The sequence below is a fragment of the Faecalibacterium gallinarum genome (assembly GCF_022180365.1).
GTDB classification, from domain to species: Bacteria; Bacillota; Clostridia; order Oscillospirales; family Ruminococcaceae; genus Faecalibacterium; species Faecalibacterium gallinarum.
In genome coordinates this window covers 1-55,512 of sequence record NZ_BQKV01000026.1, presented here as the reverse complement: position 1 = coordinate 55,512, position 55,512 = coordinate 1, and the positions used below count along the sequence as shown (strand labels likewise).

At 61.4% G+C, this 55,512-nt stretch carries 56 protein-coding genes and 1 tRNA gene (1 of these 57 only partly in view); 9 read left to right on the top strand and 48 right to left on the bottom strand.

The window, feature by feature from the left end:
* The 21 genes from JCM17207_RS03610 to JCM17207_RS03510 form a co-directional block, all read right to left on the bottom strand.
* Positions 1-614, bottom strand: the 5' portion of a protein-coding gene (locus JCM17207_RS03610; RefSeq protein ID WP_238316297.1) for a TIGR03936 family radical SAM-associated protein. Its footprint begins 31 nt before the window's first position; only the first 614 of its 645 coding nucleotides appear in the window; the start codon lies at positions 612-614; its stop codon lies off the left edge, out of view.
* Positions 589-2,448, bottom strand: coding sequence for a TIGR03960 family B12-binding radical SAM protein (locus tag JCM17207_RS03605; RefSeq protein WP_238316296.1), 1,860 nt, complete (start codon positions 2,446-2,448; stop codon positions 589-591). Before JCM17207_RS03605 ends, JCM17207_RS03610 begins: the two co-directional genes overlap by 26 nt.
* Before the next feature lie 96 nt (positions 2,449-2,544).
* Positions 2,545-3,030 carry a site-2 protease family protein gene (locus JCM17207_RS03600; RefSeq protein WP_238316295.1) on the bottom strand — a complete coding sequence of 162 codons (486 nt, stop codon included), beginning with the start codon at positions 3,028-3,030 and terminating at the stop codon, positions 2,545-2,547.
* Positions 3,027-3,611 carry a M23 family metallopeptidase gene (locus JCM17207_RS03595; protein WP_238316294.1) on the bottom strand — a complete coding sequence of 195 codons (585 nt, stop codon included), beginning with the start codon at positions 3,609-3,611 and terminating at the stop codon, positions 3,027-3,029. The genes JCM17207_RS03600 and JCM17207_RS03595 overlap by 4 nt, the downstream gene beginning before the upstream one ends.
* Before the next feature lie 59 nt (positions 3,612-3,670).
* A complete protein-coding gene (gene ppk1, locus JCM17207_RS03590) occupies positions 3,671-6,073 on the bottom strand; it encodes a polyphosphate kinase 1 (protein WP_238316293.1) in 2,403 nt (800 codons plus the stop codon).
* A gap of 24 nt (positions 6,074-6,097) precedes the next feature.
* A complete protein-coding gene (locus tag JCM17207_RS03585; RefSeq protein ID WP_238316292.1) occupies positions 6,098-6,454 on the bottom strand; it encodes a ComEA family DNA-binding protein in 357 nt (118 codons plus the stop codon).
* 66 nt (positions 6,455-6,520) lie between these two features.
* Complete coding sequence (locus JCM17207_RS03580; RefSeq protein ID WP_238316291.1) at positions 6,521-7,357, bottom strand: HAD family hydrolase; 837 nt, start codon at positions 7,355-7,357, stop codon at positions 6,521-6,523.
* Positions 7,354-8,286 carry an RluA family pseudouridine synthase gene (locus JCM17207_RS03575; protein WP_238316290.1) on the bottom strand — a complete coding sequence of 311 codons (933 nt, stop codon included), beginning with the start codon at positions 8,284-8,286 and terminating at the stop codon, positions 7,354-7,356. Before JCM17207_RS03575 ends, JCM17207_RS03580 begins: the two co-directional genes overlap by 4 nt.
* Before the next feature lie 3 nt (positions 8,287-8,289).
* Complete coding sequence (gene lspA, locus JCM17207_RS03570; protein ID WP_238316289.1) at positions 8,290-8,775, bottom strand: signal peptidase II; 486 nt, start codon at positions 8,773-8,775, stop codon at positions 8,290-8,292.
* A 129-nt stretch (positions 8,776-8,904) separates the two neighbouring features.
* Positions 8,905-11,700, bottom strand: coding sequence for an isoleucine--tRNA ligase (ileS, locus tag JCM17207_RS03565; protein ID WP_282449840.1), 2,796 nt, complete (start codon positions 11,698-11,700; stop codon positions 8,905-8,907).
* A 59-nt stretch (positions 11,701-11,759) separates the two neighbouring features.
* Positions 11,760-12,536, bottom strand: a complete 777-nt coding sequence (locus tag JCM17207_RS03560) for a DivIVA domain-containing protein (RefSeq protein ID WP_238316288.1) — start codon at positions 12,534-12,536, stop codon at positions 11,760-11,762.
* Positions 12,537-12,568: 32 nt separating this feature from the next.
* Positions 12,569-13,306 (bottom strand): YlmH family RNA-binding protein, encoded by a 738-nt coding sequence (locus JCM17207_RS03555; protein WP_238316287.1) that lies wholly within the window; start codon positions 13,304-13,306, stop codon positions 12,569-12,571.
* A gap of 61 nt (positions 13,307-13,367) precedes the next feature.
* Positions 13,368-13,829: a cell division protein SepF gene (locus tag JCM17207_RS03550; RefSeq protein WP_238316286.1), complete on the bottom strand. Its 462-nt coding sequence runs from the start codon at positions 13,827-13,829 to the stop codon at positions 13,368-13,370.
* 112 nt (positions 13,830-13,941) lie between these two features.
* The gene (locus tag JCM17207_RS03545; RefSeq protein ID WP_238316285.1) at positions 13,942-15,258 is read right to left on the bottom strand and encodes a biotin/lipoyl attachment domain-containing protein; all 1,317 of its coding nucleotides are present in this window, start codon (positions 15,256-15,258) and stop codon (positions 13,942-13,944) included.
* Positions 15,255-16,208, bottom strand: coding sequence for a tRNA (adenosine(37)-N6)-dimethylallyltransferase MiaA (miaA, locus tag JCM17207_RS03540; RefSeq protein WP_238316284.1), 954 nt, complete (start codon positions 16,206-16,208; stop codon positions 15,255-15,257). Before miaA ends, JCM17207_RS03545 begins: the two co-directional genes overlap by 4 nt.
* A complete protein-coding gene (gene mutL / locus JCM17207_RS03535) occupies positions 16,192-18,384 on the bottom strand; it encodes a DNA mismatch repair endonuclease MutL (RefSeq protein ID WP_238316283.1) in 2,193 nt (730 codons plus the stop codon). Before mutL ends, miaA begins: the two co-directional genes overlap by 17 nt.
* 28 nt (positions 18,385-18,412) lie before the next feature.
* Complete coding sequence (mutS, locus tag JCM17207_RS03530; RefSeq protein ID WP_238316282.1) at positions 18,413-21,031, bottom strand: DNA mismatch repair protein MutS; 2,619 nt, start codon at positions 21,029-21,031, stop codon at positions 18,413-18,415.
* Between the two features lie 111 nt (positions 21,032-21,142).
* The gene (locus JCM17207_RS03525) at positions 21,143-21,550 is read right to left on the bottom strand and encodes a YlbF/YmcA family competence regulator (protein WP_238316281.1); all 408 of its coding nucleotides are present in this window, start codon (positions 21,548-21,550) and stop codon (positions 21,143-21,145) included.
* Between the two features lie 100 nt (positions 21,551-21,650).
* Positions 21,651-23,042 (bottom strand): tRNA (N6-isopentenyl adenosine(37)-C2)-methylthiotransferase MiaB, encoded by a 1,392-nt coding sequence (gene miaB / locus JCM17207_RS03520; RefSeq protein WP_238316280.1) that lies wholly within the window; start codon positions 23,040-23,042, stop codon positions 21,651-21,653.
* Between the two features lie 239 nt (positions 23,043-23,281).
* Positions 23,282-23,674, bottom strand: coding sequence for a Fur family transcriptional regulator (locus tag JCM17207_RS03515; RefSeq protein ID WP_238316279.1), 393 nt, complete (start codon positions 23,672-23,674; stop codon positions 23,282-23,284).
* A gap of 119 nt (positions 23,675-23,793) precedes the next feature.
* Positions 23,794-25,068: a replication-associated recombination protein A gene (locus JCM17207_RS03510; protein ID WP_238316278.1), complete on the bottom strand. Its 1,275-nt coding sequence runs from the start codon at positions 25,066-25,068 to the stop codon at positions 23,794-23,796.
* A gap of 171 nt (positions 25,069-25,239) precedes the next feature.
* Here JCM17207_RS03510 and JCM17207_RS03505 point away from each other — a divergent pair, with 171 nt between their 5' ends.
* The 3 genes from JCM17207_RS03505 to JCM17207_RS03495 are packed head-to-tail and all read left to right on the top strand — an operon-like array spanning position 25,240 to position 26,519.
* Entirely contained in the window at positions 25,240-25,929 is a 690-nt protein-coding gene (locus JCM17207_RS03505; RefSeq protein ID WP_238316277.1) for an endonuclease III domain-containing protein, read from the top strand.
* Between the two features lie 33 nt (positions 25,930-25,962).
* A complete protein-coding gene (locus tag JCM17207_RS03500; protein WP_238316276.1) occupies positions 25,963-26,220 on the top strand; it encodes a GlsB/YeaQ/YmgE family stress response membrane protein in 258 nt (85 codons plus the stop codon).
* Between the two features lie 56 nt (positions 26,221-26,276).
* Positions 26,277-26,519 (top strand): GlsB/YeaQ/YmgE family stress response membrane protein, encoded by a 243-nt coding sequence (locus JCM17207_RS03495; protein ID WP_238316275.1) that lies wholly within the window; start codon positions 26,277-26,279, stop codon positions 26,517-26,519.
* Positions 26,520-26,596: 77 nt separating this feature from the next.
* Here the strand turns inward: JCM17207_RS03495 and spoVM are convergent, their stop codons facing one another.
* The 22 genes from spoVM to JCM17207_RS03390 form a co-directional block, all read right to left on the bottom strand.
* Positions 26,597-26,677 (bottom strand): stage V sporulation protein SpoVM, encoded by an 81-nt coding sequence (gene spoVM, locus JCM17207_RS13820; protein ID WP_373871917.1) that lies wholly within the window; start codon positions 26,675-26,677, stop codon positions 26,597-26,599.
* A 73-nt stretch (positions 26,678-26,750) separates the two neighbouring features.
* Positions 26,751-27,389: a thiamine diphosphokinase gene (locus JCM17207_RS03490; protein ID WP_238316274.1), complete on the bottom strand. Its 639-nt coding sequence runs from the start codon at positions 27,387-27,389 to the stop codon at positions 26,751-26,753.
* A gap of 27 nt (positions 27,390-27,416) precedes the next feature.
* Positions 27,417-28,316 carry a ribosome small subunit-dependent GTPase A gene (gene rsgA / locus JCM17207_RS03485; RefSeq protein ID WP_238316273.1) on the bottom strand — a complete coding sequence of 300 codons (900 nt, stop codon included), beginning with the start codon at positions 28,314-28,316 and terminating at the stop codon, positions 27,417-27,419.
* 6 nt (positions 28,317-28,322) lie between these two features.
* On the bottom strand, positions 28,323-30,206 hold the full coding sequence (gene pknB, locus JCM17207_RS03480; RefSeq protein WP_238316272.1) for a Stk1 family PASTA domain-containing Ser/Thr kinase: 1,884 nt from the start codon (positions 30,204-30,206) through the stop codon (positions 28,323-28,325).
* The gene (locus JCM17207_RS03475; protein ID WP_238316271.1) at positions 30,199-30,948 is read right to left on the bottom strand and encodes a Stp1/IreP family PP2C-type Ser/Thr phosphatase; all 750 of its coding nucleotides are present in this window, start codon (positions 30,946-30,948) and stop codon (positions 30,199-30,201) included. The genes pknB and JCM17207_RS03475 overlap by 8 nt, the downstream gene beginning before the upstream one ends.
* Positions 30,949-30,974: 26 nt before the next feature.
* Positions 30,975-32,015 (bottom strand): dual-specificity RNA methyltransferase RlmN, encoded by a 1,041-nt coding sequence (gene rlmN, locus JCM17207_RS03470; protein WP_238316270.1) that lies wholly within the window; start codon positions 32,013-32,015, stop codon positions 30,975-30,977.
* Between the two features lie 27 nt (positions 32,016-32,042).
* The gene (gene rsmB / locus JCM17207_RS03465) at positions 32,043-33,368 is read right to left on the bottom strand and encodes a 16S rRNA (cytosine(967)-C(5))-methyltransferase RsmB (protein WP_238316269.1); all 1,326 of its coding nucleotides are present in this window, start codon (positions 33,366-33,368) and stop codon (positions 32,043-32,045) included.
* The gene (fmt, locus tag JCM17207_RS03460; RefSeq protein ID WP_238316268.1) at positions 33,365-34,285 is read right to left on the bottom strand and encodes a methionyl-tRNA formyltransferase; all 921 of its coding nucleotides are present in this window, start codon (positions 34,283-34,285) and stop codon (positions 33,365-33,367) included. The genes rsmB and fmt overlap by 4 nt, the downstream gene beginning before the upstream one ends.
* A complete protein-coding gene (gene def, locus JCM17207_RS03455) occupies positions 34,286-34,825 on the bottom strand; it encodes a peptide deformylase (protein ID WP_238316267.1) in 540 nt (179 codons plus the stop codon).
* Between the two features lie 29 nt (positions 34,826-34,854).
* Positions 34,855-37,116 (bottom strand): replication restart helicase PriA, encoded by a 2,262-nt coding sequence (gene priA / locus JCM17207_RS03450; RefSeq protein ID WP_238316266.1) that lies wholly within the window; start codon positions 37,114-37,116, stop codon positions 34,855-34,857.
* A 34-nt stretch (positions 37,117-37,150) separates the two neighbouring features.
* Positions 37,151-37,723, bottom strand: coding sequence for a guanylate kinase (gene gmk / locus JCM17207_RS03445; protein ID WP_238316265.1), 573 nt, complete (start codon positions 37,721-37,723; stop codon positions 37,151-37,153).
* A 5-nt stretch (positions 37,724-37,728) separates the two neighbouring features.
* A complete protein-coding gene (locus JCM17207_RS03440) occupies positions 37,729-37,992 on the bottom strand; it encodes a DUF370 domain-containing protein (protein WP_238316264.1) in 264 nt (87 codons plus the stop codon).
* A gap of 19 nt (positions 37,993-38,011) precedes the next feature.
* Positions 38,012-38,890 (bottom strand): YicC/YloC family endoribonuclease, encoded by an 879-nt coding sequence (locus tag JCM17207_RS03435; RefSeq protein ID WP_238316263.1) that lies wholly within the window; start codon positions 38,888-38,890, stop codon positions 38,012-38,014.
* A gap of 314 nt (positions 38,891-39,204) precedes the next feature.
* Positions 39,205-40,608 carry an oxaloacetate decarboxylase subunit alpha gene (locus JCM17207_RS03430; protein WP_238316262.1) on the bottom strand — a complete coding sequence of 468 codons (1,404 nt, stop codon included), beginning with the start codon at positions 40,606-40,608 and terminating at the stop codon, positions 39,205-39,207.
* Positions 40,609-40,623: 15 nt separating this feature from the next.
* Positions 40,624-41,010 (bottom strand): biotin/lipoyl-containing protein, encoded by a 387-nt coding sequence (locus tag JCM17207_RS03425; RefSeq protein WP_238316261.1) that lies wholly within the window; start codon positions 41,008-41,010, stop codon positions 40,624-40,626.
* A 70-nt stretch (positions 41,011-41,080) separates the two neighbouring features.
* The gene (locus tag JCM17207_RS03420) at positions 41,081-42,400 is read right to left on the bottom strand and encodes a carboxyl transferase domain-containing protein (protein ID WP_238316260.1); all 1,320 of its coding nucleotides are present in this window, start codon (positions 42,398-42,400) and stop codon (positions 41,081-41,083) included.
* 126 nt (positions 42,401-42,526) lie between these two features.
* Positions 42,527-43,363, bottom strand: a complete 837-nt coding sequence (locus JCM17207_RS03415; RefSeq protein ID WP_238316259.1) for a pseudouridine synthase — start codon at positions 43,361-43,363, stop codon at positions 42,527-42,529.
* 87 nt (positions 43,364-43,450) lie between these two features.
* A complete protein-coding gene (gene ytfJ / locus JCM17207_RS03410) occupies positions 43,451-43,867 on the bottom strand; it encodes a GerW family sporulation protein (RefSeq protein WP_238316258.1) in 417 nt (138 codons plus the stop codon).
* Positions 43,868-44,030: 163 nt separating this feature from the next.
* On the bottom strand, positions 44,031-44,768 hold the full coding sequence (locus tag JCM17207_RS03405; protein WP_238316257.1) for a DUF2953 domain-containing protein: 738 nt from the start codon (positions 44,766-44,768) through the stop codon (positions 44,031-44,033).
* A complete protein-coding gene (gene scpB, locus JCM17207_RS03400; protein WP_238316256.1) occupies positions 44,765-45,310 on the bottom strand; it encodes an SMC-Scp complex subunit ScpB in 546 nt (181 codons plus the stop codon). The genes JCM17207_RS03405 and scpB overlap by 4 nt, the downstream gene beginning before the upstream one ends.
* A complete protein-coding gene (locus tag JCM17207_RS03395; protein WP_238316255.1) occupies positions 45,291-46,043 on the bottom strand; it encodes a segregation and condensation protein A in 753 nt (250 codons plus the stop codon). The genes scpB and JCM17207_RS03395 overlap by 20 nt, the downstream gene beginning before the upstream one ends.
* On the bottom strand, positions 46,040-46,708 hold the full coding sequence (locus JCM17207_RS03390) for a site-2 protease family protein (RefSeq protein ID WP_238316254.1): 669 nt from the start codon (positions 46,706-46,708) through the stop codon (positions 46,040-46,042). The genes JCM17207_RS03395 and JCM17207_RS03390 overlap by 4 nt, the downstream gene beginning before the upstream one ends.
* Before the next feature lie 205 nt (positions 46,709-46,913).
* Here JCM17207_RS03390 and rpmB point away from each other — a divergent pair, with 205 nt between their 5' ends.
* From rpmB to JCM17207_RS03365, 5 genes are all read left to right on the top strand, one after another.
* Positions 46,914-47,102, top strand: coding sequence for a 50S ribosomal protein L28 (gene rpmB / locus JCM17207_RS03385; protein ID WP_238316253.1), 189 nt, complete (start codon positions 46,914-46,916; stop codon positions 47,100-47,102).
* Between the two features lie 81 nt (positions 47,103-47,183).
* Positions 47,184-47,360, top strand: coding sequence for a DUF4250 domain-containing protein (locus JCM17207_RS03380; protein ID WP_238316252.1), 177 nt, complete (start codon positions 47,184-47,186; stop codon positions 47,358-47,360).
* A gap of 30 nt (positions 47,361-47,390) precedes the next feature.
* Positions 47,391-48,215 carry a hypothetical protein gene (locus JCM17207_RS03375; protein WP_238316251.1) on the top strand — a complete coding sequence of 275 codons (825 nt, stop codon included), beginning with the start codon at positions 47,391-47,393 and terminating at the stop codon, positions 48,213-48,215.
* 187 nt (positions 48,216-48,402) lie between these two features.
* On the top strand, positions 48,403-48,753 hold the full coding sequence (locus JCM17207_RS03370) for a metal-sensing transcriptional repressor (protein ID WP_238316250.1): 351 nt from the start codon (positions 48,403-48,405) through the stop codon (positions 48,751-48,753).
* Positions 48,754-48,770: 17 nt separating this feature from the next.
* Entirely contained in the window at positions 48,771-51,368 is a 2,598-nt protein-coding gene (locus tag JCM17207_RS03365; RefSeq protein ID WP_238316249.1) for a heavy metal translocating P-type ATPase, read from the top strand.
* Between the two features lie 73 nt (positions 51,369-51,441).
* Here JCM17207_RS03365 and JCM17207_RS03360 read toward each other — a convergent pair whose 3' ends face one another.
* From JCM17207_RS03360 to JCM17207_RS03345, 4 genes are all read right to left on the bottom strand, one after another.
* Positions 51,442-52,863, bottom strand: coding sequence for an Orn/Lys/Arg family decarboxylase (locus JCM17207_RS03360; RefSeq protein WP_238316248.1), 1,422 nt, complete (start codon positions 52,861-52,863; stop codon positions 51,442-51,444).
* A complete protein-coding gene (scfB, locus tag JCM17207_RS03355; protein WP_238316247.1) occupies positions 52,860-54,311 on the bottom strand; it encodes a thioether cross-link-forming SCIFF peptide maturase in 1,452 nt (483 codons plus the stop codon). Before scfB ends, JCM17207_RS03360 begins: the two co-directional genes overlap by 4 nt.
* A 65-nt stretch (positions 54,312-54,376) precedes the next feature.
* On the bottom strand, positions 54,377-54,523 hold the full coding sequence (gene scfA / locus JCM17207_RS03350; RefSeq protein ID WP_238316246.1) for a six-cysteine ranthipeptide SCIFF: 147 nt from the start codon (positions 54,521-54,523) through the stop codon (positions 54,377-54,379).
* Positions 54,524-54,647: 124 nt separating this feature from the next.
* Positions 54,648-54,944 (bottom strand): DUF2508 domain-containing protein, encoded by a 297-nt coding sequence (locus tag JCM17207_RS03345; protein ID WP_238316245.1) that lies wholly within the window; start codon positions 54,942-54,944, stop codon positions 54,648-54,650.
* Positions 54,945-55,212: 268 nt separating this feature from the next.
* Here JCM17207_RS03345 and JCM17207_RS03340 point away from each other — a divergent pair.
* A tRNA-Gln gene (locus tag JCM17207_RS03340) sits at positions 55,213-55,286 on the top strand.
* Positions 55,287-55,413: 127 nt separating this feature from the next.
* Here JCM17207_RS03340 and JCM17207_RS03335 read toward each other — a convergent pair.
* Positions 55,414-55,512 (bottom strand): IS3 family transposase (locus JCM17207_RS03335; RefSeq protein ID WP_238316351.1); only part of this gene is annotated, 99 nt, incomplete at its 5' end.

The window sequence follows — 55,512 nt, the reverse complement described above, 5'->3', positions numbered from 1 at the left end:
AGCGCGGTGCGCAGGATGCCCGCCTCGGCGGCCGAGAGGCCGAATTTCTCCTCCAGAAAGCCGGTCAGAAGGGCCGGGTTCAGGTTGAGCTCCTGGGCGGCGGGCAGGCAGACCGAAAACTCCACCCGCTCCCCTGCCTCCTTCAGTTCCAGGGCCGGGACATAGGCTTTGAGGTCGATCTCCTTTTTGCCCCGCTTGCTCTTTTTCTCCACGGGGGCAGCGGCCAGGGCGTTATACTGTTCCAGAACCGCCCGGGCCGCCGCCGGGTAGCTGATGGTGTAGCAGGCGTAGGCGATTTTGTCCGCCTTCATCTGCACCGGCTCCACCCGGAACACATGGATGCCCGCCGGCATGATGGCGTTCAGCGCCTGCTGCCACTGGGCAAAATCCGGGGCCTCGGCCTCGGTTTTCACATCCACACTCTCGCACAGGCTCTCCTGCCCCAGGGACAGCGGGCAGGAAAAGGTCATATAGATGTGGGGGTTAAACCCCAGGGTGTGCCAGACCGGCAGGCCGCTGCGCTTGAGCACCCGCTGCATCACCCGCTGCATATCCAGCAGGGAGATATAGGACGCCTCGTCCCGTTTTTCAAACCAGATTCTGACTGTAATCAAAGCAGGGCCCTCCTAACAGATGGTTTGCGCCGCAGGCGTTGCAGGCGCGGTTGCAGGGCGGCGTGGTCTGCGCGGCCAGCGCCTTTTTGTATTCCCGCACCAGATATTCGTGGGTGATGCCGTAATCCATGTGGGCCCAGGGGGTCACCTCGTCCAGCCCGATGGGGCGGTTGCAGTAGAAATGGGGGTCCACCCCGAGATCGGCGAAGGTCTGGAGCCAGGTGTCGTACTTGAAGCACTCCTCCCACCCGTCGAAGTAGCAGCCCCGCTTGTAGGCTTCCACCAGCACCGGCGCCAAGCGGCGGTCGCCCTTGGCGAAAACACCCTCCAGGAAGCCGGTCTTGCTGTCGTGGTAGTTGACCTTGATCTTCCGGCTGTGGACGCTCTCCAGCAGGTGCTTCTGCTTGGCCTGCAAGGTCTCGGCGCTGTCCATGGGCACGAACTGGAAGGGAGTGTGGGGTTTCGGCACAAAGCAGGAACAGCTGATGGTTACCTGGACCCCCTTGCCCTTGGGGTGGCCCGGGGTGGAATAGAACAGGTCCACCACCTTCTGGGCCGTCTCGGCGATGCCCTCGATGTCTTCCATGGTCTCGGTGGGCAGGCCCATCATAAAGTAGAGCTTGACCGAGGTGTAGCCCGCCGCAAAGGCGATGCTGCAGGTCTTTTCAATCTCGTCCCAGGTGACGTTCTTGTTGATGACGTCCCGCAGCCGCTGGGTGCCGGCCTCGGCGGCGAAGGTCAGGCCGCTCTTGCGGACCTTGGTGGTCTTTTCGATGAGGCTCTCGGAGAAGTTGTCCATCCGCAGAGAAGGCAGGGACAGGCTGACGTGCTCCTTCGGGGCCCACTCGTTCAGGCCGTCCAGCAGCTCTTCCAGCTGACTGTGGTCCGAGGTGGAAAGGCTGGAAAGGCTCAGCTCCTCATAACCGGTGTTGGCGCAGAGGTCCTGGGCCGCCCGGTTGAGCAGACCGGCGTCCCGCTGGCGCATGGGCCGGTACAAAAAGCCCGCCTGGCAGAAGCGGCAGCCCCGCACACAGCCCCGCAGAACCTCGATGCTGGCCCGGTCCTGGATGGCCCCCACCATAGGGACAACAAAGTTTGTGGGCGGAGCAAACTCGTTCATGTCCTTGATGATGGCCTTGGTGATGACGGCAGGAATCCCCGGCTCGTTGGGGGTGATGGACTCCACCCGGCCATCCTCATAGTAGCGGATGTCATAGAAGGCCGGGATGTAAACCCCGGGGATCTTGGCGATCCGCAGCAGCAGCTCCTTTTTGGAGATGCCCTCTTTTTTGCCCTTCTCAATCTCGGCGCAGATGGAGGGCAGCTGATGCTCCCCCTCCCCCAGCTGGATCACGTCGAAGAAATCCGCGATGGGCTCGGCGTTGCAGGCGCAGGGGCCGCCCGCCACGATCAAGGGCCAGGACTCATCCCGCTGGCTGGAATAGAAAGGAATCCCCGCCAGGTCCAGCATGGCCAGGATATTGGTGTAGGACAGCTCGTACTGGAGGGTAAAGCCCACCGCGTCAAAGGCGGTCAGGGGGTCTTTGCTCTCCAGGGTGTAGAGGGGCAGGCCCAGCCGCTCCATCTCGGCTTTCATATCCAGCCAGGGCATAAAGGCCCGCTCACACCACCAGTTGGGCTGGGCGTTGAGCAGCTCGTACAGAATCTTCTCCCCCAAAAAGGACATGCCCACCTCATAGGTGTCGGGGAAACAGAAGGCGAACCGGACGTCCACCTTGTCCTTGTCTTTATACACGCTGCCGGGCTCGCCGCCGGTATACCGGCCCGGTTTCTGCACCCGGCCCAGCGCTTCTTTCAACTTCGGCTCAAACATTGGGTTCCTCCACAGGCAGGGCCGAAATGGCCCCGATTTTATCGTCTCTTTATTGTACCCTATTTAGGGTGGAATTGCAATTTCCAATTTTGCATTTTATCGCTTCCGTCTTTGGCGCCGGAGCTGTACTGCTGCGTGCAGAATCTGGGCCCCGTCCAGGGGCGGAATGGGCAGCAGATTAAAGGCGGCGGTCAGACAGTTGGCCGCCAGAAAGGCAGCCCCCCAGAGGGTGGCCCGACGGCTCATCCGAAAATACCACACCCCCGCCAGCAGCAGATTGGCCCCCGGCCCTGCCGCGGCCAGCAGAAGGGTTTGGGCCGCTGTCAGCCCGGCGCCCCGGGTTCGCATGCAAAAGCCGGTCATGGTCACGGCGATGACCGGCAGCTGGTGTTTGAAGCGCCAGTAAACCAGAATATGCCCGCACTCATGGAGAAAGGCCGCCAGCAGCCCCACCCGCAGAAACCCGCTGCTGTCAAAGTAGAGCAACAGATACAAAAGGCCGCACAAAGGCAGCGGGTCCTGAAACACCAGACAGCCTACTCTTACCCGCCGGGGCCCCAGCAGATCCCGGGCCGGCCTCATGGTTTTGCCTCCGGCAGACCCAGCGCCCGGGTGGGGTCCTGCCGTTTGCCGTTCTGGAACAGCTCAAAATGGAGGTGGGGCCCGGTGGCCCGGCCGGTCTGGCCCGCGCAGCCCAGAGGCTGCCCGGCTTTGACTACCTCCCCGGGGCGGACATAGAGGTATTGCAGATGAGCGTAGAGGGTTTCTGTCCCGTCTTCATGGAGCAGGCGGACGTAATTGCCGTAGCTGGTACTGCGATCGGCCATGCTGACCACCCCGTCCATGGCCGCCAGCACCGGCGTCCCCTCGGCGCAGGCCAGATCCACCCCCTGGTGAAAGCCCCACTCCCCTTGTGTCGGGTCGCTCCGCCAGCCGTAGCCCGAGGACACCCGCCAGGCCGAGGTTTCCAGCGGGAAATACAAATCCAGCGCCCGCCAGCTGCGGGTGCAGCTGTAAAGCAGACTAAACAGGGCCACGGTACAGCAAAGCAGCCCGTATAAAAACCAGGCTGCCGGGCGGGTATATACCATCCGGGACGGGGTTTTTATACGGGCTGTCCGTTTGACGTTGGGGTTTGGGGTACGCCGCCGCTTTGCCTGCATCCAGACAGCCTCCTTTTCTTTCAGGCTATCTTATGCGGCGAGGCCGGCGGGGTATTCTCTTATTTCATCCCCAGAGATTTGAGCAGGCGGCTCCACCAGCTCTCGGGGGCGGGTTTCACCACCACCGGTGCGGGGACCGAGGCGTCCACCGGCAGGGCCGGATGGGCAGTCGGTTCCTCTTTCGGCGCGGGGACCGCGGGTTCTTCCTGAGGCTGCTCCGGTGCTGCCGGGGCGGGAGCGGGCTGAGTCTCTGCCGCCGGGGCAGTTTCCACAGGGGCAGGGCTGGGGGTTCCCGATTCTGCGGGGCGAGCCTCCTCCGCCGGGGAGGGGGCCGGTTCGGTTACTGCCTCTGCGCGCTGCTCCGGCTGAGGTGCAGGAGCAGCGGGTTTGACAGGGCTGGTCCAGTCCTCCCGCAGCAGGTCGTACATCCCCATCTGGCTGTTGACCACCGGCTCGTCGGGGCCGCGCTTGACCTTCTGGTAACTGCCGTCCGGCTGCATCTCCCGGGCGTTGACGTTGTCGTGGAGCTGCATTTCCAGGATATCGGTGAGTTTCTTCGTCAGGACAGGGTCCTCAATGCGGACACCCACCTCCACCCGGCATTCGGTGTTGCGGGTCAGGAAGTCACCCGAGGCGATGTAGATCCGGGTGTCCCGCCCGTCGCAGAAGCTGTAAATCCGGGCGTGCTCCAGATACCGGCCCACAATGCTGCGGATGTGCAGGTTTTCGGTCTTGCCGGGTACCCCGGCCCGGACGCAGCAGATGCCCCGGACAATCATATCAATCCGTGCGCCGGCGCAGCTGGCTTCCTGCAATTTCAGGATGATGTCCCGGTCGCTGATGGAGTTGTTTTTCAAAATCATGGAAGCGGGGCGGCCCAGCCGGGCAGCCTCAATGACCCGGTCCATCTCTTCCAGCAGGACGCTCTTGAAGCGGAGGGGCGCCACCAGCATCTGATCCGAGGTCTCGGTCAGCTGCTGCACCGCCAGGTTCTGGAATACGTTGGAGGCCTCCTCGCCGATGCTCTGGCTGGAGGTGATGAAGGAAAGGTCGGTGTACAGCTCGCTGGTTTTCTCGTTGTAGTTGCCGGTGCCGATCTGAGTGATATAGGAGTAGCCGTCCTTGTTTTTGCGGGTGATCAGGGTGAGCTTGGAGTGGACTTTGTAGTCCTCAAAACCGTAAACCACCGTACAGCCCGCGGCTTCCAGCTGCTTGGACCAGTCGATGTTGTTCTGTTCGTCGAACCGGGCCCGCAGCTCCACCAGGGCCACGACCTCCTTGCCGTTTTCGGCGGCGTCCATCAGGGCCTGGACAATCTGGGACTCCCGGGCCATCCGGTAGAGGGTCATCTTGATGGAAATAACCTCCGGGTCCCGGGCCGCCCGCTTGAGCATATAGATAAAGGGCCGGATGGACTGGTAGGGGTAATAGAGCAGTACGTCGTGCTTCTGGGCCTCCTGGGCCAGGTCATAGCCCTGCGGGGGCAGCATGGGCCGGGCCGGCGGATACAGCAGCTCGGTGTGGCCGTCGTTTTCGATCCGGCTGGAGAGCTTATAGAAAAAGCTCAGATCCAGCGGGCTCTTCTGCTCAAAGACCCGCTTATGGGTCAGCACCAGACGGTCGCAGAGCAGATGGGTGATGGTGGGGGGCGCGCTGGGGGTCATCTGGAGCCGGACGGCCGCCAGTTTGCGGCGGCGCTTGAGCAGCTCGGTCATGATCTCACGATAGTCGATGTCGTGGTCCATCATGCCCTCTTTGACGTCGATGTCGGCGTTTCGGGTGACCCGGAAGAGGCACTTCTCTACGATGGTCTCCTTGCCGAAAACCATCCCCACAAAGTGGAGGATCAGTTCCTCGGTCAGGGCAAAGGCCATCTTGTCATCTTTTTTTACAAAGCACAGACGCTCCATCTGGCTGGAAAGCGGGATGATGCCGAGGCTCTGCTCCCCCAGCCGCTTATCGTGCAGCAGCACGCCCAGATAGATCTCCTTGTTGCGCAGGAACGGGAAGGGATGGCGGTTGTCCACGATCTGGGGGCTCAGGATGGGGAACAGTTCACTCTGGAAGTATTTTTTCCAGAAATGTTCCTCCTCCTTGGAGAGCTTGTCGAAGTTGATTTTGGTGTAGCCGTTGGCCGCCAGAGCCTCTAGGGCCCGGGCGTAGTATTTGTCGCAGTCGGCCTGGAGCGCCGCCGTTTTGGGCATGATAGCGTTCAGCTGCTCCTCGGCGGTCATATTGGTTTTGTTTTCCGGCTTTTCCTTTTTGCCCCGCTTGAGGTTGGCCCGCTCCTGCAAGGAGCCCACCCGGACCATGAAGAATTCGTCCAGGTTGGAGCCGTAAATGGCCAGGAACTTGAGCTGCTCCGCCAGGGGGACGTTTTTGTCCTTGCCCAGCACCAGGACCCGCTGGTTAAAGTCCAGCCAGCTCAGTTCCCGGTTGATAAAAATGCTTTCTTCCTTCATAACCTAATCCCCTTTTACTGGATCTCAGCTGACAAAGGCCAGGCCTTGCCATTGCTCGATCGTTGCTTCGGTGATGCCGCTCACCTTTGCTGCATCGCTCAGCTGCTCAAACGGGCCGTACCGGGCACGGTAGTCCAGAATCCGCTGGGCTATCTTTTCCCCGATCCCCGGCAGGGTGCACAAAGCCGCCGCATCGGCAGTGTTCAAATCCACCCGCGCCGATTGCACCAGGGGAACCAGTTCCTCTGGATTCGTCTGATCTCCGGACGTCAACGGAACGCTGAACCAGAACGCCAGCGCCAGAGTTACTGCCAGTGCTGCCGCACCAATCGCCGCAAAACGCCCCTCTGCACGAGAAAACCAGGCCCGCTTTTTCTCCATTTTACTGTATCCTCCGCGAAAAAGAAAGCCCTCCGCATAAAAATACGGAGAACTTTTACGTTTCTTTTACATACTACCGTTTTCCGCTTCCCGCACAAACCGGTAAAGATACTCCGCGGCCGCCCCTTCCGAGCAGGCGCAGAGCATAACGCGCTTGGCCGCCACCCGCACCTCGGCCGGGGCGTCGTAGGCCGCGGCGCTCTCCCCTGCCAGATGCATCAGCCCCAGCATGGCCTGGCTGCCCGCCACCACGGCCACCTGTTCGGGGGTGACTTCGGCGGCAGCGCACACTTCTTCCAGGGCTTTTTCGGCGCTGACATTCTTGGGCATCAGGGCCAGGCAGTCTGCGGTCAGGTATTCGGTGAGGAGAGGCGAGGCGCTCTCGGCCAGCGCCTTCTCAAACACCTGCAAAACCGGGACGTTCTTTGCGTCTTTATAGAGCAGAACCCGCAGTACATCCGCGCTGTTGATTCCTTCCGGCTGGCCCAGCAGGTACGGGGTCCACTCCCGGCGCAGATGCCGCTCCAGCGCCTGGCTCATCCGCAGCACACGGGTGGAGCCGTCCCGCATCTGCAGGGCGATGCCCACCCCGGGCGCCGCCGGGAGTTTATGGAGGAAATCTTCCCCCAGAACATCAAAGCCCGCCAGAGCTTTGCCGCAGCCCGCCGAAAAGCTGTACACCAGGCTGCCGCCGCAGACCAGAGCCGGCGCGCTGAGCCGCACGCTGCCCAGCATGGTGCGCACCGCCTGGGGAGTGCGCTGGGAAAACACCGTCATTCGCCCGCCCCGGGACAGGAAGAGGTTCAGAACATCCCGCACCACCTGGGTCAGGTTCCCGTCGGGGCCCAGCATGAGGGTGTCCAGATCGCAGAGAACCAGCGTATCGTTCAGGGATTGTTTCATGTCCGGCCCCTCCTGAGTGTTGCAAGAAAATGAGTGAAATACTCCGGCAGTTCGGAGTCAAAGCGCAGCGCCTCGCCGGTGATGGGGTGGATAAACCCCAGGGTTTTGGCGTGGAGGCACTGGCCGTGGAGACTGGAAATGCAGTTGTGGGGGCCATAGACGGGGTCCCCTGCCACCGGATGGTGGATGGACGCCATGTGCACCCGGATCTGGTGGGTCCGGCCGGTTTTCAGCCGGCACTCCAGCAGAGTGAACTCCCCCAGCCTCTCCAGCACCCTGTAACCGGTATAAGCATATTTGGTGTGGGGAGCGTTGGCCGGGTAGACGGCCATCTTTTTCCGGTCGGTCTGGGAGCGGCCCAAATTGGTCTCCACAAAGCCCTCATCCTGGGCGAAGCCACCGTAGACCACCGTCTGATAGGCACGCTCAACGCTGTGCACCGCCATCTGCTGGGACAGGCCGATGTGGGTGGCGTCGTCCTTGGCCACCACCAAAAGGCCGCTGGTGTCTTTGTCGATCCGGTGGACGATGCCGGGCCGGATCTCCCCGCCGATGCCCGAGAGGCTGCCCTTGCAGTGCCAGAGCAGCGCATTGACCAGGGTGCCGTCGGGGTTGCCCGGCGCGGGGTGAACCACCATCCCCTTGGGCTTGTTGACCACCAAAAGATGGGCGTCCTCATAGAGGATTTCCAGGGGGATCTCCTGAGGAACGGCCGCAATGGGGGCTGCGTCGGGGATTTCCAGCAGAATGGTATCCCCTGCTTTCAGCTTCAGGCTCTTGACCACCGGGCTGCCGTTGCAGAGCACATGACCCTGAGCCACCAGGTTTTGCAGCGCGCTGCGGGACAGGCCGGTATCTTCGGCCGACAAAAACCGGTCGATGCGCTGGCCTGCGCCCTCCGCCTCCACCACAAATTCACGCTGCTCCATGGATCAATTCTCCTTTTGTGTTTTTTCAGGGCCGTTGTGACATTCTTCCAGGAAGATGGACAGCGCCCAGAGCCCGGCGCCCACGCACAGGCAAATATCTGCAAAGTTGAAGATGGCAAACCGCATAAACAGCAGGTTGATGTAGTCCACCACCTGGCCGTTCAGCACCCGGTCGATGAAGTTGCCCAGGCCGCCGCCCAGCACCAGGATCAGGGAAACCCGCGTGAGCAGGTTCTCCCGGCTGCGGAAGAACAGCCAATATGCCACACCGATCAGCAGGATACCGGTCACCACAACCAGCAGCAGCTGTTTGCCGCTGAGCATGCTGAACGCCATCCCCTGGTTGTAGGTAAAGCGGAGCTCCACCACATGCGGAATCAGCGGCATGGACCCCACCGGCTGGAGCACCTCCACCGCCCAGTATTTGATGGCCTGATCCATCCCCAGCAGGGCTGCAACACAGATCAGGTTGATGAGAATATACTGCATAAAATTACTCCTGTTTTGTTTCAGGGGGGATTCTGCCCACCCGAGGACGGGCAGTGTTTACAAAGAACGGCGCTCCCCCTGGAGGGAACGCCGCCCTTCTTGTGTTGTATCGGTCGCGCGGGACGCGGATTAGCCCTCAACCACTGCTGCACAGCGTGCGCAGAGGGTGGGGTGTGCCGGATGACTGCCGATGTCGGCAGAGTACTTCCAGCAGCGCTCGCACTTGTCGCCGGTGGCATGAGCCGCTGCGACACCCAGGCCCTCCAGAGAGGAGTTGGAACCGCCCTCACCCTTGACCAGCTCCACCTTGGAGACGATCATCAGGTCGGCCAGCTCATCCATGGGGATGCTGTTGAGCAGCTCGTACAGGGCGTCGTTGCAGTAGAGGGTGACCGCTGCCTCCAGAGAAGCGCCAATCTGCTTGTCGGCGCGGGCCTGCTCCAGAACCTTCTTGACCTCGTCGCGGACCGCGATCATCTGAGCCCACTTGGCTTTGAAGGCCTCGTCAGCGGCATACTGGCCGGCATGGGGCATCTCCTCGAAGACAACGTACTTGTTCATCCCCTCCATCTTGGGCATGAAGTCCCAGATCTCCTGGCTGGTGAAGCAGAGGATGGGCGCAATGACCTTGTCCAGAGCCACCAGGATCTTGTACATAGCGGTCTGGGCTGCCTTGCGGGCGGTGCCGTTGGTGCAGTACAGACGATCCTTGGTCACATCCAGATAGAAGTTGGACATAGCCACCACGCAGAAATTATAGACAGCGTGGTAGACCTTGTTGAAGTTGTAGACAGCGTAGCCTGCGTCGGTCTCCTTCAGCAGATCGTCCAGAGCGGCCAGGGCCCAGCGGTCGATCTCCATCAGCTGATCGTCCGGCACCAGGTCCACGTTGGGATCAAAGCCGTCCAGGTTGCCCAGGATGAAGCGGGCGGTGTTGCGGATCTTGCGGTAAGCCTCGCTCAGCTGCTTGAAGATGTTCTTGCCGGCGCGGACGTCCACGGTGTAGTCAGAGGAAGCCACCCACAGACGGACGATATCGGCGCCGTAGTCCTTGATGATCTCAGAGGGCTCCACACCGTTGCCGGCGCTCTTGTGCATCTGCTTGCCCTGCTCGTCCACGACCCAGCCATGGCAGAGCACTGCCTTATAGGGCGCACGGCCCCGGCTGGCGACGCTGGTCAGCAGGCTGGACTGGAACCAGCCGCGGAACTGGTCGGCGCCTTCCATATACAGGTCGGCAGGCCAATGCAGCTCGGGACGCTCCTCCAGCACGGCGCTGTGGGTGGAACCGGAGTCGAACCAGACGTCCATGATGTCGGTGTCCTTGGTCCACTCGGTACCGCCGCAGTTCTCGCAGACCTCCCCTGCCGGGATGATCTCCTCAGCCTCATACTTGTACCAGGCGTCGGAACCCTCCTTGCGGAACAGATCGCTGACGGCCTTGATGGTGGCGTCGGTGATATGGTACTTGCCGCACTTCTTGCAGTAGAAAGCCGGGATGGGCACGCCCCAGGTACGCTGACGGCTGATGCACCAGTCGCTGCGGTCCCGAACCATGCCGTACATCCGGTCGTGGCCCCACTCGGGCATCCAGGTAACGTCCTCGATGGCCTTGTAGACGTCTTCCTTGAACTGGTCGATGGAGCAGAACCACTGCTCGGTGGCGCGGAAGATGATGGGGTGATGGCAGCGCCAGCAGTGGGGGTACTGGTGCTTGATGTGCACCTGGCCCATGACAGCGCCGGACTCGGTCAGGTCGGCCAGAATGGTCTTGTTGGCTGCCCAGACCCGCTGGCCCGCGTATTTGCCCGCCAGCTCGGTGAGATAGCCGCCATCGTCCACGGGAACAGTGATGGCCACCTCGGGGTACTTCTGGCTGACGTTGAAGTCGTCCACGCCGTGACCGCCCGCAGTGTGGACACAGCCGGAGCCGCTCTCCAGGGTGACGTGGTCGCCCAGAATGACCCAGCCCTCCTTGGGCAGGTAGACGTGCTGGTAGCGCATCCGCTCGAACTCAGCGCCGTTGACCGGCTCGCCCACCACCTCATACTCGGTGATGCCGCAGGCGTCCATGACGCTCTTGACCAGTTCGGTAGCCATGATGTGGTACTCCTCGCCGATCTTGACGAAGGAATACTCGAACATACCGTTGAGGCAGATGGCCTCGTTGGCGGGCAGGGTCCAGGTGGTGGTGGTCCAGATCACGAAGTAGGTCTTGTCCATCGGGATGCCGTACTTAGCCAGCACGCCGTTGGGGTCCTGGCTGACGTGGAACCGGACAAAGATGGAATCGCAGTCGTCCTCGGCGTACTCAATCTCGGCCTCGGCCAGAGCGGTGCGGCAGTCGGGGCACCAGTAAACGGGCTTCAGACCCTTGTAGATATAGCCTTTCTTGGCCATCTCGCCGAAGATCTCGATCTGACGGGCCTCAAACTCGGGTTTGAGGGTCAGATAAGGGTGCTCGAAATCGCCAATAACGCCCAGGCGCTGGAACTGCTCGCTCATGATCCCGATGTGCTCGGTGGCGAAGGCTTTGCAGATCTGGCGCAGCTCCAGCTTGGAGATGTCCTTCTTCTTGTCGCCGACCGAAGCCAGGGCTTTCAGCTCAATGGGCAGGCCGTGGGTATCAAAACCGGGCACATAGGGGGCCTGGTAGCCCTCCATGCTCTTCTGGCGGATGATGATATCCTTGATGATCTTGTTCAGAGCGGTGCCCATATGAATGTTGCCGTTGGCATACGGGGGGCCGTCATGCAGCACAAAGCGGGGCTTGCCCTCGTTGTGCTTGATGAGGTTGTTGTAGAGATCGTTCTTCTTCCAGTCCTCGAGCATCACAGGCTCTTTCTTGGGCAGACCGGCACGCATCTCGAATAAGGTCTTCGGCAGATTCAGGGTACTGTCGTATTGGGATTTGCTCTTAGCCAATGGTTCCACACTCCTCGTAAACTATTCTTCCCTCTTTTTGCCCGCCAGGGGGCGGGGCTTTATTCGCTGAATTTGATTCCCTGGAAAACAGAGTAATCCACATCAGCCGGTTTATTCTCTGCCGGTACGGGCAGATCTACCTTCAACTGACTCTCGTCTTTGTCCCAGAAGTCCTCGGCCTGCTCGGGTTCGGCGGCCTCCGCTTCTGCTTCGGACTCAGCGGTCTCGGCGGTCTCGGCGGGCAGCTGGGGCTGCTCCTCCTCCGGTGCCGCTTCCTCCTGGGGGGCAGCCTGGGTCTCGGCCGGGGTCTCCGGCTGATACTCGGGCAGGCGGCTCAGCGAGGCTACATGGTTGCGGTAGAGGTTCAGCACATCTGCCTTGAAACGGGTGACCTCCAGGCGGACCCGCTCGTACTCCCGCTCCTCGGCCTGGCGCTGCTCGTTGGCCTCGTTCACAATCTCATCGGCCCGCTCGGTGGCCTTTTGCAGCAGCTCGTTGGCGTCCCGAATGATATCGTCTGCCCGGAGGTTGGCCCGGTGCAGAATTTCCTCCGACTTCTGGTTGGCCTCGCGGATGACGTTCTCCCCCATCCGCTGGGCGTTGATCAGGGCGGACTTCAGCATTTCGCCGTCCGCCTGGTAGCTCTCCAGCTCCCGCGCCAGCTTCTGGTTCTCGCTGATCAGGTCGGAAATGCGCTTGCGCAGAGCCTCCGCCTCCTGGATGTCCTGCTGGAGCTGTTCCTCGATTTTGTCCAGGAAATGGTCGACATCTTCGGTACGGTAGCCGCGGAGGTTTTTATCAAACTGCACGGAATGTACGTCCTGCGGTGTCAGCATAGTGATCTCCTCCAATTTTTAATTCAACAGATTCAATACTGAAAATACTCAATGATAAAACGGTCTTTCCGGCTTTTCCCCGGCAGAGCGGCCAAACCAAAACGGCCTTTGCCCCGGATGGTGAAGACATCCCCCTCATAGACGGGGGCGTGGGTCGAGCTGGCCGGCAGGTGGTTGATCTCCACCCGGCCCGCCGCGATCAGCTCCGCCGCCATCCCCCGGCTGCAATGCAGCATAGCGGCCAATACGGCGTCCAGCCGCAGGGAGGACACCGTCGCCGTCTGGGTTTGGCGGTCGGCCTCGGGGAACTCCGGCAGCTCTTCCAGAGGCTGGATGGAGCAGGTCAGTTCGGTCCGGCCCGCCTGGCGCAGTTCCTGGCAGATGAGCTGGGCCACCGTCTCCAGTGCGAACACATAGGCTGTGCCGGGTTTGTCCGCCGGGAGGACGATATCCCCCAGCGCTTCCCGCCGGATCTCCAGACCCAAAAGACTGCCCAGATAATCCTTGTGGGCGGGCGGCTGGGCCCCGGCCAGCTGCCGGCACTCCAGCCGGACACACCGCAGGGGCGAATCGCTCCAGGAATCCTCCGGCTCGATGCAGACCAGCCGCCGCTCCGCCTGGGGGTATCCCCCATCGAAACGGAACGCGGTACAGCCGGCCCGATCCAGCGCAGCTTTGGCCAAAGCCTGCTCCCGGTCGCTTAAAAAGGAGGAATACCGCGGAATGCTGCGGGCCTGGGCCGTGCGGGCCAGGTCCTCGATGTGCCGCATCAGAAAGCGTTCCTCCTCATTTTGCGCGGGGATAAATCCACGGGCCGAACGGGGCTGCGGATCAATAGAACGCGCCATTGCTCTCCAGCTCGTCCAGCAGATCGCCCATAATATCTACATTGTAGGGGGTGATAATAAAGGTGCTGTTGGCCACCCGCTTGACCTGGCCGTTGTTGGCGTAGGCCACACCGGACAAGAAGTCGATCAGCCGGCGGGAGATCTCCTTGTTGGCGGACTCCAGGTTGAGCACCACAGTCCGCTTGTTGTTCAGATGGTCCGCAATGGTGCTGGCGTCCTCGAAGCGCTCGGGCTTGACCAGAACAACCTTGAGCTGGGTGGTGGCGTTGATGTTGACCACCCGGTTGGCGCTCTTCTTGCTCTCGGCCTCTTCATCCTCATAGCCGGGGTCTGCGCCGAAGCTATTGTTGTTGTTCACCATCTGGGGGCCGTCGTCAATGTATTCATCCTCGAACTCGTCGTCGCCGCCAAAAAGTCCTTTTTTAATATTCTGCACAAAAGACATAGATACCTGCTCCTTTCACACGAGTAACGCATGTCGCTTGATTTTTGATCGCAAAAGCAGAACGAATAGCTTTTTATATTATCTGTTTTTTTGAGCCGGATGTCAATAACAGCTAGTACAAAAGTTTTCCGTCGTACAAATTTTGTCCCGAAACAATGACGGTATCGTAGAGTTTCAGCTCGCTGACCGATCCCGCAGTGCCCTTGGGCTGGACAATGATGTAATCGCCGTCCTGCACCAGGGGGTGCTCGCTGTCCACCGGATCGATCCGGCAAAAGCGCGCCAGGTTGCCGAATTTGACGTACACGCCCGGGATGTAGTTTTCGCCCTGGAGGGCGGTCACCTCTTCCCCGGTCTCCTCCAGCAGATAATGGACGGCCTCCGCTTTGATCCGCAGGCCGGTGGTCTCGCTGAGGATGATTTCTGCGTTGGCCTGGCCCAGCCGGAGCACTTCCCCAGTGAGGGTATCGCACCGCAGCACAAAACGGGCCAGACCGCTGGACTCGTCAATGGTCACCTCGGTGAGCTTGGCTTTCAGGCTGTTCTCGGTCTGCCCGGGGAACCGGATCTGGACATTCCCAGTGAGAGGGGCGCCGTCCCGGCCCAGGAGCTTTTGCCCCTGCTCGGCGGTGCAGACACCACAATAATACCAGCTGAACCCTGAGACAATTTTGCCGGCACAGCCTTCCAGCGGAGCATCGGCCTGCTGATCCAGCAGAGCTTTCAGCCCAGCGGCATCCAGCGCCAGGATCGCATCCGCGCTCTGGGTGAGCTGCCGGCTGGTTCCGCTGCGGACAAAATAACCGGTCCCCGGCGAGACTACCTGGGCCAGCCCGCCCAACTGGCCTTCCAGCTGGACAGCCTCCGCCGACAGGGCGGCAATCTGGGCCGAAAAGTCCGCCGCTTCCCCGGTGGTCACCCAAAGCCGGTTCTGGGCCAGCAGATAACTCTCCCGGCCGTTGTCGATCTGGCTGTACAGTCCCCGGTCAATGTTGTCCAGCAAGGTGTAGAGGGCACTCGACCGTTCCGCCAGCAAGGTATCAATCTGGGTGGTGGAAACATTCTGGGAGTGTTCCAGCAGATCAATCTGCTCGTACAGATTCGTCAGCCGGGCCCGCAGAGCACTCTGAGAGGCGTCTGAGTAGACTTCGGCCACGATGGTTCCAGCCGATACCCGCTCACCGTCCCCTACCCGATACCCCAGCAGCCCGCTGCCGGGCACCAGGGTCTCCTGGAACAGCAGAACGCCCTCGGCCTCCACGGTGTCCTCCACCGTACTCATCAGGGCCGTTTCATAGAGGTTGGGCGGGTTCAAAATGCGGTAGGCCTGATAGCCCACATACCCCAGTGCCAGCACCAGGGCTGCCGCCACCCCGACCAGCACCCAAAGGGTGTAGGGGCGCTTGGTCTGTGCAGGATCCCATCTCACAGCGCATCCCTCTTTTCCAAAAATTCCTCGGTCCGGCGGCAGGCCTCGTCCAGAAGATCCGGGGCGTCGGCCTGAAGCCAGACCACCCCTTCCATATGGCGGAACCAGGTCAACTGCCGCTTGGCGTAGTTGCGGGAAGCCTGCTTGAGTTTCTCCACGCAGGCGGCCAGCTCTGCCTCCCCCGCAAAGTAGGGGAAAAATTCTTTGTAGCCGATGGCCTGGGCCGCCGTGCGGTAGCTGTCCCGATGGTCATAGACCAGCCGGGCCTCCTCCAAAAGCCCCTGCTCCATCATCCGGTCCACCCGCAGGTCAATCCGGCGGTAGAGCTGAGCCCGGTCGGCGAAATCCAGACCCAGAACAAGGGACCGGTAGGGCCGCTGACTGGGCCGGGAGGCGGCCTTCTGTTCGCTGAGCCGCCGCCCGGTGGCCCGGTAATGTTCCAGCGCCCGCAGCACCCTCACCCGGTTGTTGGGGTGGATGGCCGCGGCGGCCTGCGGGTCAACCGACAGCAGTTCGGCATACATCGCTTCTGGCCCTCGGGCCTCCAGCTCTGCCGCCAGCTGTTCCCTCAGACCGTTGGAAGGCTTTTCTTCCGTAAAGCGGATCCCTTCCAGAAAGCTCTGGATATACAGCCCGGTGCCGCCCACCAGAATGGGCAGCGCCCCCCGGGCGGAAATCTCCTGTTCCAGCCGGGCGGCCAGCGCCGTGAAATCCGCCACACTGAACACTTCTTCCGGCGGCAGAAAATCCACACAGTGGTGGGGTACGCCCTGGGTTTCCTCAGCGGTCACCTTTGCGGTGCCCACATCCAAGCCCCGGTAAATCTGCATGGAGTCGGCGCTGATCACCTCGCCGCCGAACCGCTTGGCCAATGCGACGCCCAGGGCGGTTTTTCCGGTGGCGGTAGGTCCCGCCACTGCCAGTACCGGGTGTTTATACAATCCGTCCAAACTGCTTTTCCAGCTCCTTTCGTGTCAGCTTCAGCACACAGGGGCGGCCATGGGGGCAGAAAGGCGGCACCCGGCCGGAGAGGATCTCCTCCGCCAGGGCCATCAGCTCCTGGGGAGAAGAAGTGTCCCCCGCCTTGATGGCGGCCCGGCAGGCGATGGAGTGGAGCACCCACTCGGTTCGCTCGCTCAGAGCATCCCGGCTGCCCTGGGCCAGTTTGCCCGCCAGCTCCACCAGCAGATCCTCGGCGCTGTCCGGCTCCACGTCGGCGGGCACCGCCCGCAGCAGAACCGTGTTGCCCCCGAAATCGCCGACCTCAAGGCCCGCGTTTTCCAAAAGGGGGATGTTCTCCAGCACCGCCTGCTTTTCCTCAGCGGAGAGTTCCACCGCCACCGGCACTAGCATCAACTGGCTGGCCACCTGGCCGTACCCCGCCGCCAGCTTCTCATAGAGCTGGCGCTCGTGGGCGGCGTGCTTGTCGATGAGGCAGAGCTCGTCTCCCCTCTGGGTGATGATATAAGTTTTAAACACCTCGCCCACGTACTCCAGCTTCTGTTCGGCGGGGGTGGGTTCCAGCGCCAGCTGCTCGGGGGCGGGCTGCTCCGGTTCGGCCGGGGCGGCCTCGGGCACGGCAGGGGTCTGCCAGGCAGAGAGGCTGTCCTGCACAGGGGCCTCTTCGGTCTCCAACGCAGGACTGATGTCCAGCCGGGATTCATCCTCCGCCCGGCGGAAGGAGGTCTTGGACGCCGGGGGCGGGCTGTGCAAAACAACCACCGGCGAGGGGGGCGGAGAGCTCCGGAGCACTTCCTGAAAACTTCTCCGGTCAATCCCATCCAATGCCGGCGACGGTTGAGACAGGAGCTTCTTCGGTGCAGGCTGGTGCGTTTCAGGCGGATCGAGGGGGAGCAGATCCTTCTCCCACTCTTCCTGAAAAGAGGCTTTGGGCGGCCGCTGCGCCGGCTTTGAAGGCTCGCTTTCTGTAAAGCTAAGATGCTTTTCAGATTTCTTTAAAGTGCCGGGCTCCGATTGGCCTTGTATTACCGCGGATAAACCTGTAAAGTTGGACTGCTTTACACTATTTTCTCGCTTATTTTCGCTGTTTTTGCTGAATTCAGCTTCTTTTGCGGCCTTCTCCCCTTCTTTTTCTTTGGGAGCTTCCGGAGAGAGGACAAACCGCTGCTCCCCGCTGCCGGGCTGGGTCAAAGCCAACTTGACCGCATGGTAGACGATATCAAAGACGTCGTTCTCCCGAGCGAAGCGCACTTCGGTTTTGGCCGGGTGGACATTCACATCCACAAGGTCGGCGGGCATTTCGAGCAGCAGAACGCCCCCCGGGAATTTGCCCTGCATCGCCACCCCTTTAAAGGCGGTTTCCAGGGCGGCCATCATGGTGCGGTTGCGCACATAGCGGCCGTTGATGTAGAAGTACTGCATGCTGCGGCTGGCCCGGCAGCACCGGGGCGGCGTGACCAGACCATACACCCGGTAGCCCAGGGTGCTGTCCCCCACATCCAGCAGATCCCGGCTGAACTCTCGCCCCAGCACCGCATACACGGCGCTGCGCAGCTTGCCATCGCCGGGAGTAACATATTGGGTTTTGCCCTCGCGCACAAATTTAAACCGGATCTCCGGGTGGCTGAGGGCCAGATGGGACACCACGTCTGCGACGAAGGTTCCTTCACTGGAATCCTTCTTCAGGAACTTCATCCGGGCGGGGGTGTTGTAGAAAAGATCCCGCACCCGAATGGTGGTGCCAACGCCCCGGGCATCGGGCTGGAGAGGCTGCTCTTCCCCTCCCTCGATCCGGTAGAGGCAGGCGAACTCCGCCGTCTCGGTCCGGGTCAAGAGCTCCACCCGGGCCACGCTGGCGATGGAGGCCAGGGCCTCGCCCCGAAACCCCAGGGTGTGGATGGCGTTCAGATCCTCCCCGGTCTGGATCTTGCTGGTGGCGTGGCGGATAAAGGCGGTGGGAATATCCTCCGGCTCGATGCCGCTGCCGTTGTCGCTCACTTCGATCAGTTTGACACCGCCCGATTCAATGGCGACGGTAATCTGGGTCGCTCCGGCGTCAATGGAATTTTCCAGCAGTTCTTTGACCACTGAGGCGGGCCGCTCGACCACCTCGCCCGCTGCAATCAGCTCGGCGGTGTGTTTGTCCAGCACGCGAATGACTGCCATATAGACGCCTCCTTTCGGTTATCCAAAATCAGCCCCCGTTGAGGGTGCCTTTTAAAGTTTTCTTGAGTTCGTAGAGGAAATTCAATGCCTCGATGGGGGTCAGAGTCTCCACATCCAGTGCTTCCAGCTTGTCCAGGACCTCGCTGGGCACTGCCGGAGAGGCATAATCTTGCAGGGCGTCGAAATCCATCTGCTCCACCCGGTTTTTGGGGGCGGCTGCTTCCAGGGTGCGGAGCACCTCATGGGCCCGGCGGGTGACGCTGCCGGGCAGGCCGGCCAGTTTGGCCACTTCAATGCCGTAACTGTCGTCCGCGGGGCCCCGGATGATCCGCCGCAGGAAGGTGATATCCTCTCCCCTCTTTTTCACGGCGATGTTGTAGTTCTTTACCCCGTCGATGGTCCCTTCCAGGTCGGTGAGCTCGTGGTAATGGGTGGCAAAAAGGGTCTTGCACCCCAGCCCCTTGGCGGGGTCGGCGATGTGTTCCACCACCGCCCGGGCGATGCTCATGCCGTCGAAGGTGGAGGTCCCGCGGCCGATCTCGTCCAGCACCACCAGGCTGCGCCGGGTAGCGCTCTTGAGGATCTCGGCCACCTCGGTCATCTCCACCATAAAGGTAGACTGCCCGGCGGCCAGGTCATCGGAGGCGCCCACCCGGGTAAAGACGGCGTCCACCACGCCCACCCGGCATTCACTGGCCGGGACAAAGGAACCGATCTGGGCCATCAGGGCGATCAGCGCGTTCTGGCGCATATAGGTGGATTTGCCCGCCATATTGGGGCCGGTGATGATAAGGCAGCGGTTGTCGCCGCAGTCCAGAAGGGTGTCATTGGGGACAAACAGACTGCCCTTGAGCACCTGTTCCACCACCGGATGGCGGCCCTCCACAATCTTCAGCTCGTCGCTGTCATCCACCACCGGGCGGCAGTAGTTGTTATCCGCGGCCACCTGAGCCAGGGAGACCAGAACATCCAGCTGGGCCACCGCGTTGGCGGTGCACTGAATCCGGTCCAGCTCCCGGCTGATCCCTTCCAGAAGCTCGTCAAACAGCCGCCGCTCCAGGGCAATCAGCCGCTCGTGAGCGCCCAGGATCTTATTTTCCAGCTCTTTGAGCTCCTGTGTGATGTACCGCTCGCCGCCGGTCAGGGTCTGTTTGCGGATGTAGCTCTCCGGCACCATGTTTTTGTAGCTGTTGCTGACTTCGATAAAGTAGCCAAACACATGGTTGAACCCGATTTTCAGTTTTGGGATGCCTGTTTCCTGCCGCAGCCGGGCCTCCATCTGGGCCAGAACCCCTTTGCTGTTCTCCCGGATGGCCCGCAGTTCATCCACCTCGTCGTTGTAGCCCTTGGCGATGACGCCGCCCTCCTTCAAGGTAGAGGGGGCGTCTTTGTCCACCGCCGCATAAATCCGAGCTTTGATCTCTTCCAAGGGGTCGATTTCCCCGGCGAGGGTGGTGAGTTCGGAACAGTTGCAATCCGCCGCCAGCCGCTTGAGCTCGGGCAGACGGTCGCAGGTCTGGGCCAGGGTGTAGATTTCTTTGGGGGTGGCGGAGCCGTAAACTGTGCGGGTCATCAGCCGCTCGATGTCCGCCACATAGCGCAAAGTCTCGCTCAGATCCCCTCGGGTGACGGTCTCCTGCACCAGCCGCTCCACCGCGTTGAGCCGGTGGTTGATCACCTCGCTGGATACCAGGGGCTGCTCGATCCAGCTGCGCAGCATCCGTTTGCCCATGGCGGTAGAGGTGCGGTCCAGCACCCAGAGCAGGGTGCCCCGCTTCTCCCGGCCCCGCATGGTCTCGGTCAGTTCCAGGTTGGCCCGGGTCACCGGGGACAGCCGCATGAACTGGGCCTCGGTATAGCGCTGGACCGTTTTGAGGCGCTCCACGCCCTTGATCTGGGTGTCGTGGAGGTATTCCAGCAGAGCGCCCATGGCAAAGCGCACCAGACCCCCGGCTTCGATCTCGGTGGTCCGGGCCCAGTCCCGCCCAAACTGATTGCTGAGGGCAATTTCCACCAGGCCGGGGGCGTACCGAGCCTCCTCCACCAATTCTACCGAGCAGGTCATATTTTTTTTGATGTAATTTGTCACCTCACGGCAGTTGAGCATGGTGGGGTTCATCAAAATCTCGCTGGGGTGATAGCGGCACAGCTCGGTAATCAGGGCCACCTCAATTTTCTCGGCCTTCAATTCGGTGATGTGGGCCGTGCCGGTGGAAACGTCCGCAAAGCAGACGCCCGCCCGGTTGTCCTTCACATAGATGCTGGCGATATAGTTGTTGCGGTCATCCTGGAGCATACTGCTCTCGATGACCGTGCCCGGAGTCACCACCCGGATGATGTCCCGCTTCACCAGGCCTTTGGCCTTGGCAGGGTCCTCCACCTGCTCGCAGATGGCTACCTTGTAACCCTTGGCGATGAGCCGGGCCATATAGGTCTCGTAGCTGTGGAAGGGCACGCCGCACATGGGGGCGCGCTCATCCTTGCCGCACTGCTTGCCGGTCAGGGTCAGATCCAGTTCCCGCGAGGCGGTGATGGCATCGTCGTAGAACATCTCGTAAAAGTCGCCGATGCGATAAAACAGGATCTCGTCTTTGTGCTGGTTCTTGATCTCAAAATACTGCTGCATCATGGGCGAAAAATCCGCCATGGAAATTCACCGTTCCTTCCCTCGTTTTGTGCGGCAGGTTTGTGGCTTGTAACCGCCCTCTGTAAGGAAAACGCGGCCCGCAGAGCGCAGCCGCGTTTTGGTTTATAGGGCTTAGTGGCAGCCGCCGCAGGTGGAGCAGCTGCCGGTGCAGGAAGCCGAGGGCTCCTGAACGGTCATGGGGTCGCCGCCGTTCATGGCAGTATTGATGATGGCGTCGATATAGTTCACCAGCGCCTCGCACTCACGCTTGGCCTCGTTGTAAGCGATCATCCCCTCGTCGTTCATGATCTGACCATAGAGGGTGTTCACCTTTTCGTTCAGCTCGGCGATGCGGGCGTCGTTCCGCTCGGTCTTGCCGATCTCGTTGTTCAGATCCATCCGGACCAGGTTGAACTCCCCGATCATGTTCTGGAGCTCCTCGTCCTTGTCGTTCATCTGCCGGGCCTGGTCCAGGGCCAGATAGCGGCTGTCGGTCTGAAGCGCCACAGCGGCGCGCTTGAAAAGATCAATGCAATCCATATTATTTCTCCTTTTTCTTCCTGCCCGCAGGGGCGCGGGCGGTTGGTTTCGGCTTTTCCTTTGAAAAAGCGGTGTTCCTGATTCATTAGGTTGCCCGGTTTCAGCCGGCCAATTCGCCCAGCAGCACCGTGGCGCGGGCGCCGGTCAGCTTCACCTGGGCGTACTGGCCCAGCAGTACGGGGTCGGCGGCAAACTCCACCGTCAGGTTATTGTCCAGACGGCCCGAGAGAGTACCCTCCAGGCGGCCATAGCCCTCCACCAGCACCCGGACGGTCTGGCCCACCTGGGCCTTGACCAGCTCCATGGCAATGGCGTCCTGGGTCTTGAGCAGCCGTTCCATCCGGTCGGTTTTCTCCTTCCGGGGGGTGGGGTCGGGCAGCAGGGCCGCCTTGGTGCCCTCCCGCTTGGAGTAGATGAAGGTGAACAGCTGCATGTAGCCCACCTTCTGAATCAGCTCCAGCGTCTGGCAGAAGTCCTCCTCCGTCTCACCGGGGAAACCCACGATGATGTCACTGGAGAAGGTAATCCCCGGCACCCGGGCCCGGGCGTACTCGATGAGATCCAGATACTGCTCGACGGTGTAGCGGCGGTTCATCTGCTGGAGGATGCGATTGGAGCCGCACTGTACCGGCAGATGCAGATGCTTGCATATTCTGGGCTGGGCCGCAATGGTGTCGATCAGCTTCCGGCTGGCGTCCTTGGGGTGGCTGGTCATAAACCGAATGTGGTAGTCCCCCGGCACCGAGCAGAGCAGGTTGAGCAGGTCGGCGAAGTCGATCTGTTCTTCCAGCCCTTTGCCATAGCTGTTGACATTCTGGCCCAGGAGGGTGATCTCCTTGTAACCGGCCTCCACCAAACCCCGGAACTCCGCCAGGATATCGGCGGGGCGGCGGCTTTTCTCCCGGCCGCGGACATAGGGCACGATGCAGTAGGTGCAGAAGTTATCGCACCCGTACATGATGGGCAGCCAGGCGCGGAACTCGCTCTCCCGCCGGATGGGCAGGTTCTCCACGATGACCGGGCGCTGGGCCGGGTCCAGGAGCACCCGCTTGTGCTGCTCGAGCTTGCGGCAGATCAGCTGGGGCAGCGTGTCGATGCCGTCCACGCCGAAAACCAGATCCACATAGGGGTAGCTCTTGCGCAGTTTTTCCACCACATGGGCCTGGTTTGCCATGCAGCCGCACAGGCCGATGATCAGGCCGGGCTTTTTCTCTTTCAGGCCCTTGAGGGCGCCCACGTTGCCAAACACCCGCTGCTCAGCGTGCTCCCGCACGGCGCAGGTGTTGAAGAGGATCAGGTCGGCGTCCTCCGGCTTATCGCACAAACCGTAGCCGATATCCACCAAGACACCCTTGATCCGCTCGCCGTCGTTGACGTTCTGCTGGCAGCCATAGCTGTGGACATAGGCCAGTGGCGGCGTGTCGTAAGCCTGGCCGATCAACTGTTCGGCGCGGCTGTCGTGTTCAAAAGTAATGTATTCCAACGATACCATCCTTACCCCGCGGCCGGTCACCCGCCGCGGCGCTACTGATTCTTAATCTTTGCTGGGTCTTTGGGAGCACCCGCCGGAAACAGCTTTGCCCCGGCGGCGCAAACACCTCTGTTTATTATACCCCCTCCGGCCCCAATCGACAAGTGAAATTTTGCATTTTCCCTTTGGTTCTGCCCGTCCCCCCAGGCAGAAAAACGCACGGGCGGAAACTGCTTCCGCCCGTGCAGGCATGGGTTCGTTTATTCGGCGGTCTGGGCTGCCCCCCGCTTCGCGCAATCTTCGCAGACACCGATCAGGGTCAGGACACAGTCCCGAATCTGGCCCGGCTGATTTTGCAGCATCTGCTCCATGGCCGTGCCATCCACAACCAGATCGCTCACGCCGCCGCAGGCCGTGCAGTAAAGGTGCCCGTGCCAGCGCAGGGTATGATCGAACCGGTCGGGCTGGCCCGGGATGGACACCCGCCGCACCCGCCCGGCTTCCACCAGGCTGTTCAGATTGCGGTAGACGGTGCCCAGGCTCAGGTTGGGGCACTCCTTGACCGCCTGCTGGTAGACTTCCTCCGCAGTCGGGTGGGTGCACAGCTGTTCCACCTGCTGCAGAACCAGCTCTCTTTGCCTCGAGTAACGCATGAATGTTGCTCCTTAAGGTGATGTTATTTCCCCGGCAAACGCGCAAATGGACATTCTGCCGTCGTTCTCCTTTTTATCCTACCGAAACTGTAGAATTTTGTCAAGGGCCGGGCGATAGGTCAGACTTTATCCTCCCCTTTGATCCGGGCCCAATAAGTCCGGGCCGCCTGTTCGGTACGGTTATCCCCAAAGATATAATATTTGGCGTCCCGAATGGCGTCGGGCAGGTATTGCTGGTCCACCCAGTGATTTTCAAAGTCGTGGGCGTATTTGTAATCCTGTCCCTTGACCAGAGCGTCCTCCCCGTCAAAGTGCTTGTTCTGGAGCTGACGGGGCACCGGGCCGGTCCGCCCGGCCCGCACATCTGCCAGGGCCCGGTCGATGGCGGCCTCTCCGCTGTTGGACTTGGGGCTGGTGGCCACCAAAATCACTGCATCCGCCAGGGGGATCCGTGCCTCGGGCAGGCCCACCATGTTGGCCGCATCCACCGCCGCCTTGACGATGGGAATGATCTGGGGATAAGCCAGGCCCACGTCCTCGCAGGCGCAGACCATCAGCCGGCGGCAGGCCGAGGGCAGGTCCCCCGCTTCCAGCAGGCGGGCCAGGTAATGGAGGGCGGCCTGGGGGTCGGACCCCCGCATGGACTTCTGGTAGGCGGAAACAATATCGTAATGATCGTCCCCGTCTTTGTCATACCGCATGGCGGTGCGGCGGGTCACCTGGCGGATCATGTCCAGGGTGATGACTTTACCCTCCGGGCCGGGTTCGGCTGCGGTGACCGCAAACTCCAGACAGCCCAGGGCCTTGCGCATATCGCCTCCGGCGCTCTCGGCCAGGTAGGCACAGGCCTCCGGCTCCAGCTTGACTGGCGTGCCCTCGGCCTCGGTGAGCTTTTCGGCGGCCCGGTTAAGGCCAACCTCGATGTCCTGAGCGGTCAGGCTCTTGAACTCAAAGACGGTGCACCGGGACAAAAGGGCATTGTAGATATAGAAATAAGGGTTCTCGGTGGTGGAGGCAATGAGGGTGACGGTCCCCTCCTCCAGGCACTCCAAAAGGCTCTGCTGCTGTTTTTTGTTCAGGTACTGGATCTCGTCCAGATAGAGCAGGATCCCCCCCGCCCCGGCCAAGGTACCGATGTCCTGGAACACCGCCTTGATGTCGCCGGTGCCGCAGGAGGTGCCGTTGAGTTTGTGCAAGGTCATGCCGCTGTTCTCGGCAATGATCCGGGCCACCGTGGTTTTGCCGGTGCCGGAAGGCCCGTAAAAGATCATATTGGGGATCCGGCCGCTCTCGATGGTACGGCGGAACACCCGCCCCGGGGCCAGCAGGTGGCGCTGTCCGCACACCTCCCCCAGGGTTTTCGGGCGCAGACGCTGGGCCAAAGGTTCCCGCATGGGCAATTCCTCCTTTCCGCTGCGCAGGGCGCAGAAATTGTTTTTGATCGTAGAACAGTATAACGCATTCTCCGGGAGAGAACAAGGTTTTTCTGCCGGGGGTCCGTTTACAAATTCGACAAAACATGATATCATCACAAAAAAGTCTGTAAAATCGGCAGGTGTAAATCTATGCAGAAAAAAACCATCTCCGCCGAGGACCTGGCCGCCCGCAAGGCGCTGGCACTGGAGGTCATCGAGCGTTTGAAAAAAGAATATCCTGACGCTGCCTGTTCCCTGGACTACGACCACGCCTGGCAGCTGCTGGTCAGCGTCCGGCTGGCGGCCCAGTGCACCGACGCCCGGGTGAACGTGGTGGTGGAGGATCTCTTCGCCAAGTACCCTAACGTGGCGGCCCTGGCCGCGGCGGAACCTGAGGAGATCGAGGCCATCGTCAAGCCCTGCGGGCTGGGCCACTCCAAGGCCCGGGACATCTCGGCCTGTATGCGGGTTCTGCGGGACAAATACGACTGTCAGGTGCCTACTACCTTTGAAGAGCTGCTGGAGCTGCCCGGCGTGGGCCGCAAGAGCGCCAATCTCATCATGGGAGACGTTTTCGGCAAACCCGCTATCGTCACCGACACCCACTGCATCCGGCTTTCCAACCGGATCGGCCTGGTGGATAACATCAAGGAGCCCCAGAAGGTGGAGATGGCCCTGTGGAAGATCATTCCCCCCGAGGAGGGCAGCGACCTGTGCCACCGGTTCGTACTCCACGGCCGGGCTGTCTGCGCCGCCCGCAAGCCTGAGTGCAGCCGCTGCTGCCTGGCAGATATCTGCCACACCGCAAAGGAGCAGGCCACTGAAAATGCAGCGGAATAACGCACACCCATAATTTGAAAGAGAGGTTTGTTTATGTTTATCATTGGTCCTACCCTTATGGGTCTTCTTTTCAGCCTTTTGATCGGCGCTCTGGCCGGCTGGTGTGCAGGCCGGCTGATGGGCAGCGAGACATCGGCCCTGCGCAACATTGGCCTGGGTATCCTGGGCAGCTTTGTGGGAAGCATTTTGTTCAGCCTGATCGGCCTGCGGGCCAGCGGCTTTATCGGCGATTTTGTGGTCTCGGTGGCGGGCGGCTGTGTCTGCATCTGGCTGGGACGCAAACTTTCCTGACGAGCGCACCGCCCTGACCCTGGGCCGCATAATCTGAGGCAAGGAGGAGTTTAGCCATGATTATCTCGTTTTTCTTCAGCTTGCTGCTGGGCGCCCTGGCGGGCTATGTGGCCGGCCGCCTGATGGGCAGCCGGACCTCTGCCCTGCGCAACGTGGTGCTGGGCATCCTGGGCAGCATAGTGGGCACCTTTTTGTTCAACCTGATCGGGCTCTGGGTCACCGGGACGATTGGGTCCTTCATCGCCGCCGTGGTGGGCGCCTGCGTCTGTATCTGGCTGGAACGGAAGATTTCCCACTGAAAAATCCATATGCATACGAAAAGCCCGCAGGCTGCGAAGCCTGCGGGCTTTTTGCATCGGGGCGGAAACCCGCGCCCTCAGCTCTCTTTCTTGATGCCGAACAGCCTCCGGAGCAAGCCGGCCAGGCACTTGGGGCTTTTGATGACAACAATCTGCATATCTGCACCCGCCTTTCCTTCTTTGCTCCAGTATAGTCAAAAGGCGGGCAAAATGTTCCAGCGGGCGCAAAAATCAGTCGGCGCAGGTTTCGATCACCAAAAGCGCGCCGGACCGGGTGCCGATCTCGATGCAGTCGGAGCCGGGGGCGTATTCGTTGCTGACCCCGAGGGGGTAGCTGCTGGTCAGGACCGCGTCGGTCAGCTCGTAGAACGCTCCCCGGATGTACACGCCTTCGGCCCGGCCCTCCATCGGGAAGACCGAGAGGTAGAAAAACTTCTCTTTTGGGTACTGCCGGGACTGCCCCGGCAGGATGTAGGTAATCCGGCTCCGCTCGTCCTCCAGGGTGGTGCGCACCCCCTGCCGCTCCAGCCCCAGGCCGGTGCAGAGGTTGGCCAAGGTGTGTTCCAGCCGGCGGCCCCCCAGGCCCCCCAGCAGCAGCGCCTCATCATAGCCCCGACTGGCGGCCAGCTTGGCAGCGTATTCGGTGTCGGTGTCGTCCTTCACATGGGGAAGAACCACCAGCCCCTCCCCCGCTGCTTCTTCGGGTTGGGGGGCAGAGTCGAAATCCCCCACCACCACATCGGCCCGGCAGCCCAGACGGCGGCAGTTCTCGTACCCGGCGTCGCAGGCGATGATGAAATCGTCCGGCCGAAGCAGCTCTTTCAAGGCGGGGGATACCGGGCAGGCCGAGAGAATCACACAGCGCGACATAAACGGAACTCCTTTGTTTTGGTTTGGTTACGCCCAGGTCAGGCCGTTGGGGCCCTTCTTCTGCTCCCAGTCCTTGATATCCTTGACTTCGTCGTACATGGCGCAGTAGCTGTCGTACCGAGTGCGGGAGATCTCCCCCGCTGCCAGGGCCTGGCGCACCGCGCAGCCCTTCTCGCTGCGGTGGGAGCAGCCGGTGAACTGGCACTGTCCCAGATAGGGACCAAACTCGGGGAAAGCCAATTCCAGCCGCTCTTTGGGGATAAATCCCGCCCGGTTGGCCTCCAGGCTGGCAAACCCCGGGGTATCCGCGATCCGCCCACCGAAGGCTTCGAAGATGGTCACCTCACGGGTGGTATGGCGGCCACGGCCCAGCTTCTGGCTGATCTCGCCCGTCTGCTGGCCCAGCTCCGGCATCAGGGCGTTCAGTAAGGTGGATTTGCCCACCCCTGAGTTGCCGCAGAAGGCGCAAAGCCGGCCGCTGATCCAGTCACGGACCTCCGCCAGCCCCTCGCCGGTGGCATAGTCGATCCGGATAAAGGGCAGGGTGGATTTTTCGTAGGCCCGGGCCAGGAAATCGGCCTCAGCCAGATCCCCCTTGGTGCAGACGATCACCGGCTGGACCCCTTTATCCACTGCGATGGCCGAGAGTTTATCCAGCACCAGGGTGCTGGGCACCGGCTGGGTGGTGCTGGCCACCAGGAACAGAACGTCCAGATTGGCCACCGGCGGACGAACGAAGAGATTTTTGCGGGGGGCGATCTCGTCGATCACGGCTGCGCCGTTCTCCACGGCAAGAGTTACTTCGTCCCCCGCCACCGGGCTGCGCTTTTGTTTGCGGAAGATCCCCCGGGCGCGGCACTCCACCACACCCTCAGCGGTTTTGACGTAGTAGAAACCGCCGATCCCTTTTACGATATATCCATCCATGGGCGATCACCACTCCCAGGGCCAGATAAAGCCCGGCTCAGAGGAGGAAGAACTGCTGGAACTGCTGCTGGAGCTGCTGCTGGACGAAGAACTGCCTCCGCCCAGGCCGCCCCAGAGATCCTCCCAGAAATCGCCCGAAGAGGGATCGCTGGGGGCCGGTTCGGGTGCAGGCTCGGGGCCTGCGGACACCGTCACATTCACCCGGCTGTTGAGCTTAGTGGTGGTGCCGGCGGCAATGTCCTGAGCAATCACGGTGCCCACCGGCAGATCGCTGTAAGCCTGGGTCTGGCTGCCCAGAGTCAGATGGTTCTGCACCAGCAGGGTGCGGGCGTCCTCTACCGTCAGGCCCACCACAGAGGGTACCGTCGTGGTGGTAGCCACCTGCTGGCGGCTGACGTACAGCACCACCGTGCTGCCCGCCGGGACCGTGCTGCCCGCTGCGGGGTCGGTACGGATGACCGCGCCCACCGCCACCGAGGGGTCCACGTTCTGAACCACCAGAACCGAGACCCCCAGCTCACGCAGAAGCTGCTCGGCATCGGCCTGCACATAGTTGGTGGTGTCAGGCAGGGTGACATACTTGGTGCCCAGGCTCACCGTAAGAGTAACGGTCTGGCCTTCCCGCACCGTCCGCCCTGCGGCGGGAGACTGCTTATACACATACCCTTCCCCATAGGTATTGTTGTACTCTTCCTCCCACTCGATCAGAATCTGACCGGAGCTAACCTGGGGCGAGGCGTTGACCTCGTCCCGGGTAACGCCCACATAGTCTTCCAGGACGATTTCCGCCTTGGCGTTGAGCAGAGGATCGTCGGCGTTGCGCAGAATCATATAGCACAGGGAGGCACAGGCCAACCCAAACGCCACCGTGATGCCTAGCAGCACCGGCAAAAAGACCGAGCGGCGTTTTTGGGGCTTTGTTTTTCTGGGGGCAGCGCCGGCTTTTCCGGCAGAGTGGGAATCGTATTTCTGATTCATTGTTTTTTTGACCACCTTTGCTGGTGTTTCTTCCGGGATATACTGATACTCAAACTGGACATTGGGGTCCTGAACGTATCGTTCGAGGGCCTCCAGCATTTCACCCGCGCTGGCAAACCGGTTTTCGGGCAGTTTGGCCATCGCCCGCTCGGTGATCTCCACCAGAGCGCGGGGCGTCTCGGGGGCGATCTCCGCCAGGGACCGGGGGGTGTCCGTGATCTGTTTCATGGCCACTTCCACCACATTGTCCGAGTCAAAGGGCAGTTTGCCCGAGAGCATCTCGTACATCATGACGCCCACCGAGTAAATATCGCTCTTGGGGTCGGTCATGTCGCCCCGGGCCTGTTCCGGGCTGATATAGTGGACGCTGCCCATGGCTTTGCCGCTGAGCAGCTGGTTCTCAGCCCGGGAGATCCGCGCGATGCCGAAATCCATCATCCGCAGCTGGCCGTTGTCCAGCAGCATGATGTTCTGGGGCTTTACATCCCGATGAACCACCCCGTTGCGGTGGGCGTGTTCCAGTGCCTGCAAAATCTGGGAGATAAAGTGTACGGTTTCCCGGCTGGTGAGTTTGCCGCCCCGTTTGTTGAGATACTCCCGCAGGGTCATCCCGTCCACATATTCCATCACGATATATTGCAGCTGATCGCTCACCGACACGTCGTACACCTTGACGATGTTGGCGTGATGAAGCAGCGAAATGGCCTTGGACTCGTTCTTGAACCGGCGGACTAAGTCCGGGTCGTGCATAAACTCTTCCCGCAGGACCTTGACCGCCACCACGGTGCCCGGGGGCACCGGGCCGTTTTCACCCAGGCAGACGGCCTTATAGACATTGGCCATACCGCCGGAGCCGATGAGTTCTTTTACTTCATAAAGCCCATCCAGCTTTTTGCCGATGAGATTATCCATGTTTCACCTCCAGAGGTTCCGCACCCAGAAGCAGCGCCGTAATGTTGTCCTGGCCGCCGCCTGCATTGGCAGCCTCGATCAGTTTATCCGGCACATCGTAGAAGGAATACCGCGCGAAGATCTGCTCCATCTGGGCCACCGGCACAAAGTTGGTCAGCCCGTCCGAGCAGAGCAGCAGAATATCCTCCGGCAGAATGACCACCGAAGTATAATCCGGGCAGACCCGGTAGTCCACCCCCAGCGCCCGGGTGATGATATTTTTCTGGGGATGATGCTCCGCCTCCTGGGGGGTGATGGTGCCGCAGTCCACAAGCTCCTGTACATAGGAGTGATCGTGGGTCAGCTGTACTAGATGGCCTGCATGGTAGAGGTAGGCCCGGGAATCCCCCGCGTGGCACAGATGTACCCGGCCGGACCGGACCAGAGCGCAGACCGCCGTGGTGCCCATACCGGCCAGCGTTTCCTCCTGGGAAGATTTCTGGAACACATAGTGGTTGGCATTGCTCAGCACATCCTCCAGAAAAACCTTCTCCATGCCGGGCAGACAGCGGTTATAGTGCTCCTGAAAACAGCGCTCGATGATATCGCAGGCCCCGCGGGAGGCTTCCCGCCCGCCCCGCGCGCCGCCCATGCCGTCGCACACCAGGCCCCAGGCCGCGCCGCCCGGCAGCGCGCCCGCCCGGAAATCATCCTGGTTTTCGCGGCGAATGCGGCCTACATCGGTTTTTCCTGCCAGTTTCATGGTTGCTTCTCCTTATAACATCTGCGTCAGGTTTTTCCGTCCATCTCTTCGCGGCGCAGCTGGCCGCAGGCGGCCGAGATTTCGCTGCCCAGCCGGCGGCGGATGGTGGCGTTGACCCCCAGCTCGGTCAGTTTGGCCTGGAACCGGCGGACGTTGGCGGTATCGGTGGCCGAATAGGGACTGCCGTCCACCGGGTTAATGGGGATCAGGTTAACGTGCGCCCCCATCCCCCGGATCAGGTGGGCCAGCTGGCGGGCGCAGCTATCCGTATCATTGACACCACGGACCATGGAATATTCAAAGCTGACCCGGCGGCCGGTGGTGTCCTGATAGCGGCGGACCGCCTCCATCAGCTGTTCCACCGGGTAGGCGTTGTTCACCGGCATCATGCTGCTGCGGATCTCATTGTTGGGCGCGTGAAGAGAGACCGACAAGGTCAGCTGGAGCTTGTGCCGGGCCAGCTGGTCGATCTTGGGCACCAGGCCGCAGGTGGACAGGCTGATGTTCCGCATCCCGATGTTCACCCCGTCGGGGGAAGAAATCAGCTGCAAAAAGGTCATCACCCGGTCGAAGTTGTCCAGCGGCTCGCCGATGCCCATGAGGACGATGTGAGAGATCCGCTCCCCGATGTCTTTCTGGGCGGTGTAGATCTCGGAGCAGATCTCCCCTGCTTCCAGATCCCGCACCCGGCCCGCCTGGGTGGAGGCGCAGAACCGGCAGCCCATCCGGCAGCCCACCTGGGTCGAGACGCAGACCGTGTTGCCGTAGTGATAGCGCATTACCACCGTCTCGATGCAGTTGCCGTCCTCCATCCGCAGAAGGTACTTTACGGTGCCATCTTTGGCTTCCTGGCGGCGCTCGATCCGGGGCGCAGCGATATAAAACGCCTGGTTGAGCTTTTCAATCAGCGCCTTGGGCTGGTCGGTCATGGCCGAAAAGTCAGTGACCAGTTTCTGATGGATCCAGTGGAAAATCTGCTTAGCCCGGAAGGCCGGCTGACCCAGCCCTTTCAGCTCGGCAGAGAGCTGATCCATCGTCAGCGAAGAAATACAGCGTTTTTGTTCCATTCTGTTCTCCTGTAAAGAGAAACGAGGTCAGCCCCCGTTTTTCTGCATTACACAGATAAAAAATCCGTCCATCCCGGTGCGGGTGGGCACCGAGAGGGCACCGAACGCCCCCAGGGTCATCCCCTCCGGGAAGCGCTCTGCGGGCAATTCCACCCGGAAATCCGGCCGCCGCGCGAGGAACGCCTCGATCTGGCGCTCGTTCTCCGCCGGGTGGATGGTGCAGGTGGAATAGACCAGCCGCCCGCCCGGTTTCAGGTACTCCGCCGCCCGGTCCAGGATGGCCGCCTGGGTGTCCAGAAGTTCCTGGTGGCGGGCCTTATCCAGGGATTTATACCGGATATCCGGCTTTTTGGCCAGAATCCCGAGGCCGCTGCATGGCACATCCGCCAAAATCCGGTCTGCCTGGGGCAGGGCCGGGTTTTTCTTGGCGGCATCGTTGCAGAGAACTTCTACACAGTTCAATCCCATCCGCTGGACGGCGGTGCGGATCAGGCCCACCCGGTTTTCGGTGAGGTCGCAGCTGACAAGGCGGCCCTTGTCCTCCATCTGCTCGGCCAGGGCGATGGTTTTGCCTCCCGGGGCCGCGCAGAGATCCAGCACCGTTTCGCCGGGCTTCGGCCCGACGCAGAGGGCCGCCAGCTGGCTGGCCTGTCCCTCCACATGGTAATAGCCCTGCCGGAAGAGATCCGTATCCGCCGGGCTGCCCTCGAAATCGGCCAAGATGCTGCCCGGCACAAGGCCGGGCTGAGCCTGGACGCCCTGCTCCCCCAGCAGCCGGATGAGGGTTTCTGCATCCGCCCGGAGGGGGTTGGCCCGCAGAGCGGTCAATCCATTATCGGCCGTGTGGGTCAGGATGCCGAGAGCCTCTTCGGGGTAGAACCGGTGGAGAAACTCCGCTACCGGCCGCCCCGCCGAACCCAGAACCATGAGTTTTTCGATCTCGTCGGCAAAGACGGCTTTTTCCAGATCATAGCCGCAGGCCCGGCGGAGCACCGCATTCACAAGGCCGGCGGCGCTGGTTTTGCCAAAGGCCCGGGTCAGCTTGACCGCCTCGTTGACGGCCGCCGAAACCGGCACCTGCATATACCGGGCCTGAGCCAGACCGCTGCGCAGGATGGCCCGGACGGGCGGGTCCAGTTTGGCGATCCCTTTGGGGAGAAACTGCCCCAGGATATAGTCGAGGGTGCTCTGCCGTTCCAGTACGGTATAAAAGATGGCCCCGGCAAATCCCTTGTCCCGGTCGGAAAGGGTCTGGCGGCGGAGTTCGGCGTCCAGCACCAGGTTGGAGTAGCCCCCCTGTTCCTGGCGAACCAGCGCCGAGACCGCCGCGGCCCGTGCTCCGGCGGGCTTCACAGCTGGTCCCCCGCTTTAAGCCGGAGCCCGGCCGCAAAGGCGCTGCCCTCCATGGGCTTGGAGCCCTCGGGCACCACCCGCAGCAGCTGAATGGCCCCGCTGCCGCAGGCAACGGTCAAGGGTTTGGTGGCCAGGACGGTGCCCGGCGCTTCGCCATTGCTCTCGGCCAGGCGGGATTCCATCACTTTGACTTTCTTGCCGCCGGAGGTAACAAACCAGGCAGCGGGCCAGGGGTTCATCCCCCGCACCCAGTTGTGGATGTGGGCGGCGTCCTCTGAAAAGTGGAACTCTGCCAGCTCCTTAGTCAGCACCGGCGCCAGGGTGGCGTGGGCGTGATCCTGGGGAACCGGGGCCAGAGAACCCGCCTCGATGGCAGGGATCACCCGGCAGAGCACCTGAGCGCCCACCGCCGTCACCCGGTCGAACAGCTCGCCGCTGGTCTCCTCGGGGCCGATGGCGATTTTCTCGCAGGCCAGCACGTCGCCGGTGTCCAGCCCCTCGTCCATCTGCATGATGGAGACGCCGGTCTCGGCGTCGCCGTTCAGCACCGACCACTGCACCGGCGCGCTGCCCCGGTATTTGGGCAGCAGCGAAACATGCAGGTTGATGCAGCCGTGTTTCGGGATCTGGAGCACCGAGGCGGGCAGGATGCAGCCATAGGCCACCACGACAATCAGCTCCGGGGCCAGGGCGCGGATGTTTTCGTCCTCTCCCCCGTCCCGCAGAGTGCGGGGCTGAAAGACCGGCGTGCCGTGGGCCAGAGCCACCGTTTTCACCGGGGGCGCGGTCAGCACCTGTTTGCGGCCCACCGGCTTATCCCGGCGGGTGTAGACGGCGCAGATCTCGTGCCCGGCAGCATAGAGAGCCTCCAGGCAGGCCGCCGCGATGTCCGGCGTACCCATAAAAAGGATCCGCATTTACTTTTTCTCCTTTGCCTTGCGGGCGGCCTCGGCGCGGCCCTCCTCGGTATCCTCGTAGAAGAACTCGCTGGACTGCATGATGGTCACGCCGTCCAGGTGGTCGTTCTCGTGCTGGATGCAGCGGGCCAGCAGGCCGTCGGCCTCCAGCTCAAACCACTCGCCGTTGCGGTCCTGGGCCCGGACCTTGATGGCTTCGGGCCGGGTGACAGCGCCGTTGTGCCCCGGGAAGGACAAACAGCCCTCGTAGCTGGTCTCCTCTTCCTCCGAGACGGCCAGGATCTCGGGGTTGACGAAGTCGATGAACTTATACTCGTAATCCTCCGGGATCTCCTCGGGGGCGTCGGTGGTGTCCCACACCACAAACAGGCGGCGGAGCATCCCCACCTGGGGGCCCGCCAGGCCGATGCCGTCGGCGGCAATCATGGTCTCGCGCATATCGTCCAGCAGAGTTGCCAGACGGTCGTCGAATTTGGTCACCGGGCGGCAGACCTTGTTCAGGATGGGGTCGCCCTCTTTTACAATTGTACGGATCGCCATTAGAAATATCCTCCCATTGTTCTGGATGATTAAATGTCGCCGTCGGAGTGCAGATCCACCACAGCCGTGGCTTTTGCGGGCAGTTTTTCCTGCTCATAGAGGCTGAGCACCTGCCGCAGAAGATCGCGGAACTGTTTGTCGTTCCGGCATTTGACGGTCAATTTATAGCGGTAATTTTCGTTGATTTTCAAAATGCTGCCCGGGGTGGGCCCCAGCACCCGCAGGGGGATCTCGGGCCGTTTGGCGGCCTCCTGCCCCAAGAGCTGGGCGAATCGGGCGGCGGCCCGGGCCACCGCCGGCTCCTTTGTGCCGGTAAAGCCCACCACGCAGAGCCCGCAGAAGGGCGGGTAAAGCCCGAGTTTCCGGTAGGAAATCTCCTGCTCGAAAAAGGCGTCGTAGTCCTGGGCGGCGGCCAGATTCAGCACCGGGTTGCCCGGATCGGTGGTCTGGATGATGGCATGGCCCGGGGCCTTGGCCCGGCCGCTGCGACCCACCACCTGGGTAATCAGGCTGAACACTGTCTCGTAGGCCCGGAACCCCTGGGCGAAGAGCAGCGAGTCGATGCCCAGCACCCCGACAAGAGTCACATCCTCAAAATCCAGGCCCTTGGCCACCATCTGGGTGCCCACCATGATGTCGTACTCGTGCCGGGCGAATTTCGCCAGCAGTTTCTCGTGGGCGTCCTTGGCGGCGGTGGTGTCCTGGTCCATCCGCAAAATCCGCGCCTCGGGGAAGAGCGCTTCCAGCTCTTCCTCGGCCTTCTGGGTGCCGAAGCCCCGGTATTGCAGCTTGCCCCCACAGGTGGGGCAGACGGTGGGCCGGGGCTCGATCTGGCTGCCGCAGTAGTGACAGAGCATCCGGCCCCCGGCCTTGTGGTATACCATGGGGACGCTGCACTTGGGGCACTTGAGCACCTCCCGGCAGTCCTCGCACTGGGCCAGAGTTTGGTATCCCCGGCGGTTGAGCAGTAGGATGGTCTGCTTGTGGTCCTCAAGGTTTTTCCGGATGGCGTCTTCCAGGCTCAGGCTGATCTCCCGGGGGTTGCCTCCCGCCAGCTCGGCCCGCATGTCTACGATCTCCACGCTGGGCAGGGGCTGGCCCGCGTACCGCTGGGTCAGCCGCACCAGCTGGCATCGCCCCGCCTGGGTGGCGTAAAAGGTCTCGGTGGAGGGGGTGGCGCTGGCCAGCAAAAGCAGCGCGCCGTTCTCCCCTGCCCGCTGGCGGGCCACCTCATGGGCCGCATAGCGGGGAGACGATTCGGAACGATAGGTGTGCTCCTGCTCCTCGTCGATGATGATGAGGCCCAGTTTTTCCATAGGAGCAAAGATCGCGCTTCGGGTGCCCACCACAATATCCGCGCCCCCGTCCTGGATCATCTGCCACTGGAGCAGCCGTTCGGTGTGGTTGAGAGCCGAATGTTGGACGGCCACCCGCCGCCCGAAGGTGGATTTCAGCCGCAGGATCATCTGGGGGGTCAGGCTGATCTCCGGCACCAAAACCAGCGCCCGCCGCCCCAGGGCGAGGCAACGCTCGATGAGCTTTAAAAAGACGATGGTCTTGCCGCTGCCGGTGACGCCATAGAGCAGGGCCGTGTGGGGCTTGCCGCTCTCCAGATGGGGCGATAAGGCGTCGTAGGCCGCCTGCTGCTCCGCCGTCAGGGTCAAGGGCTCGGTGTTCTGGGGGATGGATGCGTAGAGATCCAGGGATTTGTTTACCTTTTCCCCGGTGAGGATACCTTTGGAACAGAGGTTTTCCACCACCGCCCGGCTGATGCCCCGGGCCTCCAGTTCGGTCTGGGTGCGAGGCCCGCCGCTCAAAAGAGCTACCGCCGCCAGTTGTTTAGCGGTGGGTTTGGGCTTTTGGGGCAGCGGCGCCGCCAGCCGGTAAAGGGTCTCGGTGTGGCGGGTAAGCTGTTTTTGAAGAACGGGGGTTACCCCATCGGCGGCCAGTGCCGGGCGATACTGGGCCCCGTAGGGGATCACCGCCTTGACGGCCTCGTAGTAGGTGCAGAAGGTGCGGGCTTTCAAAAAGCGAACCAATCCCAGCAGCTCCGGGGTCAGGCAGGCCGAGGCGGGCGCCACATCGAAGAGGTACTTGAGCTTTGCGCTCTCGGGCTCAGCGTCGCAGGCCAGCACCACCCCCATCCGGGGGCGGCTGCCCCGCCCAAAGGGCACCAGCACCATGCTGCCCAGACGGACCTGGGCCTGCTGGTCCGGCAGAACCGCATAGGTATAGAGTTTGTCGAAATGAAAGGTGGCGTTGCTGACCGCTACCCCCACTGTTTTCGGCATCCGCTTCGCTCCTTTTTTGTGGAATGGTGCGGGGTTACTTCAGCCCGGCGCGGCGGGCCATGATCTCGTAGAGGTTTGCAGCGCAGGCCTCGATGTCCTCGTTCACCACCTGGCAGTCAAACTGGGAAGCAATCTCCAGCTCTTTCCGGGCAGTTTCGAGACGTTTTTGGATTACCTCCTCCATCTCTTTGCTGTCCCGGCCCCGCAGACGGCCTTCCAGGGTCTCCCAGGAGGGAGGCAGCAGGAAGATGGTGGTGGCCCCGGGGTAAACCCGCTTGATGTTGGCCGCGCCGTGCACGTCAATGTTCAGCACCACCGGGGTGTTCTGGGCCAGCAGACGGTCCACCTCACTGCGGAGGGTGCCGTAATAATTGCCGCTGTAAAAATTGGATTCCAGCACCTCGTCCCGATGGAGCATCTCTTCAAACTGCTCTACCGTCCGGTAGAAGTAGTTGACCCCTTCCGCCTCCCCTTCCCGGGGGGCACGGGTGGTCACCGAGACGGTCTTGCCGATCTCGGGGTGGGCGCTGCGCAGATGGCTGATGACCGTATCTTTGCCCACCCCGGACGGACCGGAAACAACAAACAGATATTTTTCGTTTTCCATAGCTTTTACCCTTCCTCGGCAGGTTTGGCTTCCGCAGAGCCCCCCGCACGGTTTGCAATGGTCTCGGGCTGGAGCGCCGACAGAATCACATGGTCGGAGTCCATCAGGAGTACGGCGCGGGTGCTCCGGCCATAGGAGGCATCGATCAGCCGCCCCTGGTCCCGGGCTTCCTTCACAATACGCTTGATGGGGGCTGAGTCCGGGCTGACCACGGCCACCAGCCGCTCGGCGCTGATCATGTTCCCAAAGCCAATGTTGATGAGCTTCATTCTCGTGCCCTCCGGCAGATTATTCCAGGTTCTGAATCTGCTCCCGAATCTTTTCGATCTCGGCCTTCACGTCCACCACCACACGGGTGATGTCCAGATCCTGGCACTTGGAGCCGATGGTATTGGTCTCGCGGTTCAGCTCCTGGGTCAAAAAGTCCAGCTTGCGGCCCACCGGCTCATTCATCTCCAGAATGGCGCGGTACTGGGCGATGTGGCTGCGCAGACGGACAGTCTCCTCGTCTACCGCGGTCTTATCCGCAAAGATGGCTGCCTCGGTGAGGACCCGGGCGTCGTCGATGTTGCGGTCTTCCAACAGGACCCGCAGTTTTTCATAGAGGCGCTGGGTGTAGCTCTCCACCCGGCCGGCGCTCTGGGCCTCAATTCGGCCCACGCACTCCTCGATGAAGACCAGACGAGAGAGGATATCCTCCTTCATCTTTTCGCCCTCCACGGCCCGCATCTCCACGAACCGGTCCAGGGCCTGCTCGGTCACGGCGGCCACATCCGCCCAGAGCTGTTCTTCATCGGCGTCGGCGTGGCGGGTGGTCAACACATCCGGGAACCGGGCCAGCATCCCCGCCGAGAGATCGTTCTTGACGCCCAGCTCCCCGGCCAGCTCGCACAGGGCCTGCTGGTAGCTGCGGGCCAGCTCCAGATCCACCGAGACCACGGTGTCGGTCAGGTCCACATTCTGGATGGTCAGGCTCAGCTCCACCTTACCCCGGGAGATCCGGCTGTTGAGCAGTTTTTTGAGTTTTCCGTCCATATAGCTGCAGCTGCGGGGAATCCGGGAGCTGTACTCAAAATACCGCGCGTTGACGCTGCGCAGCTCCACCGTAATCTCGCGCCCGCCGCGCACCTCGCTGGCGCGGCCAAAACCAGTCATACTCAGGATCATAACATCTTCCTCTGCCTTTTCTTGCGCTCAATTTTTATGGTTTCTGTTATATGTATCCGCCTTAGGGCTGCAAAAACCCATGTTACGATACATATGCTGTTATTTTACTATTATAGGCAGCGTTTTTCAAGGGAATAGGCCAAAAAACGGCCCCGGCCCCTCATGAGAAAATTTCTGTGAAAAAAATTTTGCGGCAAACCCTGCGCCCGTCTTTCGGCCAGCGCACGATCTACCGCAAAATCTCACTGTATACCCCCGGCCCGGATGCACTCTGGCATCCAGGCCGGATTATTTTATTGAGGAATGGCCCTTACTCAGACCGGATGGGACTTGTTGGCATAATCCGCATGAGCAGCGTCCACACCCTGCTTTTTAGCGTTGCGGGTCTCGAAGAACTTGGGTGCGACCTGGGGGAACATGGCGTAGGTCAGCACGTCCTCTTCCTGAGTGGCCCACTTGGCCGCCTCGGCACGGAGTTTCTCCATCTCGGGCTCCAGGGTATCCGCAAACCGGCAGGTAATGGGCTGCTCGTCGCCCAGGATCTGCTTGGTAAACTCGGGGCTGATGGGGGCGGGAGTGCGGCCGTAATCGCCGTGGACCAGGCCCTTGAACTCCTTGGTGACCATCTTGTACCGCTCGCCCAGAATGACGTTGAAGACAGCCTGGGTGCCCACGATCTGGCTGGTGGGGGTAACCAGCGGCGGATAACCGGCATCCTCACGGACGCGGGGAATCTCGGCCAGCACCTCGTCCAGCTTGTCCTCCTTGCCGGCGTCCTTCAGCTGCTTGAGCATGTTGGAGAACATGCCGCCCGGCACCTGGTACAGCAGGGTGTTGGCATCCACGCCCAGGCTCTTGGGGCTGATCTGGCCGTTGGCAATGTACTTTTCGCGCAGCTTGGCAAAGTAGTTGCGGACGACGTTCAGCTGGTTCAGATCCAGGCCGGTGTCGTAGTCGGTGCCCTGGAGGGCAGCCACCAGGCTCTCGGTGGGCATATGGCTGGTGCCCAGAGACAGGGGGCTCATGGCCGTATCGACGATGTCGGCGCCCGCCTCAATGCCCTTCAGGATGGACATGGAGGCCAGGCCGGCGGTGTAGTGGCTGTGGATATCCACCGGGATGTTGACGGTCTTCTTCAGCTTCTTGACCAGCTCATAGCAGGCATAGGGGGTCAGCAGGCCGGCCATATCCTTGATGCAGATGGAGTCTGCGCCCATCTCTTCCAGGGTCTTGGCGTAGTCTGCAAACGCCTTGTTGCTGTGAACAGGGCTCAGGGTGTAGCTGATGCAGCCCTGAACGTGTGCGCCCTCCTTGTTGGCTGCCTTGATGGCGGTCTGGAGGTTGCGGGGATCGTTCAGCGCGTCAAAGATGCGGATCACATCGATGCCGTTGGCCACCGACTTCTGCACAAAGTACTCGACGGCGTCGTCGGCATAGGGGCGGTAACCCAGCATATTCTGGCCGCGGAAGAGCATCTGCAGCTTCTGGTGGGGCAGCTCTTTGCGCAGGATGCGCAGCCGCTCCCAGGGGTCCTCATCCAGGAAACGGATGCAGCTGTCGAAGGTGGCGCCGCCCCAGCACTCCACCGAGAAGTAGTTGATCTTGTCCATTTCGGGCAGGATGGGGCGCATCTCGTCCATGGTCATACGGGTGGCCAGCAGGGACTGGTGGGCGTCGCGCAGGACGACCTCGGTGATTTTGATCGGCTTTTTCGCCATAGTTCTCACCTCTCCTTAGTTCATCGAGACCAGAACGTCGCCGGAGTTGACGGTATCGCCCTTGTTCACGTTGACAGAAGCGACGGTGCCGTCCTGCGGGGCGAGGATTTCGTTCTCCATCTTCATGGCTTCCAGGATCACCAGGGTGTCACCGGCCTTGACGGAGTCACCGGCCTTGACCTTGACGTCCAGGATGTTGCCGGGCATGGGAGCTTTGACCGAGACAGCGCCGGCTGCTGCGGGCTTTGCAGCAGGTGCGGGGGCTGCCTTGGGGGCGGGAGCCGGTGCGGCGGGTGCAGCAGGAGCAGCTGCGGGGGCAGCAACCGGAGCTGCTCCTGCGACGGTCTCCTCGACGCTGACGCTGTATGCGACGCCATTGACGGTAATGTTATAGTATTTCATCGAAAAATCCTCCTCGAATCAATTCGAATCTGTGAGTGTATCGTTTCGTCCATCCCGGGGGATCGGGCGCTTACAGAGCCATGTTGCCGTGCTTCTTGGGCAGACGGGAGGCGCGCTTGGTGCTCAGCAGCTCCAGAGCGGCCACGACGCTGGCGCGGGCGTCTGCGGCAGCGCAGACCATATCGGCCGCACCGCAGGCCACCGCGTTGGTGGCGCTGCACACCTCAGCGGTGTAGGCAGCGACCTTGGCGTTGGTGGCGGCGATGATGTTGTCCGAGGCGTCAATCTCGTCCTTGTACAGAACGGTGACGGCGGCGCTGGGCTCCAGGGCGCTGACCACACAGCCCTCCACGGCGATCCGCAGATCGGCGCTGGCCAGAGCGGTGTAGACGGGGCCCACAGCCTTGCCTGCCAGCAGGCAGACCCGGGCGGTGGTGGCGTCGGCATATGTAGCAGCCAGACGGGCAGCCTCCCGCACGCCACCGGCGATGTCGTCGGAGCAGCTGGGCAGGAAGCCCTCGGTGTTGACGATGGTCACCACCGGCACACTGAAAGCGTCGCACAGGCGGACAAAGCGGGAAGCCTTGGACACGCAGTTGTGGCAGAGCTTCTCACCGGTGACCACAACGCCCACGGCATTGCCGGCGATGGTGGCCAGGGCGGTGTAGACATTCTTGCCGAAGCCGGCGTACAGCTCGACAGCGCTGTCCTTATCCACAATGGCGGCGGCCGCCTTAGCGGGGTCAGCATTGGCCGCCAGAACGGCGGTGGGCTGCTCGAACTCGAAGTAAGCGGGGCCGGTCAGATTGTTGGCGGGCAGCAGACCCACAATGTGGGCAGCGGTCTCAGCGGCCTCCTCGGCGCTGGCGGCGATGATGGAAGCGGCGCCAGCCTTGGCGGCTGCGGCTGCGGTGCCTGCACCCTCGGCCTTATCGCCCTTGGCGGCGGAAGTAAAGGGAGCGGTAAAGAACAGCTCGGCATCCTTGGTCATGATGCAGACGTCGGCATTCGCCGCAGCCAGTGCGCTGGTGCCGCCGCAGACGCCCAGAACCACTGCCACCTGAGGGATGACACCGGATACTTTGGCGATGGTGGCGTTCAGTTTGGTGTTGGCGGTCAGCACAGCCAGACCCTCGGCCAGCTTTGCGCCCACCGAGTTATAGAAGGTAACCACCGGGCTGCCGGTCTGAGCCGCCAGCTCCAGGACCTTGACGTTCTTCTCCAGGTCCTGTACGGTGACTGCTGCGCCGTTCTGGAAGACGGTATAGGTCTGCTGACCACCCGCGTTGCCAAAGGCAGCGCTGACAGCGCCGTCCGCAAACAGGCTGGTGTATACGCCGTCGTCGTAGAATTTGGCGAGAATTGTTTCCTTGTCAATCTTTGAAGCCATGATAAGACCTCCTGCTTTTCTCACATGCGTTCAAAATTAGCCCTATTATACTATTTTGTTTCTTTTTTCACAAGAACTTCTTGCAACATTTGCCTGAAAAAAGTTCTATTTTTTGAATTTTTCGCCTTAACCTTTCCGTGCGGGGCCCTTTTTGCCGCTCTGGCCCACCGGCCCGGAGGGGCGGCGATGGGCCGTCTCGGACTTCACAGCGGCGCTGCGGGTCTGGGCACGGCCCTTGGCGGCTGCCGCCCGCAGGCCGGTCAGCTCCTGTTTGGACAGTTCCCGGTACTTGCCGGGCTGGAGCATGCCCAGCTTGACCACGCCCTCGGCGTTCCGCTTCAGGCGGACCACCTGGAGGCCCACGGCCTCGCACATCCGACGGATCTCACGGTTTTTGCCCTCTTTCAGGGTAATTTCCATCACGGTGCGGCCCGGCTCGTCCACCACTACGTTGATGGTGCAGGGCATGGTCTTGGTGCCATCGTCCAGCACCACACCCTCGCTCATCTTGAGGATCTGCTGCTCGTCGGCATGGGGCTGCACCGTCACCCGGTAGAGCTTGGAGATGCCGCTGGACGGGTGCATCATGGCGTGGGCGAAGGCACCGTCGTTGGTCATCAGCAAGAGGCCCTCACTGTCTTTGTCCAGGCGGCCCACCGGATACAGCCGGGCCGGGACATCCTTCACCAGGTCCATGACGGTCTTGCGGCCCAGCTCGTCGCTGACGGTGGTCACATAGCCGCGGGGTTTGTAGAGGGCCAGGTAATAGAGCTGCTGGTCCTTCTGAATATAGATTCGCTGGTCATCCACATGCAGCACATCCCGGTTGGGGTCCATCTTGTCCCCCACCTTGGCGGGGTGGCCGTTGACCTTGACCCGCCCCTCGGCGATGATCTGCTCGGCAGCCCGGCGGGAGCACAGCCCCTGCTCGCTCATGATTTTCTGAATACGTTCCAATGCCATAATTATTCTCCTTTGTCCGCCTCCCGGCGCTCAAAAAAACAGGATCTTCCGCCCGCAAATGCGGGCAGAATTCCCCTGTTGATCGGTTTACTCTGCCTGGGCCGGTGCTTCGGCCGCGGCTTTGGATTCTTCGGCTTTGCTCTTCAGCAGCTGGTTGACCTTGTCCATCAGCTCCGGCAGCATGGTCAGAGCACGGTCCAGGCTGTTGGAGGGATCCGACAGCTGGATGGTCCGCACACAGCCGTCCTTGACCACCAGAAAGGCCACCGGCTGGATCTTGACCCCGGCGCCCGAGCCGCCGCCGAACAGCTCCTTGTTGGCGGGGTTCTTGCCGTCAAAATCGGTGCCGCCCGATGCAAAACCAAAAGACACCTTGGAAACAGGCAGAATGGTGGTGCCGTCCTCGGTGGTGATCGGTTTGCCAATGATGGTGTTGGAATCCACCATCTGATGGATCTTCTCCATGGTCACGCCCATGAGTCCCTGAATTGGATGTTCAGCCATAATCTCGGCCTCCTCTTAGATTCCATAGAATATACAAGCAGCCAACGTGCAGGCTCCCTCTGCCCAGTATGGTCCACCGGGCCGGGATCATACGCCCACTGGGGAGCGCCGCCTATTCGGCCGCGCTTTTTTGCAAAGCCGTTCTAGAACATTGTATCACACTTTACAGGAAAACGTCCAGTACCTTTTCCCGCCAGAGTTCGATCAAAACCTGCACCGCAGCAATCGCCACAAAGAGCATCCGGGCCGAAACCCGGAAGGATACCCGTTCCCGGGCGGGGGGCTCGGCCGGGTCCACCTGGGGCACCACACGCAATTCCTCAAAATCCAGATAGACGAAGTGGTCCAGCACCCCCAGGGTGGTATACAGCCAGGCATTGACCCGGCCATAGGCTCGGGCCGTATCGGCGGGGTCCTCGCCGGACACCGGCAGATAAACCCGAATACGGGTAAACCGCAGCGCTCCAAAAGCCGCCCGGGTAATCTTCCCGGCTCCCCGCAGCAGGGCGCAGATCACATCCAGGGAGATCTTTGCTTTTTTGCGCGGGGCGGCTTTGGGTTTTGCCTCAGGCTTCCGGGGCGGCTTTTTGGCGGCCCGGCGGCGACGGCGCTCGGTCAGCCAGGCCCGGAATTTCTTCCACTGACGGGCCCAGAAACCAGGCTCCGGGGGCGCGCTCTCTTCCATGGCAGGCTGTTCCGGCTCGGGGAACTGGAACACCGGCAGGGTAATCCCTAAAGCTCCCACCCTCACCCGCAGGATCTCGTCCTCCCAGGAAAGGTCAGCGCAGAAAGGACAGAGCAAAAGCAACAGCCCCAGTCCCAGCAAAACCGCCAGCAGGATCAGGACAAACTGGAGCAGGAATAAAACTACCCCGCCCAGAAACGACAGCACTGCGCTCATTTGCTCCCCTCCCCTGCGGCAGCTTCTTCCTCCGATTCATGAAGGGGCGGCAGATCCGCCAAACAGGACAGCCCGAACACCCGCAGAAAGTGGTCGGTGGTTCGGAAACTCACCGGCCGCCCGGGCAGGTCCAGACGGCCCGCCTCCTCGATCAGACCTTTTTCCAACAGGCCGGAGACGCTGGAGGAGGAGTCCACCCCTCGCACCTGCTCAATAAAGGCCCGGGAAACAGGCTGGTTGTAGGCGATCACCGTCAGAGTTTCCAGGGCGGCGGGGGTCAGCGGGGCAGCCCGACGGCTCTCCAATGCTTTGGCTACCCAGGGGCCACACTCGTTTTTGGTGGCCAGCTGCCAGTGCTCTCCCAGATGGAGCAGGCAGAGCCCACTCTCCGGTTTTTGGTACCGGGCCCGCAGCCCGGCCAGGGCCTGTTCCACAAGAGGCTGGGGCAGTTCCAGAGCCGCGGCCAGTTTCGCCGCGCCGATGGGCTCCCCATGGGCGAAGAGCACCGCCTCCACCACCGATTCAATCTGTGCCTTGTCCATCTTGGTCCTCCTTTTGGGAATCCGCCGGGCCTCTCCCCCGCCGGACCGTGAGCCCGGTATCCGGCCCGATCTCAATTCGCCCGGCCCGCACCAGTTCCAGCACCGCCAGGAAGGTTGCCACCGTGGCCGACCGCTCCTGCCGGCGGCTGAACAGCTGGCCCAGCCGGCTGACTTTGCCGGTCAGCAGCCCCCGCAGAATATGCACCACCCGGCTGCCCACCGAGACAAAAGGCGCTGTCACCAGAGGCTCGAATTGCTCCTGCCGCACCGGCCCGGGCCGCCCCCGGCCCGCCATGGCCCGCCAGCAGTCGGCCAGCACCTGGGCGTCATGGTGGAGCGGGTACAGTCCGCCCGGTTCCGGCGGGATCGGGGGGCGGACATAGACCGTCACCCCGGCGGCACGCTGGCCCAGGGCAGCGGCCATCCGGCGGCAGAGATCGTATTCGATCAGGCGGCCGGTCAGTTCCTCTTTCATCCGCTCGCCCTCGGTGCTCCGGGGCAACAGGAGAAAGCTCTTCATCTCCACCAGCCGGGCGGCGGTCTCAATAAAAGCGCTGGCGACGTTGGGGTCCTGCTGCCGGGCCCGTTCTACAATTGCGGTATACTGGTCGATCAGTTCCAGAATGGGGATGTTGTGCAGATCCATCTTGTGTTTGGCCACCAGCGCCAGCAGCAAATCCAGGGGCCCGTCGAAGGCTTCAAGATGGAAGGTCAGTTCTTCCGGGGCGCTCACACGCTCACCATCACCGCATAGACCGAGTAGGCCAGGCGGTCAATATAAGAGGTGGCAAAGCCCATCCACTGCCAAACCTGGTTGTTCATCCAGGCCAGCGGGGTGTCGAAAACGCCGAACCAGACCATGGCCAGCAGCACCACCAAAATGGTCTGCTCATAGCGCATCACCCCAAAATACAGCCGCCGGGGCAGCAGCACCAGCGCCACCCGGCTGCCGTCCAGCGGGGGGATGGGCAGCAGGTTAAACACCGCCAGGCCCACGTTCATCAGGACCATATACTCTAGAAAATAGGCGATGAAGAGGGTGGCGTTGTTCACCGGGGCCCAGTAGTACATCACCTTCCAGATCGCCATGGACAGATAGGCCATCAGGAGATTCGCCACCGGGCCCGCCAGAGCGGTGAGAGCCATCCCCACTTTCGGGTTTTTAAAGCGGCGGGGGTCGGTGGGGACCGGTTTGGCCCAGCCGATGCCCGCCACCACCATGCAGACGGTGCCCAAAAGGTCAAAGTGGGCGAAGGGATTCAGGGAAAGCCGGCCGTGCTCTTTGGCGGTGGCGTCCCCCAAAAGCCAGCTGGCCAGCGCGTGGCCCGCCTCGTGGCAGGGGATGGCCGCCAGGGTCACCAGCAGCCGGACAAAATAATACATACCTACTGAGGTCATTTTTCTTCTCCTGCAATTGTAAGTTTGGTCGCAATCCATGGTATATGATACTATTTTTTCCCTCTCGGGGCAAGAGTCTGCCGCCCAGCGGAAAAAACAGAAGAATTTTGAAAAAAAAGACTTGCTTTTTCCATCCCGTTCTGGTAGAATAGTCAAGCTGATTATTTTGAATTCCTGATTTCATCTTCTAGGAGGTGCAAGTATCATGGCTAAGTGTGAATGCTGTGGCAAGGGCGTGACCTTTGGTATCAAGGTCTCTCACTCTCATCGCCGCTCTAACCGTACCTGGAAGCCCAATGTCCGCCGCGTCAAGGCGGTCGTGGATGGCTCTCCCAAGTATATCTACGCATGCTCCCGCTGCCTGCGCGCTGGCAAAGTTACCCGCGCTGTCTAAGTCGGTGTATGTTGCCGGTCACTCAACCAGTGGCCGGCTTTTTCTTTTATGGTTCTGCGTCACTACCGGAGGTGTAAGATTATGCTGCTGCCCAACGACCCGGTCATGCTGCTGAGTGTGATTAACCTCAAGCTGCGGGACTACTACCCTACCCTCGACCAGCTGTGCGAGGATCTGGAACAGGACAAGGCCGATTTGTGTGCAAAACTTTCGGCCATTGGCTACGAATACAGCGCCGAGCGCAACCAGTTTGTCTGAGCGCGGCGCTGAAATCTGGAGGGTTCAATCATGATGCAAGGTACCTATTATAAAGAATGGAGCAACGCCCTGAGCCGGGAGATGGAGTTCAAGGTCTACGGCACCGCCGGCGCGCCGGTTCTGGTTCTGCCCTGCGGGGGCGGCCGTTTCTATGACTGGGAGGATCAGGGCATGCTGGAAGCTTCGGCCTGGCTGCTGGAGAGCGGCAAAATCCAGCTGTTCTGCGCCGACAGCCTGCCCCCTGAGCTGGAGATGGCGGCCGATGTCACTCCCCGCCGCCGCGCCGAGTTGCAGGAAAAATACTTCAACTATATCACCCGGGAGCTGGCAGACCGGATTTTGGCTCTGAACGGCGCCGCCCGGAAAACCGCTTCCCCGGCCGAGCCCGCCCCCAAGGCTGAGAAGGCGGGCAAAGAAGCCAAAAAGGAAGAAACCGTCACCGGCATCTGGTGTGTGGGCACCGATCTGGGGGCCTGGCAGGCGATGAACCTGCGGCTCCGCCGCCCGGATCTCTTCTGCGGAGCCATCGCCCTCTCGGGCCTGTTCGACCCCTCCGCCCGGCTGGGCAGCGCCCAGGACGATCTGGCCCTGCGCAATACCCCCGCAGCCTATCTGGCCGCCGGACTGCCGGGCTGTACCGCCCCGAAGCTCCTGGCCGCTGAGGGCCGGGTGATTCTCTGTGCTGGTCAGGGCGGCTACGAAGCCGAGGCTCTGGCCTCCACCCAGCAGATGCAGGCTGCTCTGCAGGCCGCAGGCATCCCCGAGCACACCGAAATCTGGGGCCAGGATGTCTCCCACGACTGGTACTGGTGGGCCAAGGAGTGGAATATCTTCTCCGAGCGTCTGTTCCATTAAGGGTGCAATCCTGAATTTTGCAAAGCGCTTTCTCTCCGTTCCGGCGGGGAGGGAGCGCTTTTTGTTTTCAGGGGTGCTCCCCTCCCCTCTTGCATTGTTGGATGAAACGTGCTACAATGGCCTTGTAAACCATACCCCGGTATGGTAATTTGGTTCTGTCAGGAACTGAAACGAAAGGAGCAACGCCATGTCAGAAGATTTATTCACCCTCTGCGAAGGGTGCGAAGCGCCGCAGCCCTCCGCCGAGATTTCGGATTGCTGCCGCAAAAAAGAACGTTCACCGGAGGAGTATCAGCACCTGATCCACCGGCTGAACCGGATCGAAGGCCAGATCCGAGGGATTCGCGGGATGGTGGAGAAGGACGCCTACTGCCCGGATATCCTGATCCAGGTCTCGGCCGCCTCCTCTGCCCTGAACAGTTTTACCAAGGAGCTGCTGGCCCAGCACATCCACACCTGTGTAGCCCAGGATATCCGGGCCGGGCGGGACGAGGCCATTGACGAGCTGGTCAAACTGCTGCTCCGTCTCATGCGCTGAAAGTGGGGCTGAATGGTATGGAACAATACAACATCACCGGCATGAGCTGCGCGGCTTGCAGCGCCCGGGTGGAGAAAGCCGTCTCCAAAGTTCCCGGCGTGACCAGCTGCTCGGTCAGCCTGCTGACCAACTCCATGGGGGTGGAGGGCTCCGCCTCCCCCGAAGCCATTGTTCAGGCAGTGGAGGCCGCCGGGTACGGCGCCAGCCCCAAAGAAACCGCCGGACCTTCGGCAAAATCTGCCGCCGCCCCTGCGCTGGATGCCCTGGCCGACCACGAGACCCCCAAACTCAAACGGCGGCTGCTGGCCTCCCTGGTGTTCCTGGTGGTTTTGATGTACTTCTCCATGGGGCACATGATGTGGGGCTGGCCTTTGCCCGGCTGGTTTGAGGGCAATCACGTGGCAGTGGGGCTCGTTCAGCTGTTGCTGGCCGGCATTGTCATGGTCATCAACCAGAAATTTTTCATCAGCGGATTCAAGAGCCTGGCCCACGGCGCCCCCAATATGGATACCCTGGTGGCCCTGGGTTCGGCGGCCTCCTTTGTCTGGAGCACCTATGCCCTCTTTGCCATGACGGACGCACAGCTCCACGGCGACCACGCCGCCGTCATGGAGTATATGATGGAGTTCTACTTCGAGTCCGCCGCCATGATCCTGACCCTGATCACCGTGGGCAAGATGCTGGAGGCCCGCTCCAAGGGCAAAACCACCGACGCCCTCAAGAGCCTGATGAAGCTGGCCCCCAAGACAGCCACCGTTCTGCGGGACGGACAGGAAATTGCCGTTCCCATCGAGCAGGTGCAGAAAGGCGACCAGTTTGTGGTCCGCCCGGGCGAGAACATCCCGGTGGACGGCGTGGTGCTGGAAGGGTCCAGCGCGGTGAACGAGAGTGCCCTGACGGGTGAGAGCATCCCGGTGGATAAAGCCCCCGGAGACTCGGTTTCGGCTGCCACCGCCAACCAATCCGGCTTCCTGCGCTGCGAGGCCACCCGGGTGGGCGAGGACACGACCCTCTCCCAGATCATCCGGATGGGCAGCGATGCAGCAGCCACCAAAGCCCCCATCGCCAAGGTAGCGGACACGGTCTCCGGCTTCTTTGTGCCGGTGGTCATTACCATTGCCGTTGTGACTACGGCAGTCTGGCTGCTGCTGGGTCAGCCGCTGGCCTTTGCTCTGGCCCGGGGCATCTCGGTCCTGGTCATCAGCTGCCCCTGCGCCCTGGGTTTGGCCACCCCGGTGGCCATCATGGTGGGCAACGGTCTGGGGGCCAAAAACGGTATCCTCTTCAAGACCGCCGCTTCCCTGGAAGCCGCGGGCCGCACCCAAATTGTCGCTCTGGATAAAACCGGCACCATCACCCGGGGCGAGCCCGAAACCACCGACCTTTTGCCGGTGGAAGGGGTCACCGAAACCGAGCTTTTGACCCTGGCTGCCGCCCTGGAACAAAAGAGCGAGCATCCCCTGGCAAAGGCGATTCTGGCCCGGGCGGAGGAAGAACAGATCACCCCGCCGGAAGTTTCCGACTTCACCGCCCTGCCGGGCAACGGCCTTTCTGCCACGCTGGCAGGCGGCCCCATCTACGGCGGTAACCTGAACTTCATCCGCACCAAAGCCCCGATCCCCCCGGCACTGGAACAGCAGGCCCAGGAGCTGGCGGCTCAGGGCAAAACGCCCCTCTTCTTCGGCAGGGGCGGCCGTTTGCTGGGCGTTATCGCCGTGGCGGACACCATCAAGCCCGAGAGCCCCCAGGCCATCCGGGAATTGCAGGAGATGGGGATTCGGGTAGTGATGCTCACCGGCGATAACCGGCGCACCGCCGACGCCATCGGCCGCCAGGTAGGGGTGGACGCGGTGGTTGCCGGGGTCCTGCCCGACGGCAAGGAGTCGGTGATCCGCACCCTGAGCCAGTACGGCAAGGTCGCCATGGTGGGCGACGGCATCAACGACGCCCCCGCCCTGACCCGGGCCGATACCGGCATTGCCATTGGTGCAGGCACCGACGTGGCCATTGACGCCGCCGATGTGGTCCTGATGAACAGCAAACTCTCGGACGTTCCGGCGGCCATCCGGCTGAGCCGGGCCACCCTGCGGAACATCCACGAGAATCTGTTCTGGGCATTTATTTATAACCTGATCGGCATCCCCCTGGCAGCCGGGCTTTTGATCCCCCTGGGTCTGACTTTGAACCCCATGTTCGGCGCGGCGGCCATGAGCCTGTCCAGCTTCTGCGTGGTGAGCAACGCCCTGCGGCTGAACCTGTTTGACCTCCACAGCGCCCGCAAGGACCGGAAAGTCCAGCCCGTGGAACTCCCCCCTGCCCTGCTGCCGGCAGAGGCTGAGGCTTGTCCCCTGGCAAACCGTCCCGAACCTGATTTAACCGAAGAAACCGAAAAGGAGAAAACAACCATGAAAAAGACCATGAAAATCGAAGGCATGATGTGCGGCCATTGCGAGGCCCGGGTCAAGAAGGCCCTGGAGAAGCTGCCCCAGGTGGACGAAGCCGTTGTCAGCCATACCGAGGGCACCGCTGTTCTGACCCTGAACGCCCCGGTAGAGGACGCAGCCCTGAAGGAAGCCGTCGAGGCACAGGACTATACGGTTCTGGGCATTGAGTAACTTTCTGCTGTAACAATCCATCAAAAAGGCCGCGGCCCGCTCCTCTCATGAGGAACAGGCCGCGGCCTTTATTTTATCTTTCGGGAAGCTTTACCACAGCCACATCCTGGATACCATACCGCTCCAGCAGAGACAGAGCAGCGGGCCCCAGCCGCTCTCCGCTGACTGCAATGGGGATGGCAGGCGGACAGGAAACTGTGGGCAGTGCGCAGACCCGACCCAGAGCCCGGCCCACCGGCACCCGCTCCTGGGGGGCAAACACCGCTTGGCGGATGCTGCACTGGGGGCTGGCCTCTTTTTTCAGGGCGGCCAGCAGAGGACCGTCGTCCTCGGGGGCGGAGGAGGCAGGGGCTGTCCACTCCCCCGCCAGTGCCGCGCCCACAGCGGTCCGGACCCGTGCCCAATCCCGGGGCGGATTTTCGGGGGTGATCATCAGCACCACATAGCGGTTGTCGGCATATTCACACTCTACCGCATACTGACGCAGCAGCTCCGCCAGCGCCCAGCCGGTACAACCCAGAGCGCTGCCGTCCAGCACCAGTTTCAGGGGTTCAGAAGGCCGCACCAGCGCTGTGGGGCAGCCCGCCGAGTGGCTTTCGACATTCAGTTCCTCTTTCAGAGTTTCCAGCCGGTGAATACATTCTTCCAGCCGCTGGGGATATCCCTCGCTGATGGAACGATTGCACAGGTCCAAAGACTGTAAAATCAAATAAGAAGGGCTGGTGGAGCCGAACAGACAAAGTGCATTGCGCACCACCCCATCTTCCAAAGGCAGTCCCGGCGCCAGATGCAGATAGGCGCCCCCGGTCAGAACCGGCAGGGTCTTATGCCCCGAATCACAGCAGAGGGCGGCCCCCAGAGCGATGGGGTGCCGGCTGCCCCCAGGCAGAAAGGGCAGATAGGCCCCGTGGGCGTTATCCACCAGAAGGGGCACATTCCTTTCCCGGCAGACTTTCCCCAAAGCGGGAATGTCCTGGATGCCGCCCAGATAGTCCGGCGAGGTGAGGTAAACCCCAAAGGGCTTTTTCCCCTCCCCCGCCAGAGCGTCCAGCTCTGTTTCCAGCTGGGCCGGGGTCACCGGGCAGCTGCACAGGTTCGCCCCCTGGCTCTCCGTGGGCCAGAGCCAATGAATCTCAAAATCCAGCAAAGCCGCTGCATAGAGCAGTGCTTTGTGGGCGTTGCGGGCCGCCAGCAGCACCGGCCTATCCTGGGTGGGCGGCGCCATCTGAAGAGCCAGAAACAGCATCGCCCGGATGCACTGGGACGAGCCCTCGGTGCTGTAAAAAGTCCGTCCGGTGCCAAAGAGACGGGCAGCGTTTTTCTCGCTCTCGGCGATGATCCCCTCTGCCTCATAGAGCTCGTCCGCGCCCTGAATCTCGGTGATATCCAGCGCCTCGCACCCCAAAGGCCCCCGGCCTTTGTGCCCGGGCATATGCAGCCGGGAGACTTCCGCCCCGGCGTAGCGGCTCACAAATTCCGCGATGGGGGTGTTCATTCGGCGCAGCCGTCCCCCGCGCAGGCCGAGCACTCGCTGCCCAGCTGGACCGGCACCTCGATGCCCTGGGCCGCCAGCTCCTGGCTCTCGGCCACCTTGATCATGATGGCACACTCGATCCGCTTTTTGAACAGCTCACAACCGTACTCGTAGACGCCCCGGATGCTGCCGGTGGCGTGGTAGGCGTTGGCCGCACAGCCGCCCGAGCAGTAGAGCTTGGCCCAGCAGTCCTTGCACTCGGGGCGGGCGTAGGCGTTGCAGTGCTTGAACTCATCCCGAACGGCGGTGTTGGTGACGCCCTGCCAGATGTCGCCCATCTTGTACTTGGGGTCGCCCACAAACTGGTGGCAGGGGTAGAGATCGCCCCAGGGGGTGACCGCCATATACTCGGTGCCGGACCCGCAGCCCGAAATCCGCTTGTAGATGCAGGGGCCGCCGGTCAGGTCGATCATATAATGATAGAAGGTGAAGCCCCGGCCCTCACGGTCCCGCTTGAGCATCTCTTTGGCCAGGATCTCATACTGCTCTTTCAGGATGGGCAGATCTTCGGCGGTCAGAGCGCAGGGGTCGTCCGGCTTGGAGACCACCGGCTCCATGCTCAGCTCCTTGAAGCCCAGGTCCGCCATGTGGAAAATATCCTTGGTGAAGTCCACATTGTTGTGGGTGTAGGTGCCGCGGATGTAGTAGCTCTTATCCCCGCGGGCTTCCACAAACTTCTGGAACTTGGGCACAATGGTGTCGTAGCTGCCCCGGCCGGCGTAGTCCACCCGCAGCCGGTCGTGGACCTCCTTGCGGCCGTCCAGGCTGAGAACCACGTTGCTCATCTCTTTGTTGGCAAAATCGATGACATCGTCGTCGATCAGCATACCGTTGGTGGTGAGGGTGAAACGGAAGTTCTTGTTGTGGATCTTCTCCTGCTCGCGGCAGTAGGCCACCAGCTTTTTGACCATGTCCCAGTTCATCAGGGGCTCGCCGCCGAAGAAGTCCACTTCCAGGTTGCGGCGGGTGCCGGAGTTCTCGATCAGGAAATCCATGGCCCGCTTGCCCACCTCAAAGCTCATCAGGGCCCGCTCGCCCTGATAACGGCCCTGAGCCGCGAAGCAGTAAGAGCAGTTCAGGTTGCAGGTGTGGGCCACATGCAGGCAGAGCGCCTTGATCACGGTGTTGCGGTTCTTGAAGTCAAAGGCCAGGTTCTCATACTGGTCGGGAGCCCAGAGTTTGCCCTGGGCTTCCAGCTCAGCCACATCGGCCAGGCACTGCTCCAGATCCTCGGCAGTGACGTCCGGGCGGTCGGCGTACTTGGCCAGAAGCTCCCGGACAATCTCCTCCTTGGACTTTTCCTTATAGAGGGCGATCACATCGTAGGCCACCTCATCCACCGCGTGCACCGAGCCCGAGCAGGTGTCCAGAACAATGTTATAGCCGTTGAGTTTGTACTGATGTACCATAGTGGGTTATCCTCCATGCCATAAAAAAATGCCGCCCAAACAGGCGGCATCGAGTCAAAGCCGAATTACTTGTTGCTGTTCTCGCACTGCTGGTTGGCCACGCCGCAGGAGGTCTTGCAGGCAGACTGGCAAGAAGTCTGGCACTCGCCGCAGCCACCGGTCTGAACGCTCTTGGTCAGGTCACGAGTTGCAATGGTCTTAATTCTTTCCATGATAAAAACCTCTCTAACACAATAATTCGATCCCGGCTTACAAAAACAGCCTGGGAACTCCATGTATCTTGGTTTATGATAGCACGGTTTGGGGCGGCTGTCAAGAATATTTCGGCAGTCAGCGTCAGTCCCACCCGGGGCCGCCGCCTGTGGTGGGCTGACCGGTCAAAATGGTGTGGAGCCCCACTTCACGGGCTTTTTGCAGCAGGTAGCGATAACGGCACAAAAGGGCCTGACGCTCATAGATCCGCTGTTCGATCAGATCCGGGTCTACCTCCAGATCAAACATCATAGCGTTGCGGCGCAGGCACCACAGACATTCCTTGATATCCTCCTCCAGATTGGGGCAATAACGGGCGTGCTCGGCGTCCTTGGGCACGCGCTTGGAAAGCAAATTTTGCAGACGGGCCGTTCCAGGCATTCTATGTTCCTCCTTGTCCCCCTCCGCCCACCAGAGGGCGGAGAGATGGTGTTCTACTTTCAGTGTAATCTGCCCGGCAGCAAAATATGCCGCTAACCCGGGAAGGGAAAATATTTGCCCCAATCCCCTTTTTTGCCGCCCAATTCCCCATGAAAAAGTTTTTCTCGATTTTTTCAAAATAATGCTTGACAATTCCCCCCAGGGCGAGTATAATACGTCTCGTTGGCAGACGAAACGCCGACAAACAAAAAAGAAAACCACCAAATATTGGGGATTTGCATAGTGGTAGTGCGGCAGACTCTGACTCTGTTTGTGGGAGTTCGATTCTCTCATCCCCAACCAAAAAGCTTCGGTTCTTCGGAATCGGAGCTTTTTTCTTTCTTCTTTTAAAACTTCATAGCAAAAATACCGCCCGGCTAGGTTTGAAGTGACCCCAAAAAGTTAGACAATATTTGAAAGCAAACATTGTTTAAGCAGCCGAAAGGGCTTGTTGTCTGTGAATAGCAGGCGGCAAGCCCTTTAGTTTTGTCTTAATTCTGCGGTTGTTGTAATACTCAAGATAATTCAC

Bases quoted from the DNA above. Each gene is read 5' to 3' on its own strand.
- JCM17207_RS03365 (WP_238316249.1), top strand. From the start codon at position 48,771: ATGGAACAATACAACATCACCGGCATGAGCTGCGCGGCTTGCAGCGCC.
- JCM17207_RS03605 (WP_238316296.1), bottom strand. From the start codon at position 2,448: ATGTTTGAGCCGAAGTTGAAAGAAGCGCTGGGCCGGGTGCAGAAACCG.
- rlmN (WP_238316270.1), bottom strand. From the start codon at position 32,015: ATGGAACAAAAACGCTGTATTTCTTCGCTGACGATGGATCAGCTCTCT.
- JCM17207_RS03515 (WP_238316279.1), bottom strand. From the start codon at position 23,674: ATGCGTTACTCGAGGCAAAGAGAGCTGGTTCTGCAGCAGGTGGAACAG.
- JCM17207_RS03425 (WP_238316261.1), bottom strand. From the start codon at position 41,010: ATGAAATACTATAACATTACCGTCAATGGCGTCGCATACAGCGTCAGC.
- JCM17207_RS03375 (WP_238316251.1), top strand. From the start codon at position 47,391: ATGATGCAAGGTACCTATTATAAAGAATGGAGCAACGCCCTGAGCCGG.
- gmk (WP_238316265.1), bottom strand. From the start codon at position 37,723: ATGGAAAACGAAAAATATCTGTTTGTTGTTTCCGGTCCGTCCGGGGTG.
- JCM17207_RS03600 (WP_238316295.1), bottom strand. From the start codon at position 3,030: ATGAGGCCGGCCCGGGATCTGCTGGGGCCCCGGCGGGTAAGAGTAGGC.
- mutL (WP_238316283.1), bottom strand. From the start codon at position 18,384: ATGGCAGTCATTCGCGTGCTGGACAAACACACCGCCGAGCTGATTGCA.
- JCM17207_RS03490 (WP_238316274.1), bottom strand. From the start codon at position 27,389: ATGTCGCGCTGTGTGATTCTCTCGGCCTGCCCGGTATCCCCCGCCTTG.
- JCM17207_RS03550 (WP_238316286.1), bottom strand. From the start codon at position 13,829: ATGTCTTTTGTGCAGAATATTAAAAAAGGACTTTTTGGCGGCGACGAC.
- JCM17207_RS03390 (WP_238316254.1), bottom strand. From the start codon at position 46,708: ATGACCTCAGTAGGTATGTATTATTTTGTCCGGCTGCTGGTGACCCTG.
- miaB (WP_238316280.1), bottom strand. From the start codon at position 23,042: ATGGTATCGTTGGAATACATTACTTTTGAACACGACAGCCGCGCCGAA.
- JCM17207_RS03380 (WP_238316252.1), top strand. From the start codon at position 47,184: ATGCTGCTGCCCAACGACCCGGTCATGCTGCTGAGTGTGATTAACCTC.
- JCM17207_RS03580 (WP_238316291.1), bottom strand. From the start codon at position 7,357: ATGAAACAATCCCTGAACGATACGCTGGTTCTCTGCGATCTGGACACC.
- ppk1 (WP_238316293.1), bottom strand. From the start codon at position 6,073: ATGAAGGAAGAAAGCATTTTTATCAACCGGGAACTGAGCTGGCTGGAC.
- JCM17207_RS03525 (WP_238316281.1), bottom strand. From the start codon at position 21,550: ATGGATTGCATTGATCTTTTCAAGCGCGCCGCTGTGGCGCTTCAGACC.
- lspA (WP_238316289.1), bottom strand. From the start codon at position 8,775: ATGCAGTATATTCTCATCAACCTGATCTGTGTTGCAGCCCTGCTGGGG.
- JCM17207_RS03435 (WP_238316263.1), bottom strand. From the start codon at position 38,890: ATGATCCTGAGTATGACTGGTTTTGGCCGCGCCAGCGAGGTGCGCGGC.
- JCM17207_RS03345 (WP_238316245.1), bottom strand. From the start codon at position 54,944: ATGCCTGGAACGGCCCGTCTGCAAAATTTGCTTTCCAAGCGCGTGCCC.
- scfA (WP_238316246.1), bottom strand. From the start codon at position 54,523: ATGGAAAGAATTAAGACCATTGCAACTCGTGACCTGACCAAGAGCGTT.
- scpB (WP_238316256.1), bottom strand. From the start codon at position 45,310: ATGGACAAGGCACAGATTGAATCGGTGGTGGAGGCGGTGCTCTTCGCC.
- def (WP_238316267.1), bottom strand. From the start codon at position 34,825: ATGGCGATCCGTACAATTGTAAAAGAGGGCGACCCCATCCTGAACAAG.
- JCM17207_RS03360 (WP_238316248.1), bottom strand. From the start codon at position 52,863: ATGAACACCCCCATCGCGGAATTTGTGAGCCGCTACGCCGGGGCGGAA.
- fmt (WP_238316268.1), bottom strand. From the start codon at position 34,285: ATGCGGATCCTTTTTATGGGTACGCCGGACATCGCGGCGGCCTGCCTG.
- ytfJ (WP_238316258.1), bottom strand. From the start codon at position 43,867: ATGGCTGAACATCCAATTCAGGGACTCATGGGCGTGACCATGGAGAAG.
- JCM17207_RS03585 (WP_238316292.1), bottom strand. From the start codon at position 6,454: ATGGAGAAAAAGCGGGCCTGGTTTTCTCGTGCAGAGGGGCGTTTTGCG.
- JCM17207_RS03505 (WP_238316277.1), top strand. From the start codon at position 25,240: ATGCAGAAAAAAACCATCTCCGCCGAGGACCTGGCCGCCCGCAAGGCG.
- priA (WP_238316266.1), bottom strand. From the start codon at position 37,116: ATGCCGAAAACAGTGGGGGTAGCGGTCAGCAACGCCACCTTTCATTTC.
- scfB (WP_238316247.1), bottom strand. From the start codon at position 54,311: ATGGTACATCAGTACAAACTCAACGGCTATAACATTGTTCTGGACACC.
- JCM17207_RS03575 (WP_238316290.1), bottom strand. From the start codon at position 8,286: ATGGAGCAGCGTGAATTTGTGGTGGAGGCGGAGGGCGCAGGCCAGCGC.
- rsgA (WP_238316273.1), bottom strand. From the start codon at position 28,316: ATGGATGGATATATCGTAAAAGGGATCGGCGGTTTCTACTACGTCAAA.
- JCM17207_RS03555 (WP_238316287.1), bottom strand. From the start codon at position 13,306: ATGCGGCACATCGAGGACCTGGCCCGCACGGCCCAGGCCCGCAGCATT.
- JCM17207_RS03560 (WP_238316288.1), bottom strand. From the start codon at position 12,536: ATGCTGACACCGCAGGACGTACATTCCGTGCAGTTTGATAAAAACCTC.
- JCM17207_RS03420 (WP_238316260.1), bottom strand. From the start codon at position 42,400: ATGGCTTCAAAGATTGACAAGGAAACAATTCTCGCCAAATTCTACGAC.
- JCM17207_RS03370 (WP_238316250.1), top strand. From the start codon at position 48,403: ATGTCAGAAGATTTATTCACCCTCTGCGAAGGGTGCGAAGCGCCGCAG.
- JCM17207_RS03510 (WP_238316278.1), bottom strand. From the start codon at position 25,068: ATGCGGGAACCTTTGGCCCAGCGTCTGCGCCCGAAAACCCTGGGGGAG.
- JCM17207_RS03495 (WP_238316275.1), top strand. From the start codon at position 26,277: ATGATTATCTCGTTTTTCTTCAGCTTGCTGCTGGGCGCCCTGGCGGGC.
- JCM17207_RS03595 (WP_238316294.1), bottom strand. From the start codon at position 3,611: ATGCAGGCAAAGCGGCGGCGTACCCCAAACCCCAACGTCAAACGGACA.
- rpmB (WP_238316253.1), top strand. From the start codon at position 46,914: ATGGCTAAGTGTGAATGCTGTGGCAAGGGCGTGACCTTTGGTATCAAG.
- JCM17207_RS03475 (WP_238316271.1), bottom strand. From the start codon at position 30,948: ATGAAACTGGCAGGAAAAACCGATGTAGGCCGCATTCGCCGCGAAAAC.
- JCM17207_RS03405 (WP_238316257.1), bottom strand. From the start codon at position 44,768: ATGAGCGCAGTGCTGTCGTTTCTGGGCGGGGTAGTTTTATTCCTGCTC.
- JCM17207_RS03415 (WP_238316259.1), bottom strand. From the start codon at position 43,363: ATGGCATTGGAACGTATTCAGAAAATCATGAGCGAGCAGGGGCTGTGC.
- JCM17207_RS03440 (WP_238316264.1), bottom strand. From the start codon at position 37,992: ATGAAGCTCATCAACATTGGCTTTGGGAACATGATCAGCGCCGAGCGG.
- mutS (WP_238316282.1), bottom strand. From the start codon at position 21,031: ATGGCGGATTTTTCGCCCATGATGCAGCAGTATTTTGAGATCAAGAAC.
- JCM17207_RS03430 (WP_238316262.1), bottom strand. From the start codon at position 40,608: ATGGCGAAAAAGCCGATCAAAATCACCGAGGTCGTCCTGCGCGACGCC.
- pknB (WP_238316272.1), bottom strand. From the start codon at position 30,206: ATGGATAATCTCATCGGCAAAAAGCTGGATGGGCTTTATGAAGTAAAA.
- JCM17207_RS03500 (WP_238316276.1), top strand. From the start codon at position 25,963: ATGTTTATCATTGGTCCTACCCTTATGGGTCTTCTTTTCAGCCTTTTG.
- spoVM (WP_373871917.1), bottom strand. From the start codon at position 26,677: ATGCAGATTGTTGTCATCAAAAGCCCCAAGTGCCTGGCCGGCTTGCTC.